The organism is Cetobacterium sp. (genome assembly GCF_051653945.1).
In the GTDB taxonomy this organism is placed as follows: domain Bacteria; phylum Fusobacteriota; class Fusobacteriia; order Fusobacteriales; family Fusobacteriaceae; genus Cetobacterium_A.
In genome coordinates this window covers 57,672-115,342 of record NZ_JBOFXD010000112.1, presented here as the reverse complement: position 1 = coordinate 115,342, position 57,671 = coordinate 57,672, and the positions used below count along the sequence as shown (strand labels likewise).

Below are 57,671 nucleotides of genomic sequence, written 5' to 3'. Positions count from 1 at the left end.
AATTAGTAAAAGGTAATATATTAAAAGAAGATGAAATTGTTATTGAGCAAGAAGCTTATAATGTTAGAGTTAATAGTTCTGGAATTTTAAAAAATCCAATAGGGCAAATTGGAAAAAGTATTCAGGGTGATGTGCATCTAATAACGATAAAAAAAGATCAATTAGACCCATTGATAGAGGTTATAAATAATGCGGGATTAGAAGTAGAAGATATATTTTTAAATGCATCTGCATCTGCAAAATCAACTTTAGAACATGAAGATAGACAGATGGGAGTAGCTCTAATAGATATAGGAGAAGGGGTTACAGATATAGCTATTTATAAAAATGATAAAATAATTTATACAAAATCTTTATCAATAGGTGGAATGCATTTTGTGAATGATATAAGTTATCTTTTGAAAATACCAAAAAAAGAGGCTAAAGAGATTCTGGAAAAGTTGAGAAGTAAACAGTATTCTAATGGAGTAATAAAAACAGAAAATGGGGAATACAATATAGATGAAATTAAAGAGATAATTGACGCTAGAACAGGTGATTTAATTAATTTCATTTCAAAAACAATAGAAGAATCTGGATTTAACGGTTATTTAGGAAAAGGTTTAGCTTTTACAGGTGGAGCAGTATCAATAGATGAGATTTTTAGTAAAGTAGGAAGTAAAATGGAGTGTGCTGTCAGAAAGGTTACTCCATTTCCACTGAGAGGATTAGAAAATGTAAATCCATCTATGTCTACAGTAATTGGTATTTTGTTGACAAAATTAGAAGCAGAATTTAAAAAGAGAAACGAAATAAGAGATGAAAGTTTAAAGGACGAAGTTATAGCCATTGAAAAAGAAGAGGAAGTATTTACAGAGCTTCCTATAAATGAAACAGCTTTTAGACAAGAGGATTATGAAGAAGAGTATGAAGAAGTGGTTACAGATGGTACTTTAAACAAAATAAAAAAATGGATTTCTAACTTTATATAATAAGGAGCTGTATGAAAATGTTTAATAACGAATGTGAAGTAAAGATAAAGGTAATCGGAGCTGGAGGGGCTGGAGGAAATGCAATAAATGACATGATTTCAGCTGGAGTAACAGGTGTAGAATATATTGCGGCAAATACAGATGCCCAAGATTTAAATAACTCTTTAGCAGATATAAGAGTTCAATTAGGTGAAAAATTAACAAGAGGTTTGGGAGCAGGAGCTGATCCAGAAGTTGGTAAGCAAGCAGCTGAAGAAGACGTTGAAAAATTAAGAAATTTATTAGAAGAGACAGATATGCTATTTATAACAGCAGGAATGGGTGGAGGAACAGGAACAGGTTCTGCACCAGTTATAGCTAAAATAGCTAAAGAGATGGGAGTTTTAACTATAGGTATAGTAACTAGACCATTCTCTTTTGAAGGAAGAAAAAGAAAAACTAATGCTGATTTAGGATTGGCAAACTTAGAAAAGCATGTAGATTCATTAGTGATAATACCAAATGATAAATTATTTGAATTACCAGAGAAAACAATAACTCTTCAAAATGCCTTTAAAGAAGCTAATAATATTTTAAAAATAGGTATTAAAGGTATTGCTGATTTAATGATAGGTAGAGGACTTATTAACTTAGACTTTGCAGATATTAAAGCAACTATGCAAAATTCAGGAGTTGCAGTTTTAGGATTTGGAGAGGGCGAAGGGGAGAATAGAGTTGCAAAAGCAACAGAGAAAGCTCTGTCATCACCTCTGTTAGAGAAGTCAATTATGGGAGCAAGCAAAGTTTTAATAAACATAGCTGGTTCATCAAACTTAGGGTTAATGGAAGCTCAAGCTATAGCTAATATAGTGAAAGAAGCAGCTGGAAAAACAGCAGAAGATATTATGTTTGGTATAACAGCAGATGAATCATACGGAGATAAAATTCAGGTTACAATAATTGCTAATAGCTTTGGTGATGAGCAAGAAAAAACTGAATCTTTTATAAATGTAGAGAAGAAACCTGAAACTCCAAAGGTAGAAGAAACATCAGAAGTAAGAGATGAATTAGATCTTCCACCATGGATTAGAGCAAATAGAAGAGATTAAGAAAAAAACACTTGTAAAATTGTTTATTCTATGTTAAAATTAAGAATACCCTGCTCAAGATTATTGTGTATTTTGGGCTAAAACCATAGGGAGGAGGTAATAACATGAAAAAGTATGAATTAATGTTCATCATCAACCCAACTATATTAGAAGAGGGAAGAGAAAATGTAATAGCTAAAGTTAACAACATATTAACTGTAGCTGGAGCAACTATTCTTAAATCTGAGAAGTGGGGAGAGAGAAAGCTTGCTTATCCAATCGATAAGAAGAAAACAGGATTCTACGTACTAACTACTTTAGAGATGGACGGTACTAAGTTAACTGAGGTTGAGTCAAAGCTTAACATAACTGAAGAAGTTATGAGATACATCGTAATTAAGAACGACTAATTAAAACTAAAGAAGACGTTTATTCTCAAATAAGGAGGTTATTAGAATGGCAGAATTCAGAAGAAGAAGAGCAAAATTAAGAGTTAAAGCTGAGGAAATCGATTACAAAAATGTTGATTTACTAAAGAGATTCGTTTCTGATAAAGGAAGAATCAATCCTTCTAGAGTAACTGGAGCTAACGCTAAGTTACAAAGAAAGATAGCTAAAGCTGTTAAGAGAGCTAGAAACATCGCTCTTATTCCATATACAAGAGTAGAGAAGTAAAATTAATGAGGTTGAAGATTTAATCTTCAACCTCTTTTTCTATATTACAGATTAAAAAATTATAAAGTAAATATAGTTACAAAAATAAAAAAAAGACAGGCTTTTTTATTCAAAGCTGTCTTTTTTTATAAGCATTATTTGCTTAATATTTTTCTAAGTCTAGCACTTAGAGTATTAGCATTTGCTTTAAGGATTTGCATAACTTCAACCTCGTTAGCACTCTTTAAAGTCTTTAAAGTTTTAGTACAAACTTTAACTTTAACAGTAACACCGTTGATAACAACTTTAGTTGTTTGTAAGTTAGGCTTCCAAACTCTTCCTGTTACTCTGTGAGAGTGAGAAATTTGATTTCCGAAAGTCATTCCTTTTCCAGTAATTTCACATCTTTGCATTCTATTAACACCTCGCTTTCGTTATAAACATGCAAATTATTATACCATTACTGAAACAAAATATCAAGGTATTTTTTAAATTATTTGGAATAGTTTATAAAAAACATTAAATATGGTATAATAACAGGGTAAAATATATATAGAAAAGGTGATATGTAATATGAATATTCATAGCTATAAAGTATTAGAGTTTAATAAATTAAGAGAAGAGTTATCACATTATATGACTATTGAAGAAAATCAAGAAAAAATACTTGATTTAGAGCCATTTAAGGATATAAACTCTTTGAGAAAAGAATTAGAGATAATTAGAGATTTTATGGATTTTTTAAAGTTTGATGGTGGGTTTGAGCCAGCAGGAATGAAAGATATAACAAATATCACAAGAAAAGCTCAACTTGTTGGGATGTATTTAGAACCAGAGGATTTATGGTCTATAAATATAAATTTAAGAATTTTTAGAATTTTTAAAGGTAGATTAGAAACTTTAGAAAAATATAAGGATTTAAGAGGAAAATTTATAAATGTACCAACATTTAAAAATTTAGAAGATTTGATAAATAAAGCTATAGATCCAGATAAAAATATAAAAGATGACGCTTCTATAGATTTAAGAGAGTTAAGATTCCAGAAGAAAAATACGGTAGCAAATATTAAAAGAAAATTTGAAGAGTTATTTACTAATCCAAGTTACTCTAAAGCTATACAAGAAAAGATTATAACAACAAGAGATGGAAGAAGTGTAATCCCCATTAAAACAGATTTTAAGGGACTTATTAAAGGAATAGAGCATGATAGATCATCTAGTGGATCAACAGTGTTTATAGAGCCTATATCGATTGTTTCATTAAATAATAAAATGAGAGAGTTAGAAGTTAGAGAAAGAGAAGAGATTAGAAAAATACTTTTAAGACTAACTGATCAAGTGAGATTAAATACCCATGTAATAAATGAGATTGGTAATACGATAATGTATTTAGATATATTAAATGGAAAATCTCAATTTGGTATAGAGAAAAAATGTGCAATTCCAGAGATAAATAATAAAGAGATGCTATCACTTGTAAATGCTAGACATCCTTTTATAAATGAGAGTATAGTTGTGCCTTTAACATTTGAAATAGGAAAAGATTATAATACATTATTGATAACAGGTCCAAATACTGGTGGAAAAACTGTAGCATTAAAAACAGCGGGGTTATTAACATTGATGACATTAACTGGAATCCCAATTCCTGCAGATGAAAAAACGAGTATAGGATTTTTTAATGGTGTATTTGCAGATATTGGAGATGAGCAGAGTATAGAACAATCATTATCATCATTCTCAGCACATTTAAAAAATATTCAAGAGATTTTAAATTCAGTTACAAAAGCTTCGTTGGTATTATTAGATGAATTAGGATCAGGAACTGACCCTATGGAAGGATCAGCTTTTGCAATGGCTGTAATAGACTATTTAAAAGATAAGAAATGTAAATCACTAATAACAACTCACTATAGTGAAGTTAAAGCATATGGATATAATGAGGTGGATATAGAAACTGCATCTATGGAGTTTAATGTAGAAACTTTATCTCCAACATATAGACTTTTAATAGGAGTTCCTGGAGAGAGTAATGCTCTAACAATAGCAAGAAGACTTGGAGTTTCTGAAGTAATTATAGAAAGAGCAAAAAGTTATATAAGTGATGAAGATAAAAAAGTAGAAAAAATGATCTCTAATATAAAAGATAAATCTTTAGAACTTGAAAGTATGCAATCAGAAGTAGAAGCTTTAAAAGCCCAAGCTCAAAAAGATAAAGATGAATACGAAGAGAAATTAAGAGTACTAGAAAAAGAAAAGAATCAGATTTTAAAAGAGGCATATGAAAAAGCTGAGTTAATGATGAGAGATATGCAAAATAAAGCTGCAGCTCTAGTTAATAAGATTCAAAAAGAGGATAAAACAAAAGAAGAGATGAAAGAAGTTCAAAAGAAACTTAATATGCTTAGAACATCTTTACAAGAGGAAAAATCTGAAAATGTAGAGGTTAAACCTAAAGTAGCAAGAAAGATAGATTATAAAGTTGGAGATAGAGTATTTGTAAATAGTTTAAATCAATATGCTATTGTAAATAAAATAAACTTAAATAAAGAAACTCTAAATATACAAGCAGGAATATTAAAATTAGAAGTTTCAATGGATGATGTAAAAACAGTGGTAGAGCCAAAGAAAAAAGAATACAGACCTATAAATACTCATGCTAAAACAAGAGTTAAAAATGAAGTGGATTTAAGAGGAAAGTTAGTTGATGAAGCAATATACGAATTAGAAACTTATATGGATAGAGCATTAATGAACGGGTATACAGAGATATATGTAATTCATGGAAAAGGAACAGGAGCTTTGAGAACAGGAATAATGGAATTCTTAAAAACTTCAAGATATGTTAAAGACTATAGAGCTGGTGGTCATAACGAAGGAGGAATTGGATGTACTGTGGTAACTCTAAAATAACTTTAATTATAGCAGCAGCTGGAGTAGGAAAGAGAATGAATTTAGGATACCCCAAACAGTTCTTAGAAATTGATGGAAAACCTTTATTCATGAAATCATTAGAGGTTGCAGAAAAAAGTGACAGTATTGATGAGATTGTTGTTACTACTGGAGAGGAATCAATAGAGTTAGTAGAAGAGTTATGTAAGACATATGGAATATCTAAAGTCAAAAATATTGTTTTAGGTGGAAAAGAAAGACAATATTCTATAGAAAATGCGTTGGAATATTGTAAGGATAATAGTATAATAGCAGTACAGGATGGTGTAAGACCATTTTTAAAAGATAAATATTTTTCTCAAGCACTAAAAATGTTAGAGGAAGATTTAGAGATTGATGGTATTGTAGTGGGAGTTTTACTAAAAGATACAATTAAAAAAGTTAATATCGATGGAGAAGTTATAGAAACACCTAAACGAGAGGAGTATATAGCAGTTCATACACCTCAAATATTTAGAGGTAAGATATTAAAAGAAGCTTACAAAAAAGCAAAAGAAGATAATTTCTTAGGAACGGACGATTCATCCTTAGTGGAAAGAATAGGTGGAAAAATTAAAGTTTTAATGGGAGATTATGATAATATAAAAGTTACAACTGTTGAGGATTTAAAATTTCTTTAATTTAATAAAGGAGAGGGAAATGAAAGTTTTTTTAGCTCAAATGAAGCCAATACTAGGAGATACAGAAAAAAATTTAAAAAAAATAGTTGATATAGTAGAAAAGGAAATTGAAAAGGGGACAGAAGTTGTTATTTTCCCTGAATTATCTTTAACTGGATATCTGCTAGAAGAGATGGTTTATGATGTTGCCTTAGATAAAGTTCCTAATATACTGTTGGAGTTATCTAAAAATATATCAATAATAGTGGGAGCGGTAGAGTTAAGTGAAGATTTGTATCACTATAATACAGCATTTTACTTAGAGGATGGAGAGATCAAACATAAACATAGAAAAGTTTACTTACCAACTTATGGACTTTTTGATGAGGGAAGATATTTTAAAGAGGGAGAAAATATAAGAGCCTTTGATACAAAGTTTGGTAGAGTTGGAATGTTAATATGTGAGGATATTTTTCATCAAAGTAGTTCATATATTTTAGGACAAGATGGGGCACAAACAATTTTTGTTATAGCAAATAGTCCAACAAGACTTTCAAGTAAGGGATTAGAAATAAGTAATCTTTGGGAGTCTATATGTAAGACAACAGCTGTTAGTAATGGATGTTTTGTTGTTATGGTAAATAGAGTGGGAGTAGAGGACGGTGTAAACTTCTGGGGTGGAAGTTTTGCAATTAATCCATCAGGAGATACTATAAAAAGAATGGAACACTTAAAAGAGGATGGACAAGAAGTTCTAATTGATAAAAAAGAGATAATAAAAGTTAGGTTTGCATCGGGATCATGTAAAAATGAAAAAATAGATTTAGTACTAAATGAATTGTGCAGAATAAAAAAAAGTAGATAAATTTATTAGAAGGAGTACCGATGAAAAAAACTTTGAAAATAACTTTAGGATTTTTCTGTGGAGTTAGTATTTTATTAAGTGTATTTTATGCCAGTAAAGAAAATCCTAGAGTATATTTAAGTGATAGAATAAACGTAGCGTATGTAAATGAAAATATTAATCATAAAAATTTTCAAAATGTTATAAATCTTTTGAATAAAGCAGATTTTAACATTGATGATAGGGTAAAAAGGGGATTAACTTATGTAAAAGGGCTATATGTAGTTTCAGATAGTAGTTTTATATCAGATAAAAAAGCATGTGTAGGAATTATAGATTTTGGATATATATACCCGTTTATAACATTAAAAGTTGAAACTTATTTTAACAAAATTAATGATTTTTATGTATTAAAAGATGAATATAGTAAAAAATATTTAAATGGTGAAAGAGTATATTTAAAAATAGAAAAAGGTAATTTTTTAATAGGAAAAAGAGAAAAAGATATTGAAAGAATATTAAAAAATGAAAAGTATTTCAATCAAAATATTTTAAAAATATTGGATAGAGAAAAAGGAAAAAATTTAGGAATGTTAATACTAAATCTAGGGAAAAATCCTCTAGGAGGATTTGATGAACTTGTATTAACAGGAGAAGTAAATAAAAAAGAGCAAGCTATATTAACAGCAAATATAGGTGGAAAAAATGATATTATAAAAAGTTTTAATGGAATAGCTCAAGATGGATTATCAGGAAAAAGAACTATAGAAAAAAATAAACTTTATTTAAGAAGTACGAGAGATGCTGAACTTAGATCATTTTTATTCTTTTTAAATTATTTCTTTAGAAATAGTTTTATTGAAGGAGTGTCTTCAAGCGTTTATATAAATAATCCAAAAGATGATAATAAAATATCGACTTTAAGTAGTGATAAATTGATAGATGTAAATATTGACGAAAAACAGTTTATATCAGGACATATAGATCTAAAGATTAAAAATGAAATTATAGGAAGTGCAGATTTAAAAGGAATAGCAGAAGAGAATATACTGCGAATAAGTACAATTTTAAATGAAGAAACAGCACTTAATCTATTAAAAACAGCTAAATAGGAGGGCATAAAATGATAAAAATATATAATACACTTAAGGGCGAATTAGAAATATTTAAACCTCTAAAAGATGGAGAGGTTTCAATGTATGTTTGTGGTCCAACAGTTTATAACTATATTCATATTGGAAACGCAAGACCAGCTATATTTTTCGATACAGTAAGAAGATATTTTGAGTTTAGAGGTTATAAAGTAAAATATGTTCAAAACTTTACAGATGTTGACGATAAGATGATAAGAAAAGCTAATGAAGAGGGAGTGACTCTTCAGGATATAGCTAAAAAATATATAGATGCATATTTTGAAGATACAGCAAAAGTTAATTTAAAAGAAGAGGGAATGATAAGGCCTAAAGCAACAGAACATATTGGTGAAATGATAAAAATCATAAAAACATTAATTGAAAAAGGGTATGCTTACGAGTCTCAAGGTGATGTATACTTTGATGTAAATAGCTACAAACAAGAGTATGGGGAACTATCAGGACAAAGTATAGATGATTTAAAAAGTGGTGCAAGAATAGATGTGTCAGAAATAAAAAAAGATCCATTAGATTTTGCTTTATGGAAAAAAGCTAAGGAGGGAGAACCTTTCTGGAATTCACCATGGGGAAAAGGAAGACCTGGATGGCATATAGAGTGTTCTGCAATGTCAAACAAGTATTTAGGACCTACATTTGATATTCACGGCGGAGGACAAGATTTAATATTCCCTCATCACGAAAATGAAATTGCACAATCAAAGTGTGGAACAGGTGGAGAGTTTGCTAGATACTGGATTCATAATGGGTATATAAATATTAAAGGTGAGAAGATGTCTAAATCTTTAGGAAACTTTTTCCTTTTAAGAGAGGTATTAGAGCAATTTGAAGGAAGAGTAATTAGATTCTTTATTTTAAGTTCTCACTATAGAAAGCCAATTGATTTTTCTGATAATGAATTAATTCAAAGTAAAGCTGGATTAGAGAGAATAGAAAATGCTATATCTAGAGGAAAAGAGATTCTTACATCAAAACCTGTGGAAGCTGGATCAGATTTGACAGAGTTAAAAGAAATCTTAGAGATATCAAAAGATAAATTTATAAGATGTATGGACGAAGATTTTAATACAGCTGGTGGAATAGGAGCTATATTTGAACTTGTGAAAGAATTAAATAAAGCTGGAGAGATTGATAAAATTTCTAAAGTTGGATTTGAAGTGTTAGAAGATACAATTGAATATATAAGGGTTGTTATGGAAGAAGTGTTCGGAGTTCTATTGAAAGTGGAGGTTCAAGTAGGAGATATGACAACAGAGTTAATCGAATTTTTACTTGAACTTAGAAGAGAAGCAAGAGATAATAAAGATTGGGCATTTTCGGATAAAGTAAGAGATAGACTTTTAGAGATGGGAATTAAAATAAAGGATGGAAAGGAAAAAACAACATGGTCAATTTAGATGTGCGTGAAGCAAATGGATTAGTTTTAGCATATTTAGGTGATTCTGTGTGGGAACTTTCTATAAGGACATATTTTATAAATAAAGGTTATAATATAAGAAACTTAAATAGACTTGTAAAAGAACATGTAAATGCTCAAGCTCAAAGTAAGTATTTAAAAAATATAATGGATGAATTAGATGAAGATAAATTAACATTGGTAAATAGATCTAAAAATAGTAATATAAAAACTTTTCCTAAATCGTGTAGTGTTATGGAGTATAAAGAGGCAACCGCTTTTGAAGCTTTAATTGGCGCGCTTTATGTTGAGGGAAAAATAGAAGAGATAAATAAAATAGTGGAAAAAAACTTAGGTTAAGGAGTGATAGTAAGTGGGATTCAAATTGAAACTACCTGGATTTAGTAGAAGTATTGGAATTGATTTAGGAACAGCAAATACGTTAGTATATAGTAAAAAACATGGAAAAATAATATTGAATGAACCATCTGTTGTAGCAGTGGAAAGAGAAAGTAGAAAAGTTTTAGCTGTTGGAAACGAAGCTAAAGATATGCTAGGAAAAACACCAGATTCAATAGTTGCAGTAAAACCTTTAAGTGAGGGAGTAATAGCTGATTATGATATAACAGAAGCTATGATAAAGTATTTCATAAAAAAGGTGTTTGGAAAATACTCGCTGTTTATGCCTGAAGTTATGATCTGTGTTCCAATTGATGTTACTGGAGTAGAGAAAAGAGCTGTATTAGAAGCAACTCTTTCAGCTGGAGCTAAAAAGGCTTACTTAATAGAAGAGGCAAGAGCAGCTGCACTGGGATCTGGAATTGATATATCAGCACCAGAGGGAAATATGATAGTTGATATTGGTGGAGGGTCGACAGACGTTGCAGTAATATCATTAGGTGGAACAGTTGTAAGTAAAACTATAAGAACAGCTGGAAATAATTTTGATATGGATATAATAAAGTACATTAAAAAAACACATACTTTATTGATAGGAGATAAAACAGCTGAAAGTATAAAGATGCAAATAGGAACAGCTATTCCTTTAGCAGAAGAGGAAACAATGACAATAAAAGGAAGAGATTTAATAACGGGATTACCTAAGTCTGTCACTGTTGGATCAGAAGAGATTAGAGAAGCTATTATGGACTCACTGATGGAGATTGTAACTTGTGTAAAAGATGTTTTAGAAAAAACTCCACCAGAATTAGCAGCAGATATAATAGATAGAGGAATAGTTATGGCAGGAGGAGGTTCATTAATTAGAAACTTCCCAGAATTAATTTCAAAGCATACTTCACTAAACGTAAGATTAGCTGATTCTCCTCTTGAGAGCGTAGTTAAAGGAGCTGGAATGGCTCTTGATCAAATATCTATTTTAAGAAAGATTGAAAAGGCTGAAAGATAATGTTTAAAGATTTAAATTCCAATGGAAAAGCTATTGATTTTTTACAAAAAGAACTTAATTTTAAAAGAGAAGCAGGAACATATCTTTTTTATGGAGTTGATAGAGATCTTTTGAAAAAGTTTGCAAAGGCTTTTGCTAAAAGTTTAAACTGTGTTAATTATACAGATGATTTTTGTGGAGTTTGTGAAAGTTGTATAAGAATAGAAAGCGAAACTCATGGAGATTTAGAAATTTTAGACGATATAACAGGTATTAAAATTGAGAAGATTAGAGAGTTAGCTTATAGGGATTCAACGACATCGTACGAAGGAAAGAAAAAAGTTTATATAATAAGAGATGTTGAAAGATTAAGAAAAGAATCTGCGAATGCTTTATTAAAATTAATAGAGGAACCTAATAGTGGAAGTTTTTTTATATTAACTTCTACGGGATTAAATGTTCTTCCAACAATAAAATCTAGATCGATTTTATTAAATATTCTTCAAGAGAGTGCGAAAGAGATTGGTGTAACTCAAGAGGAGTATAGGTTTTTTTTAGGAAAATCAAAAGAGATAGAGGATTATAAAAATAGTGATATAGATTTAAATGAAGGTAGTTCTTTTGAAAGAATAGGACATAATATAAAAAATTGGACAGATACAAAAGAGTTTCAATATAGAGTAGAGATATATAAATCTATAAGAGATTTTCTAAATACAAAGGATTATTTAACATTAAATGATAAATTGTATTTTGTAGATGAAATTCTTTTAAATACTTCAGATAGGGAGTTAATAAAAGAGATTATAAATTATACAATTTCTCTTATAGGAAATAGAAGTAAAAATTTAGAAAAACTATTAGAATTAAAAAATATAGGGAGAAGCTCTATAAACTTAAAAAATTTACTAGTAACTTTTTATACAAATGTTTAAGAGAGTGATTTTATAATCACTCTCTTTCATTTATATTATTTATATGTATGTTATAATGTTTTTTGATGATTTATAGCTTTTTCATTCAAAAATAATATAATTTTTTCGAAAATAGGCTTAAAAATATTAAAAAAAAGTATTATAATATATATATGTAATCAATAAATCGTGGAGAGAAGGAATCTAGATGTATTTTAAACATTTTATTGTTTTTGGAATAAGTCATAAAAATTTAGATTTATGTCAAAGAGAAAATTTTATACAAAATGACCCCACTTCTGTAGTCGAAAGATTGTTTAAAGAAAAAAAGATTGTGGGTTATGTCAATTTATCAACCTGCTTGAGAGTAGAATACTACTTAGATTTAGACAAAGACTATTCAGTGGCAGAATTTCAAAAAGATATAGGGTTAAAAGATATTTTTATAAAACAAGGGCATGATGCTGTAAACTATCTTTTTAGAGTTACTTGTGGATTTGAATCTGTTATAAAAGGTGAGGATCAAATTTTAGCTCAAATAAAAAAAGCACAGTTTACTAGTATGGAAAATAAAGTGTCAAGTTCTAATATTAATGTTATTTTTAATAAAGCGATAGAGTTGGGAAAAAAGTTTAGAAATAAAAGTAAAATATGTCATAATGCTTTATCTTTAGAGGCAATATCTTTAAAATTTATTAAGAATAGAGTTTCAGAATTGAAAGATAAAAGGATTCTTATTTTAGGAGTAGGGGATTTAGCTAGAGATATAATGGAACTTTTAACAAAAGAGGAATATAAAAGTTTAACTATAACAAATAGAAGCTATCATAAAGCTTTGGAAGTTAGTAATATATATAATGCTGATGTAATTAGTTTTGAAAACAAATTGGAAGAAGTGGCAAAAAGTGATGTGATAATATCAGTAACTTCAGCTCCTCACGCTATTATAAAAAGAGATGAGATACTTCCTTTGTTGAATAAAGAAAAAGAATATGTCTTTTTAGACCTGGCAGTTCCTAGAGATATTGAAGAAGAGCTTAATGAATTAAAAAATGTAAACTTATATAATATAGATGATGTTTGGGGAGTATATTACGAAAATTTAGAGAATAGAGAAAACCTATTAACAAAATATGAGTATATGCTAGGAGAACAGATGATAAACTTAAAAAAATGGTTTGAATATAAAGAGGGGATAGCATAATGAAAGAAAAAATTGTAATAGGAAGCAGAGGAAGCATATTAGCTTTAGCTCAAAGTGAAATGATAAAAGGAAGACTACAGAAAAATTTTCCAGAACTAAAGTTTGAAATAAAGGTTATAGTGACGAGTGGAGATAAAGATTTAGTTAGTAACTGGAATAATAGTGACAAATCTCTAAAAAGTTTTTTTACAAAAGAGATTGAACATGAATTATTGGACGGAACTATAGATTTAGCAGTTCATTCAATGAAAGATATGCCAATAGTTTCGCCACCAGGTCTAATTTGTGGAGCAACTCCTGATAGAGAAGACAATAGGGATGTTATTGTATCAAGAAGTGGAAAAAAGTTATTAGCGCTTCCAGAAGGAGCAGTTGTAGGAACAAGTTCATTGAGAAGAACTATGGGATTAAAAACATTAAGACCAGATTTAGAGATAAAACAATTGAGAGGAAATATACATACAAGGCTTAAAAAATTAGATGAAGGCCAGTATGATGCAATCCTTTTAGCAGCAGCAGGACTAAAAAGAGTTGGATTAAGAGACAGAATAACTGAAGAGTTAGATTATGATTTAATGATGCCAGCTCCAGCTCAAGGAGCACTTCATATTCAATGTAGAGAAAATGATGAGTTTATAAAGAATATATTAAAATCTATCCATAATCCAGAGATAGAAAAAATTGTAGAGATAGAAAGAGAGTTTTCTAAAATATTTGATGGAGGATGTCATACACCGATGGGATGTACAGGGGAAAAATTTGATGGAAAGATTTTCTTAAAAGGTGTATACTGCCAAGATGATATTATGTATAAAGCAGAAGTATTAGAAGATGAAGTATTAGGAAAAGAGATAGCACACAAATTGGCTGCAAAAATAAGGGAGAAAATAAATGGTTAATAATAAAATGGGGAAAGTTTACATAATAGGAGCAGGTTGTGGAAATATAGATCTTTTAACTTTGAAAGGAAAGAGATGTATAGAGGAAGCCGACTGCGTAGTATATGATAGATTAATAGACCCGAAAGTATTGAAGTTAGCTAAAGCAGATGCAGAGATGATATATTTAGGTAAAGGAAATACTGAAGGTGGAGTAATACAAGATGAGATAAATAAAACACTAGCTAAAAAGGCTTTAGAGGGGAAAGTTGTAGCAAGGGTAAAAGGTGGAGATCCTTTTGTTTTTGGAAGAGGTGGAGAAGAGATAGAGGAGATAGTTAAACACTCTATTCCCTTTGAAATTATACCTGGAATAAGTTCTTCAATAGCTGTACCAGAGTACGCAGGAATTCCAGTTACACACAGAGGATTAGCAAGATCATTCCATGTATTTACAGGACATACAATGGAAAATGGAGAGTGGCATGATTTTTCCACTATAGCCAAATTAGATGGAACTTTAGTGTTTTTAATGGGAATTAAAAACTTAGATTTAATAACAGGGGATTTAATAGAAAATGGTAAAAATCCTAAAACTCCAGTGGCAGTAATAGAAAAGGGAACAAGTGAAAACCAAAGAGTAACTGTTGGAACTTTAGAAGATATTGTAGAAAAGGCTAAATCTGAAAAGATTGTTCCACCTGCTATAACAATAATTGGTGATGTTGTAAACATGAGAGAAACTTTTAAATGGTTTGAAAATCAACCTCTTTCTGGAAAAAAAGTTTTGGTTACAAGGGATACTAATCAATCACAAGAGTTTAGTGAAAAATTGAGAATACAAGGGGCTACTGTAAAAGAGTTACCTTTTATAAAAATAGAAAATGATTATGACTTTGATGAAAAAGATTTAAAAGATTATAGTGCTCTTTTATTTAACTCTCCAAATGGTGTAAAGTATTTTATGGAAAACATAAAGGATATAAGATCTTTAGGTCATTTGAAAATTGGTGTTGTTGGAGCTAAAACAGATGAATTATTAAGAGAATATAAAATAATACCAGACTTTATCCCAGAAAAATATATGGGAACAGAATTAGCAAAAGAAGTGCAAAATTATACAAAGGAAAATGATAAGGTATTATTTATAACTTCAGATATATCTCCTGCTAATTGTGAAAAATGGAGTGAGGAATATAATAGAAAATTTGAAAAATTAGTAGTGTATAAGACTGGAAAACATATCTATTCTAAAGATGAAGTAGAGAAAGTATTAGATGAGATAGAGTACATAACTTTTTTAAGTTCATCAACAGTTGAAGCATTTAATGAAAGTATTCAAGGGGATTTAAAATTATTAGAGGGTAAAAAGATTGTGTCAATAGGACCAGTTACTACAAAAACTTTAAATGAATTAGGATATAATGTAGCTTTAGAAGCAAAAGTTTTTGATGTTGATGGAGTAATTGCAGTAATAGGAGAGAAATAATATGTTTAATAGAACTAGAAGACTAAGAGGTTCTCAAGTTATGAGAAATTTAGTGAAAAATATAGATTTTACTTTAGATAATCTTATCTATCCGCTATTTATAGAGGAGGGAGAGAATATAAAAGTTGAGATTTCATCGATGAAGGGACAGTACAGAATATCAATAGATAGACTAGAAGAGGAGTTGGTGGAATTAAAAGGTTTAGGAATAAAATCACTGCTTTTATTTGGAATTCCTAAAAAGAAAGATCTAGTAGGAAGCGAAGGATACAACGATAAAGGGATAGTTCAAGAAGCAGTTAGATTTATAAAATCTAAATTCCCAGAGTTTTTAGTTGTTACAGATGTATGCTTATGTGAATATACATCTCATGGTCATTGTGGAATTTTAAGAGGAGAGGAGTTACTAAATGATGAAACTCTAAAACTTTTACAAAAAGTAGCTCTTTCTCATGCTAAAGCAGGGGCAGATATAGTGGCACCATCGGATATGATGGATGGGAGAATAAAAGCAATAAGAGATATATTAGATGAAAATGGTTTTATAAATTTACCAATTATGGCATACAGTGTAAAATATGCTTCAGCTTACTATGGACCATTTAGAGATGCAGCTGATTCAGCCCCAGCATTTGGAGATAGAAAAACTTATCAAATGGATTTTAGAAACTCTAAGGATTATTTGATAGAAGTTGAAAATGATATTTTAGAGGGTGCTGATATAATAATGGTAAAACCTGGAATGCCTTATTTAGACGTAGTTAAGGGAGTAGCAGATGCTATATCAAATCCAGTTGCTATTTATAATGTAAGTGGGGAATATTCGATGGTAAAAGCAGCAGCAGAAAATGGTTGGATAGATGAAGAAAAAATAGTTATGGAAAACATGTATGCTATGAGAAGAGCTGGAGCAGATATTATAATAACATACCATGCTAAAGATATAGCAAAATGGTTAAAAAGAGGTGTAAATTAAGTGAGATATAGTAATTCAGAGAAGATATATGAAAAAGCTGTGAAGATTATACCAGGAGGAGTAAATAGTCCTGTTAGAGCTTTTAAATCAGTTGATAAAACATATCCAATTTTTGTAAATAGAGGAAAAGGATCAAAGATATATGATGAGGATGGGAATGAGTATATTGATTATATTTGCTCATGGGGTCCACTTATTTTAGGGCATAATAATGAAAGAGTTTTAAAAGGTGTTAGAGAAGCTATAGAGTTAGGAAGTTCGTTTGGATTACCAACTAAAATGGAAGTTGAATTGGCGGAATTAGTATGTAAATGTTATCCATCGATGGATATGATAAGATTTACAACTTCTGGAACTGAAGCAACTATGGCAGCAATTAGAGTTGCAAGAGCCTTTACAAATAGAAATAAAATATTGAAATTTGAAGGGTGTTATCATGGACATTCAGATTCATTATTAGTTAGTTCTGGATCAGGATTGTTGACAGATGGATATCAAGATAGTAATGGAATAACAGAGGGAGTATTAAAAGATACATTAGTTGCCCCTTTTGGTAATATTCAAAAAGTTAAAGAGATTTTAGAAAGTAAAGAAGTTGCATGTTTAATAATGGAGCCAGTACCAGCTAATATGGGTCTTATAAATAGTTCAAAAGAGTTTTTACAAGCTATGAGAGATCTATGTGATGAAACAGGGACTCTTTTAATATTTGATGAGGTAATATCTGGATTTAGAGTTGCTTTGGGAGGAGCTCAAGAGTATTATGGAATAACTCCAGATATAACAACTTTAGGTAAAATAATAGGTGGAGGATATCCTGTAGGAGCTTTTGGTGGTAAAAAAGAGATTATGGATATGATTGCACCTGTTGGAAGAGTTTATCATGCAGGAACTCTATCTGGAAATCCTGTTGCTGTTAGAGCAGGATTTGAAATGGTGAGTCACCTATTAGAAAATAGAGAAACTCTATATAAAGAGTTAGAGGAAAAAGTTATATATGTGACTGACTCTATAGAAAAAATTGCTGAAAAATATGAAGTACCTATTAAAATTAATAGATTAGGATCTTTATTTACAATATTTTTTAGTGATTTAGATGAAATAACAGATTTAGAGCATGTTATAAATTCTAATACTACTCATTATTCAATATATTTTAATACACTATTAGATAATGGTGTAGTTGCACCACCATCAAAATACGAAGCACATTTTGTGTCAGTAGCTCATACTAAAGAGGATTTAGATAAAACTTTAGAAGTTATAGATATGGCATTTAAAAAAATTGGTGAAACTAATGGAAAGTAAAAAATCTTTTTTTCCACTATTTATAGATTTAACTAATAAAAGTTGTCTAGTTGTAGGAGGGGGAAATATAGCTGCAAGAAAAATAAAAAGTCTTGTGGACTATGGTGCTAGAGTAATTGTAGTAGCTCCATTTATACTTCCTGAAATCTTAGATTTAGATGTGGAGACAGAAAAAAGAGATTTTAAAGTTGGGGATATAAAAGATAAATTTTTAGTTGTTGCGGCAACTAATGATGAAAAGTTAAATGAAATGATAGTGGATTTATGTGAAGATAATAATATACTTGTAAACAATATAACATCTAAAGTTTATATGTCTGCTAGATTTACCGCTCATATAGACAGAGAAGATTATCAAATAGCAATTTCAGCAAAAGGAAATCCAAGAGAATCTGTTAAACTAAAAAATGAGTTAATGGATTATTTGAAAAATAGAAAAGACTAGAAATTTAAATATTTCTAGTCTTTTTCCATATTTAAATCTTGAAAAAGATTTAAAACTTCTTTTGAATATTTACCATCATTATCATGAGATATAAAAGGTGGAAGAATAGTTAAAGAGTCCTTACCATTTCTAATCCCTTCGATTAAAAGAATTTTAGCAGGTTTATCAATTTTTGAATGACAAAATTGAACTCTCTTAGGAGCAATTCCATATTTTCTCATAGCATCAACAATCTCTAAAAAACGATCAGGTCTATGAACCATTGCAAAATATCCTTTATCTTTTAAAAGTTTAGAAGCTACACCAATAAGTTGTTCTAAATCAATAGTTATTTCATGACGAGCCAAAGTAAGTTGATCTAAATTATTTAATTGATTTTCATTTCCATGAAATTTGAAAAACGGTGGGTTTGTTATAACTACATCTTGAGAGCCATTTTCAAAATGTTCTCTCCAATTTTTCATATCATCATGAACAATACTGATTTGTTCTTGTAAATTATTTAGTGCAACATTTCTTCTAGCTAAGTCTGCGGAAATCTCTTGGATTTCAATACCTATAATTTTAGCTTTGGTTCTTTGAGATAAGAAGAGGGGAATAGCTCCATTACCTGTTCCTAAATCTAATATCTTGCTTGCCCCTCTTGTTAGAGATATAAAGTTAGATATTAAAAGTGAATCTAAAGAAAAATTAAAATAATCAGGTCTTTGAATTATTTTTAAATTTTTATTTAATAAATTATTTATAACTTCGTTTTCATTAAGTGTCATTTTGTACCTCCAAAGTTATTATAACAAAAAAGATACAAAATTCAAGTCTATATATCTCTAGTTAAAACTATATTAGCATCAGTTCCTAAAATATTATTTAAAACAACTGTTCCAATTTTTTGCGGTGATTGGATTTTAATATCTTTTAAAAGCTCCATACATTGAAAAACTAACTCTTTTGGGATAGGTTTGTCTGTTTTAACGGGGACCATATGATGGATTCCTCCACTCACCCTAACGATAGAAGTAACAACTCTTTTAGGAGCAATAAGCTCTTCTTTCCCATAAACTGCTCCCTTAGGGCATGAGTTACCTGTTACTTTATAATCATTTTCAATATCAATATTTAAGTGACATCCCATAGGACATAAAATACATATCATCTCTTTCATTACTATCCCTCCTGTAGCTCAATAACAATATCTTTAGAAATTCTTTTTAATAGTACTTCAGGAAGAAGAATCTTCTCCATCTCTCCAGGAGCTAAGTGCGCTCTTTTGAAGCTGGCAATAATGTTCTCCCCTTCTTTGATTACAATTTTTTTATTTTTATATATATTATTTACTCTCATAAAAATTTCTAATCTATTTTGTAGATTATCTAAATTAATAACTTGAGGTACAGTATAAATGATACCATCACCATTTTTTATATTAGAAACATTTTCTAATTTGCAATTTTCTTCAGCAATATAGCATGCTGCAAATTTTCCTGCTCTTTCTCCCTCTTCACTAACAAAATCTACAAGGTCATGAACATGAACAACATTTCCACAAGCAAAAACGCCAGGAATACTTGTTTCCATTGAGTTATTAACAACAGGACCATTAGTTCTACTGTCTAAAATAACACCTGCCTCTTTCGATAAATCATTTTCAGGAATAAGTCCAACTGATAAAAGAAGTGTATCACACTCATATTCAATTTCAGTACCAGGAATAGGTTTTCTATTTTCGTCAACTTTAGCAATGATTACTTTTTCAAGTCTATCTTTTCCTTTGATATCAATAATTGTATGAGAAAGAAGTAATGGAATATTAAAATCATCAAGGCATTGAACAATATTTCTATTTAATCCTCCAGAAAATGGCATCAGTTCAACAACGGCTTCGACTTTAGCACCCTCTAAAGTCATTCTTCTAGCCATAATAAGTCCAATATCTCCACTTCCAAGAATTAGAGCTTTTTTTCCGACCATGTATCCTTCCATATTTATATATCTTTGAGCAGCACCAGCTGTAAATATTCCAGAAGGTCTTTCACCAGGAATAGCGATGGCTCCTCTAGTTCTCTCTCTACATCCCATAGCTAAAATTATAGATCCAGCTTCAATCTCTTGATATCCATCTACAGGATTAATCATAGAAACAACTCTATCTTTAGAGATATTTAAAACCATAGTTTCTAGTTTAATATCAATAGGATATTGTTTAACAAATTCAATATATTTTTGAGCATATTCAGGACCAGTTAATTCCTCTTTGAATCTATGAAGTCCAAAACCGTTGTGGATACATTGCTGTAAAATACCACCTAGCTCTTTATCTCTTTCTAAAATAACGATATTTTTAGCACCATTTTCATAAGCTGATTTAGCAGCAGCAAGACCAGCAGGACCTCCACCTATAACAACAACATCATATCTCATTATTTTTTCAACTCCTCTATTAGAATATAAGAATTAGCTTTATCTAAGATAACGTCTTTGATATTTTTATTTAACTCTCTAGCAATAATCTCTTGAACTCTAGGTCCACAGAAACCACCTTGACATCTACCAGATCCAGGTCTACATCTTCTTTTAACTGCATCCATTGTCGTAGCTTTAACAGGTCTATGGATTGCTTCAACAATCTCTCCCTCTGTAATCATCTCACATCTACAAATTATTCTACCAAATCTATTGTCCTCTTTAATTTTTTCAGCCTTTTCTTCTGATGAAAGATGCATGAAAAGAGTGTGTTTTCTAGGTGTGATAAAGTCATCTTTTTTTATAAGATGAGCACCACTATTTTTCAATAGATCAATAGCTGCTAAAGTAATAGCAGGTGCAGCTGATAATCCAGGTGATTTTATTCCTGCAATATCAAAGAAACCTTTAATAGATGATTCTTCAACAATAAAATCGCCCCTATCTGACTCTGCTCTAATTCCAGCAAATGTTCTAATATTTTCTCTAAAATTTATATCCTTTATAGAGTGACTTCCTTTAAATTTAATATAGTCAAGTTTATCAGTAGCTGTAGAAACATCGTATCTATTATCAATATCTTGAGCATCAGGACCAACAAGTAAATTTCCATGAACTGTTGGAGTTACAAGTATTCCTTTCCCAAGTTTAGAAGGACATTGAAAAACAGTTTGGTTTACTCTTTTTCCTTGATTTTTGTCTAAGACAAAATATTCTCCTTTTCTTGGAAGTATTTTAAATGATTCAGGTGCAATCATTTTATGAATAAGATCAGCGTGAACTCCAGTACAGTTAATTACATATTTTCCATGGAAAACTCCTGTGTTTGTATATACATGGAAAATATCATCTGTTTTTTCAATATTTTCAACCTCTGTATTTAAAAATAATTCAACACCATTTTCAACAGCATTATCTATGAGAGCTTCAGCAAACTCCCAAGGAGAAACAATTCCAGCAGATGTACAGTGTAGTGCAGCAATGGCTTTTTCATCAACGTTTGGTTCGATTTCTCTCAGTTTCTCTTGGTTGATAATAGCTAAGCCAGGAACTTTATTTATGATACCTCTGTTGTAAAGTACATTAAGATGCTCAACCTCTTCATCGTTAAATGCTAATACAAGGGAACCATTACGTTTAAAAGGAACAGAAAGCTCATTGCATAAATCTTCATATAAAGAGTTACCTAAAACATTCAGTTTAGCCATAAGAGATCCTTCCTTAGCGTCGTATCCTCCATGAACAATTGCGCTGTTAGCTTTAGTAGTTTCGTTAGCTACATCAGTATCTTTTTCTAAAACTGCAACTTTTAACTTGTATTTAGAAAGCTCTCTAGCGATACCAGTTCCAATAATACCAGCACCAATGATTAAAATATCATACATAAAATACCCTCCTAGTTTTTAATAGTAAAAAAGAGAGCAGAAAAAGGTGGCGACATAATCACCAATACCTTTTTAGCTCTCTTCATCTCTATTGCTAATATTTAATTTTTATCTAATCTAAATATACTACTTTTTTTTAAATTAGTCAAGCTCCCAATTTAGAGATCTTTCAACAGCTCTTTTCCATTTGCTATGTTTTAAATCTCTATCCTCTTCAGTCATAGTAGGAACGAATGTTTTTTCAAGACACCAATTTTGTTTAATCTCATTTTTATCATTCCAGAAACCAACTGCAAGACCAGCAAGATATGCAGCTCCTAAAGCTGTTGTTTCAACAGTAGAAGGTCTGTGAACCTCTTTCCCTACAATATCAGATTGGAATTGCATTAAGAAGTTGTTAGCAGATGCTCCACCATCAACTTTTAAAGCTTTTAATTCAATTCCAGAGTCCTCTTGCATAGCTTCAAGAACATCTCTAGTTTGATAAGCAATAGATTCTAGAGTTGCTCTAATAATATGATTTTTATTAGCACCTCTAGTTAGTCCAACAATAGCACCTCTAGCGTACATATCCCAATGAGGAGTTCCCAATCCAACAAACGCTGGAACAAAATAAACACCACCGTTATCTTTAACTTGACTAGCAAAATATTCAGTATCTTTAGAATCCGTGATTAATTTTAATTCATCTCTTAGCCATTGAACAGCAGCACCAGCAACAAAGATACTTCCTTCAAGAGCATATTCCACTTTTCCATCCAATCCAATCGCTATAGTAGTTAAAAGACCATTTTTACTTTGGTACATTCTGCTTCCAGTATTCATAAGCATAAAGCAACCAGTTCCATAGGTGTTTTTAGCTTCTCCTTTTTCAAAGCAAGCTTGTCCAAATAGAGCAGCTTGTTGATCTCCAGCAACACCACAGATAGGAACTCTATGTCCACCCTTTCCACCAAGATTAGCATATCCAAATGTTCCACTTGAATCTTTAACTTCAGGAAGCATAGATTTAGGAATATCTAATTCTTTTAAAAGTTTTTCATCCCAACAAAGATCTTTAATATTATAAATCATAGTTCTAGAAGCGTTTGTGTAATCTGTAGCATGTGATTTTCCATTAGTCAATTTCCAAATTAACCATGTGTCAACAGTACCAAATAATAACTCTCCTCTTTCAGCTTGTTCTCTAGCACCTTCAACATTATCTAAAATCCATTTTATTTTAGTTCCTGAGAAATAGGCATCTACAACAAGACCTGTATTATCTCTTATATAGTCAGTTAATCCTCTTGCTTTTAAATCATCACAAATATGGGCAGTTCTTCTACATTGCCACACAATTGCATTGTAAACAGGTTTTCCAGTTAGTTTATTCCAAACAATAGTAGTTTCTCTTTGGTTAGTGATTCCTATACCTATAATATCATGCTGAGAAACACCAGATTGTGCAATAGCTTCAGCTAAAACTCCACTTTGGCTAGCCCAAATTTCCATAGGATCATGTTCAACCCATCCCTCTTTTGGATAGATTTGTCTAAACTCTTTTTGTGCACTTGCCACAATATTTTGTTGTTCATCAAAAATTATAGCTCTTGAGCTAGTTGTTCCTTGATCTAATGCGATTATATACTTCATAGAAAATCCTCCCTAATTTATTATATTTTAGTTAAAAAGAGCTGCGAAAGTAAGAGCACCTATAGTTCCACCTACAATAGGACCAGCGACAGGTACCCAAGCGTAAGACCAATCAGAATCTCCTTTGTTTATGATTGGTAAAATAGCGTGCATAATTCTAGGTCCTAAGTCTCTTGCAGGATTAATAGCATAACCAGTAGGTCCACCTAAACTTAAACCTAAACTCCATACATAAAATCCAGCTAATAATGGTCCTAAAATACCAGTAAAACCTCTAACTATATCTCCGTTTGGTAAAGTAGCAGTGAAAGCTTGGTTGTTGACATGACCAATGGCTAATAATCCAAAAACAAGCATAAAAGTACCGATAGCTTCTGTTACAAAGTTCCACTTTAAATCTCTGATAGCGGGTCCTGTAGAGAAAGAGCCTAAGATAGCTCCAGTATCAGTTGTTTCGTCATAATGTTTTTTATAAGTAAGATATACAAAAATTTGTCCAAACATAGCACCTAAAATTTGAGCAGTAACATAACCTAAAACAAGGTTGGCTGGAAATAGACCCGCAATAGCAAATCCAATAGTAACCGCAGGGTTAAGGTGTCCCCCACTAATCCATCCAACACAGTAAGCTCCAGTCATAACAGCTAGACCCCAAGCAGTAGTAATAACAATCCATCCAGAGTTGTTTCCTTTACTTTTGTTTAAAACCACATTTGCAACAACTCCATTACCAAGTAAAACAAGAATTGCAGTACCTATAAACTCAGCTACAAAAACATTCATGATATCCTCCCATATTTATTTTTTTTATATTAAAAAAAAGCCATTCAAAAAAATAGAATTTTAAGAAATTCTGTTTAATTGAATAGCTTCTCTAATATCTCTAGCTAAACTAATTTATAATATTTAGTTTTGTTGTAGATATAGCTACAGCTCCGCTTTTTAGAGCTAGATTGACATCTTCGTGATCGGAGATGAGTCCACCAGCAATAATTGGGATAGAGCTTTGCTTTGAAATTTGTTCAATAATTTTAGGCATAACTCCAGGTAGAATTTCAATTGCATCAATATATGTTTCATTAAAAAGTTTTTCGGTAGTAGTTAAAGATAATGAATCTATTAAAAAGCACCTTAGAATAACTAAAAATCCAATTTTATGTGCATATTTTGCAACTTGAGATTTAGTAGTTATAATTCCATCTGCAAAAGTATTATTTTTTAAATAGTCAATGGCAGAGTTATCTTTAGTATTTAAACCTTGAATCATATCAAGATGTATAAAGCATAGTTTTCCACTTGCTTTGATAAGACGAGTAGTTTCTTCAATAGAGCAAATATCGCTACTTAGAAGAAATATTATCTTAGAGGAGCTTAGAAGAGCTTTTTCTAAAGATTGTAGGTCTTTTACTGCAAGTATCTTGTTATTTTTGATTAAAATCTTTTCGAAATTTGAGTTCATTTTGATCTCCTTTTGTCTCTTATCAATATCAAGTATACTATATTAATTTTAAATGTCAAGTTAAAAAACAGTTAATTTTTTAAATTTAACAGAAAAATAAAAAAGGGGTTGCAGTAACCCCCTTTGAACTTAATAAATCTATATATTTTTAGTTGGTTTAGTTATACCGATTAAAATACAAGTTACAAGAGAACCAACGATAACAGATAGTAGGTACATCATTGGATTTGTAATAATAGGTAAAACGAATAAACCACCGTGAGGTGCTGGTAATTGACATTTGAATGCCATTGATAAACCACCAGCTAAAGCAGAACCGATAACGCAACTAGGGATAACTCTAATTGGATCAGCAGCAGCAAAAGGGATAGCTCCTTCGGTAATAAAAGATGCACCCATTATGTAGTTTGTTAAACCAGCTTCTCTTTCCTCTTTGGAAAACTTATTTTTAAAGAAAGTAGTAGCTAAAGCAATACCTAAAGGAGGAGTCATTCCACCAGCCATAACAGCAGCATGAGGATAGTAGTTTCCAGCAGCAATAGCAGCAATACCAAATGTAAACGCAGCTTTGTTGATAGGACCTCCCATATCAATAGCCATCATCCCACCAACAATAGCTCCTAATAAGATAAGGTTACCAGTACCAAGAGAGTTTAAAAAGTTAGTAATTCCACTGTTTACAGCAGCAACTGGAGATATAACAACAGTATACATAAGAACACCAGTTATTAGAATTCCAAATAAAGGATATAAAAGAACAGGCTTAATTCCCTCTAATTTTTCAGGAAGTTTAGCAAATACCTTTTTTAAGAATAGAATAACATAACCACCAAGGAAACCTCCAACTAAACCACCAAGGAAACCGCCACCATTGTTAGCAGAGATTAATCCGCCCACCATAGCAGGAGCAAATCCAGGTCTATCAGCAATACTCATTCCTATAAATCCTGCAAGAACTGGAACCATTAAGAAGAAAGCATTCCCTCCACCAATATCCATTAAAAGTTTAGCAATAGGACTAAAACTTGGGTCAGTAGGATCAGATGCCTTTATACCGAATATGAAAGATATTGCAATTAAGATACCTCCACCAACAACAAATGGTAGCATATTAGAAACTCCGCTCATTAAATGCTTGTAGAACCCTTTTCTTTCACTAGTTCCAGAAGATGTTTTAGTTTCTTTATTTGAATATAATGGTGCTGTTTGATCTAAAGCTTTTTGGATTAACTCTTGAGGTCTTTTAATTCCCTCTTTAACTCCAACGATTTCAACATGCTTTCCGTTAAATCTAGCCATCTCAACATTTTTATCGGCAGCGATTATAATTCCTTTTGCATTTTTAATCTCTTCATCTGTAAGATGATTTTTAACTCCTGTAGATCCATTAGTTTCTACTTTAATTTTAATACCCATCTCTTTAGCTTTTTTATTCAAAGCTTCAGCAGCCATATATGTATGAGCAATTCCAGTAGGACAAGCAGTTACAGCAAGCACTTGATAATCATTATCCTCTTCTTTAGGCGGGACAAGTTCTTCTCCTGCATTGTCCTCTTTTAAAAGAATATCTAAAACCTCTTGTTCAGTTTTTACTTTTAAAAGTTGCTCTCTAATATCATCATCTAATAAAAGAGATGTCAGTTGAGATAATGTTTCAATATGTGAATCAGTAGCATTGGCAGGAGCAGCAATCATGAAAAATAGTTTAGATGGTTCACCATCTAAAGAATCGTAATCGATTCCATCTTTACAAAGTCCAAATGCAACAGTAGGAATTTTAACAGATGCTGATTTCCCATGAGGAATAGCAATTCCTTCTTCTAGACCTGTAGAGCTTTGCTCCTCTCTATTTAAAATGGTTTTTCTAAATTCATCTTTATCGTTAAGTCTACCAGCATTGTAAAGAACATCAACAAGCTCATCGATAACTTCTATTTTACTTTTAGCATTTAAATTTAATTTTATACAATCTTTTACTAACATTTTATCTAACATTATATTCCTCCCATTTATAATTTAATAATTTCAATATTTTTTAATAAATTTGTCATAGTATCAAAAGTCGCTAACCCTTTAGAGAAAGCAGTAGCACTTCCAGAAGCGATTCCGATTTCATAGCACTCTTTTAAAGATAAAGATTTATTAAGCCCATATATAAATCCACCAATCATTGAATCCCCAGATCCATTTGAGCTAATAAGAGTACCTTTAGGAACTCCACTCATAAAAATTTCTTCTTCTGTTATAAAGATAGAGCCTTTAGAACCTAAAGAGATTAAAACATTTTGAGCACCCATTTTCTGAAGTTTTTTACCAGCTTCAACTAACTCTTCAGTAGTTGAAAAATTAGAGTTGAAAAATTCATTGATTTCGTCCTTGTTTGGTTTTATTAAAAACACACCTTTTTTTAAAGCAATTTCGAAAGGAAGCCCTCTAGTATCTAAAATAACTTTTACATCCTTTGGAATACTTTCGATAATATCAGCATATATAGTAGAAGGTAAAGAAGACGGAACGCTTCCAGATAGTGCTAAAATATCATTGGCTTTAAGATTAGTTTTTAAAAAATCAAGTAACTCTTGAAGATTTTCTTTTGAAATTGTAGGAGAAGTACCTGCAATCTCACTTTCAAGTCCATTATTATTTATTTTAATATTTATACGAGTATCTTCATTAACATTAAAAAACTTAGTGTTTAAACCATCTTGATTTAAACTATTTTTAATAAACTCTCCAGTAAAACCACCAATAAATCCTAAGCAAACCGATTCTGTATTAAAATTTTTTAAAATTTTAGATACATTAATCCCTTTTCCTCCTGGAAGTTTATATGTTTCTTTAGGAGTATTTAAGTTTCCTTCAACAAAAGAATCAAAGGCTAAAAAATAATCTAAAGCAGGATTTAAAGTTAACGTATATATCATTTTACTACCTCCACTTTTATTATATTTTTATATTCTTTAGAAAGTGGCTTATCTGTAATTAAAGTCCCTTTATCTAAAGTAGAAAAAATAGTGAAACTACTTTTTCCAATTTTTGAATGATCACAAAGAAAAAAAGTATTTATACTTTTGTTGATAGCTTCACTTTTAATAAGAGCTTCTTCAAAGTCAGGAGTGCTATAACCATCTTGATTAACAGCATTAACTCCAATAAAGGCATATTGAAAATTAAAAGTTTTTAGATATTGTGCTGCTGAAAATCCAACAGTACAGCTAGTTTTACTTTTAATCTTACCGCCAATTAAAAAACTTTCAATTTCATATTTTTCTAATTCATCTATTAAATTTAATCCGTTTGTCACAACTTTAATATTAAGATTCTTTAAATACTTAATCATACAAAGAGTTGTTGTCCCAGCATCTAAGAAAATATAGGAATCTCTTTTAATAAAACTTGTAGCATATTTGGCAATTTTTTCTTTTTCTACTCTATTAAGATTTCTTCTATATTGGATGTTAAAATCCTTTGTAGTATCTAAAGAGTTATTTAAAATAGCTCCACCATGAACTCTTTTAACAAGTTCTTTTTTTTCTAAAGAAGCTAAATCTCTTCGAGCAGTAGCTTCTGAAATATTTAAAAGTTCAACGATTTCTTGAAGTTTTACAACCTCTTTTTGTTTTAAAAGTTCTAAAATCGAATTTTCTCTTTCTATATTCAACATAAACTCACATCCTTTATAGAAAGTATATTATCATAGTATAAAATAAAAATCAATCATTTTCTTTCAAAATCTTTCAAAAACAATCAAAAATAAAAAAATGAAGGATTTTTATAAAATAAAGATTATAATAAAAATATAGGAGGGAGTTATAATGAATATAGATTTTACAGAAAAAATAATTGGAAAAGAAAAATATTTTAATTCTGCTGTAATAGCACTAGTTATTGAAAAAAATGATGAGAAATATTTTTTGTTTGAAAAAAGAGCTAGAGGTGTAAGGCAAGGAGGAGATGTATCCTTTCCAGGTGGAAAAATAGAAATGGATGAAACTAGTTTAGAAGCGGCATTAAGAGAGTGTAAAGAAGAGATTGGTATAGATGAAATAGATGTTAAAGGAAAAATAGGGACACTAGTGATACCTTCAGGGATAATGGTAGAAGCTTTTTTAGGTGTTGTAGAAGAGGAAAAACTAAAGAATTTAAAAATAAATGAGGATGAAGTTGAAGAGTGTTTTATAGTTCCCATTGATTTTTTTAAAAAATATCCTCCAAGAATTGAAAAATTAGAAGTGGAAACTAAGCCGTATTATTATGAAAATGGGGAGAAATTTGTATTTCCAGCAGTGGAGTTAAACTTACCTAAAATGTATCATTCCCCTTGGAAGAGTTCACCAAGAGAGGTTTATATCTATATTTATGAAGATAAGGTTATATGGGGATTAACGGCGGAGATTATAAAAGAAGCTATAAAATATTTGTAGTTATATAAAAAGAGACTATTTTGTAAAAATAGTCTCTTTAAAGAATTTAAAAATATGGTTTTATAAAATACAGAAACATCGTAATAGCAAGAAGATCAGCAGCACCACCTGGACTAATTCTTTTTTCTATAAACTCCTTTTCAATTTCAGTTAATAAATTTATATCTAAAGAGGTATTGTCGAATTTTAAATGTAAATGTTTAGCTTTAAGTTTTACAAAATTTAAAATTTCAATATCGTGTCTGTGTAAAATAGTTGTATCCTCTAGAGTGCTCATTAAAAATATAAGGGTTCTAATCATTGCATGATTAATATGCTCACCAGAAAGTAAGGATTTTTCAAAAATTTTAACTGAACTATCAAAAATAATATCTAAGCCATTTTTTACAACTCCTCTTACACCAACTACCCCATGTTTAATATATAGTTTTTCTCCATGAGTAAGAGAAGTTTTTTTATGAATATCATTAAAATCTTTTAGAATATCTCGACACATATCTTTTATTAGAAAAGAGATTTCATTAAAAGGTAAGTTTTTAAACTTTGCTTTGGCTCCTAAAGCCGCAGTAATACCCATTAAGAAAATCATTCCTTTATGTGTGTTAATGTTGTGAGTAGCTAAAAACATATTATCTTCAGCAACTTTTCCCATAAATCTTATTTTCTTAAAAATTAAATCAACTGATAAAGGTGAATATCCAGCATTTACAACTTTTTTAAAGTAACTATTTAAAGAAAATCCACTATCAATAAAGGTAAAAAAATCCATATCTTCGTGAGAACCGTTGGTATGAGGTGAAACTAACCCAAAAGATGGAGAGGCAGAAACCTCTAAAACAATTGATTTTAAAGCTAGATTTGAGAAAGCGTTTACTATTTCTATTTTATTACGTTCAGAATTTAAGTACTCCTCTAATCTCTTTTCAATAGCTATTTGAACCTCTTTTTGGGTATGTTTTTTAGTTCTAGCACAAACAAAGGCCATATCACTACAAAGAAGACATTGTCTTTTTTCTCCACCAAAGTCTTTTCTAGAAAATGGATAGCCGTTATTATCGAAAACATCAATATCAACACATCGACCTAAAATGTGAGATTCTTCAATTTCCATAGCAATTTTTTTTATATTCTTACCTGAGTAATCAATTGAATATATATACGTAGGTCCTTCGATAGATTCAATTTTTTTTGAATATGTAATTTGTGAATTGAAAATTTCTAAAATTTCATCTTTTATAATCTCAACAATATATTTAGCAACAAAACTATTTTTCTCCTCTCCAGGATAGTTAGCTCTTAAAACTAAAATTGGATTTTTAAAATTTTCAATAATTTCATTTTGAATCTCTACTCTTTTTTCTCTCATTAATAAAAATTCTTCTAAGTTAAACATCTATATTAGTGAACAGAGTTAGAATTTTTGATTCTCTCTGTAATCTCCTTCCCTTTTTCTGAAATTAAGTATTCGTAAGTAGAATATGGAACTAAATTTTTAACTTCATCCAATTTGTCCTCTTTTAAAAGAGCACGAACTTGTGAGGCACTTATAGCACAATGTTCCATCTCTTTTCTTGGAATAATACAAACTTTTAAATTAAATTCCTTAAAAGTTTCAATCATAGTATCATTGTATTTTTTAGTTATTTCACAAAACGGTTCTTCACCAACAAATCTAGTTGAAATATGAAGTTTTTTGCAAAAGTATTCAGCAGTTATTTTAGTATCTAATTTCATAAATTCAACTAAAGAATCATCCTCTTTTCTTAAAAAGTAATTAGGAAATGTAGCTGAAGATATAACATACTCTGTACTAGGTAAAACAGTTACATTTTTTAAATGCTCAGTTCCTTTTTTTACTAGAGCAATTCTGTCTAAAAATGGAAAAGAAGATTTATCCTCTTCAACAACTAAAACTAAAATATTATCCATTTTGTTAGCAGCAGTCTCAATAAGAAATTGATGACCTAAAGTGAAGGGATTACAATTCATTATCAAAAGTCCATTATCAGTATTTTCCTTCCAATTTAATTGTGATTTTATTTTATCAATAGTTTTATCGATAGAATTCATTCCGATTTCAAGAAGAGCTACTTTATCAGTTTTTGAAATTGGTTTAAATCCAACACCTTTAAAAATATCTTCATTTGAAGGTTTTGTAAAAACAAAAGTATGAAAAATCCCTTGATCAAAAGATTTATTAAGAAGTGTTGTAACAAGAGTGTTTGTAACACCTTCTCCTCTTAAAGAGTCATCTATAGCAAAGCATTTTATTATATTTTTACTTTTAGAGGCTGTTGCAACAATCTCCTCATTTTTTCTAATAACTAAAGAGTAATCAATAGTTTCATCAAAATTTAGTTGAAACTTTTTTAAGAACTCTTTAAGTTCGTTTTTTTGATAGTTGCTATTTAAATTAAGTGTTTCTATATTCATTGTGCTTGTGTTACCCCCTCTTTAATAAGTTGGAATTTACTTGTTATATCATCGATATATTGAATAAATATATTTTGAGATTCAGCTAAGATTTCATTTTTTGAAAGACTGTACACTACATAAACTTTATTATTTTCCATCCAAGTATCTTTTTCAATAGATTTTTGTACAAGTTGAGTAGCAGTATAATCCATTAAGTCAGATAAAGCAGGAGATAATATTTTTTTAGTATAAGGATCAGCAGGAACTAGGAAAGATTTAAAAACTATCTCTTCTTCAGCTAAAATTTTAGATTTTAATTTTTCTTTAGCTTCACGAACAGCTTTTCCAGTTGCAACAAGTGTACCACTACTTCCAATTTTTGAAGAACCAATTCCAATTACTTCATTTTCAGAATCAATAGAAGTAGTCATTCGCTCAGTATTTTCAGTATTCTCCATAGAATTTGGTATTGAAAGATTATTACATCCACTTAAGAAAAAGATAAGAGATAAAGCTGTAAGTTTTTTTAACATTGTAACTTCCCCCTTTAAAATTAAATTATATGCTTGGTATAGTACCTAAAATTATAGTATTTAAATTTTCAAAATCTTTTAAGTTTTTAAATAAAATTAAATTTATAAAAAGATTTTGTTCAATTTCTATATATTCTTTAGAAATTATATCATTGTGTAAAATATAAGTGATATCATTGTCTTTAAAAATAGAGTTATTATAAGAGGAGAATAAGTATAAAATCTCTTCATTTAAATTAACTTTATTAATAAGATACCAATTATTTTTTTTTATAAAATCTATAATCTCTTTGGAAAATGGAGTTAAAATATATTTAACAGAGTCTAAATCTAGCTCTTCAAACTGATTAATAACAATTGGATTAACGTATTCGCCAAAAATTTTTTTAACTCCAATTAGGGATAAAGCGTTGTATTTTATACCTACATTAAGTACGCCTTCAAGTTTTCTACAAAAAGATATAATTTCAGTGTAAAAACTTTGAATTTGGTTAGGAGCGAGCCCTGAAAATTCACTTAATTTTTTATAGATAGCGACCTCTCTTTCAGGAACATATATACGGCTGTTGTCTTTTGATTTTGTTACACCAACTTGGTGAACAATATCCATTCTGTTTAAAATTAACTCTACAATTTTTTTATCGATTGTGTCTATTTCTTCTCTTAATTTATTAATATCACGTGTAATTTTAATCACCCATTTCATGAACATTATCAATACATATTCTATAATATAAAGGTGTCAAAATCAAATAATTATTGAAATATAATGAAAAATCTTATAGAATGAGATATTGAAATGTTTAAAAATAAATAGAAGTTTCAGGAGGAAAATATGAAGTTTTTTTCTTTGAATAAAAAAAAGTATGCGACTTTAACTGTTAAAGAAAATAAATCAGAGAATAAAAAAGTTGAAGAAAAAGAAGAAAAAATAATAAAAAAAACAAAAATAACAGGACTTTGGGAAAAATGTCCAGAGTGTCATGAAATTGTTTATAAAAATGATATTGAACAAAATTTACAAAAATGTCCGCACTGTGATTATTATTTTTCAATGAGTGCCAGAGAGAGAATCTCTCTTTTAATAGATGAGAGTACTTTCCAAGAGATGGATAAAAATTTAACTTCAGAAAATCCACTAGATTTTCCAGGGTATACAGAAAAATACGAGGCAGCAGTAGAAAAAACAGGAATGTTAGAGGGTGTTGTAGCAGGAATTGGAGATATTTTTGGAATAAAAGTAAGTATAGCGGTTATGGATTTTGATTTCTTAGGCGGAAGTATGGGATCTGTTGTAGGAGAGAAAATAACAAGAGCGATAGAAAGAGGAATAAAATTTAAAGTTCCAGTAGTTATAGTGTCTTCATCTGGAGGAGCTAGAATGCACGAAGGGATACTTTCACTTATGCAAATGGCAAAAACTTCAGCTGCACTAGAAAAGTTAAGGGAAGTAGGAGTTCCGTTTGTTTCGATTCCAGTAAATCCTACAACAGGGGGAGTAACAGCTTCTTTTGCAATGTTAGGAGATATAATTATGACAGAACCAGATGCTTTAATAGGATTTGCAGGACAAAGAGTAATTGAGCAGACAATAAAACAAAAGTTACCAAACGGATTCCAAAGAAGTGAGTTTTTACAAGAGTGTGGAATGATTGATGTGATAACAAAGAGAGAGGATATGAAGAGAACTCTTCATAAAATTTTAGATAATGTAATCTAAAAATCATTTAGTTATAGGAGAGTGACATGAAATTTAATAGTGAAATTTTAGATTTAGAAACTAAAATAGTAGAACTTAAAAATTTTTCAAAAGAAAAAAATATAGATTTGAGCTTAGAGATAGAAAAACTTTCAAAACAAAGAGATGAGTATTTAAAAGCTGCCTATGAAGATTTAACTGATTGGGATAGAGTAGCTATAGCACGTCATCCAGAAAGACCATATACTCTAGATTATATAGAAAATATGACAACTGATTTTATAGAGTTGCACGGAGATAGATTATGCAAAGATGATGCTGCAATAGTTGGAGGTCTTTGCAAAATAGATGGGAAAAAAGTCATGATTGTTGGGCATCAAAAAGGAAGAACTATTGAAGAGAATATTTTTAGAAATTTTGGAATGGCAAGTCCTGAAGGGTATAGAAAAGCTTTAAGATTATTTAAACTGGCTGAAAGATTCTCAATTCCTATAGTGAATTTAATAGATACAGCAGGAGCATATCCTGGAATAGAAGCAGAGAAACATGGGCAAGGAGAAGCTATTGCTAGAAACTTATTGGAAATGGCAGGCTTAAAAGTACCAATAATTTCTGTTGTAATAGGTGAAGGAGGATCAGGAGGTGCTTTAGCATTAGGAGTAGCAGATAAAGTTTATATGTTAGAAAATTCAGTTTACTCTGTAATATCTCCAGAAGGATGTGCGGCAATTCTTTATAAAGATTCTTCTAAAGCCCCAGAAGCAGCAAATAACTTAAAAATATCAGGTCATAGTTTACAGAGTTTAGGTATAATTGATGGTATAGTTAAAGAGCCTCTAGGAGGGGCTCATAGGAACTATAAGTGTGCAGCAAATGATCTAAAAAGTGTTATTTTATCATCACTTTTAGAGTTATCTAAATTAGATGTAGATACTTTACTAAAAAATAGATATAATAAGTTTAGAAAAATGGGAAGTTTTACAGAGAAAACAATCTAAATTTTAATAGAAAGTGTCGGAGGTGTTAAGCTTATGAAAAAAATAGCTGTTTTAACAAGTGGAGGAGACGCTCCTGGAATGAACGCTGCAGTAAGAGCGGTAGCTAAAGTAGCCTTAGCAAAAGGGATGGAAGTATACGGAATAAGAAGAGGATATCTAGGGATGGTTCATGATGAGATATTCCAAATGAATGGAAGTCATGTATCAGGAATTATTGATAGAGGTGGAACAGTTCTTTTAACAGCTAGATGTTTAGAGTTTAAGGACCCAAAATTTAGAGCAATAGCTGCTGAGAATTTAAAGAAAAGAGGAATTGAAGGGATTGTAGTTGTAGGAGGAGATGGATCTTATAGAGGTGCTGATTTACTATCTAAAGAGCACGGATTTAAGGTTGTAGGATTACCTGGAACAATTGACAATGATATAATAGGAACAGATTATACAATAGGTTTTGACACATGTTTAAATACAATATTAGATGCTATGTCAAAATTAAGAGATACAGCAACTTCACATGAAAGAACGATTTTGATGGAAGTAATGGGAAGACATGCAGGAGATCTAGCTCTTCATGCTACATTAGCAGGTGGAGGAGATGGAGTTCTAATTCCTGAAATAGAGGAACCAATTGAGATGTTAGCTTATCAAATTAAAGAGAGAAGAAGACAAGGAAAGTTACATGATATAGTTCTAGTAGCTGAAGGTGTTGGAAGCGTTTTTGAAATTGAAAAGCAATTGAAAGAAAAAGTAACAACAGAAGTAAGAAGTATAGTTCTAGCTCATGTTCAAAGAGGTGGAACACCATCAGGGTTTGACAGGGTCTTAGCAACTAAGATGGGAGCAAAAGCAGTTGAACTTCTTGAAGCAGGAGAGGGTGGAGTTATGGTAGGAATTGAAAGTAATGAATTAATAACTCATCCAATATCGTTTGCTTGGGAAGGTAAAAGAAAATATGATATTAGAAAAGATTATGAATTAGCATTAACACTTTGTAAATAGGAGCTGATGAGAATATGATTACAGTTTTAGATGTTGTTAGAAAAGAAAGAAGAAAAAATAAGATTAAAAGAGAAATTGAAGATAATGATAGAAAAGTAAGAGATAACAGAAAAAGAGTTGATCTTTTAACAAATTTAAAGGAGTACCTAAAGCCTGGAATGAGTTATGCTGAAATTATTGATATAATTGAAAACATGAAAGGTGATTATGAGGATAGAGTTGATGACTATATAATCAAAAATGCTGAGTTAGGAAAAGAAAGAAGAGAAATTTCTAAAAGCATAAAAGAGATTACAAGAACATTAGCTCAAAAAGCTCCAATAGAAAAAAAGTAATAAGGAGTTTAAATGGCAACTAAGTCATTAGAGATATTGATAGATGAATTCAATAGATTACCTGGAATTGGAAGGAAAAGTGCAGTAAGATTAGCATTTCATGTTTTAGAGATGTCAGATCAAGAAGTTGAAAGATTTTCTAAAGCTTTAAAAGATGTAAAGGAAACTGTAAAAAAATGTACAATCTGTGGTAATTTTAGTGAAAATGATACTTGCGATATATGTAGAGATGAATTTAGAGATAAGAATATTATCTGTGTTGTAGAGGATAGTAGAGATATAATTCCTCTAGAAAAAACAAAGAGATATAAAGGGAGTTATCACGTTTTAAACGGTAAAATAGATCCATTAAACGGAATGACCCCAGATAAACTAAATCTAAAATCATTATTAGAAAGAGTAGCAAAAGAAGATATTCAAGAGGTTATACTTGCTTTGAATCCAGATTTAGAGGGAGAGACAACAGCTTTATATCTAACAAAACTTTTAAAGACATTTGACGTAAAAGTAACAAAAATAGCTAGTGGAATTCCAATGGGTGGAAATATAGAATTTGCTGATGTAGCAACTATATCAAGAGCTTTAGATGGAAGACAAGAGATATAAAAAAGTCGGATTAATCCGACTTTTTTTATTTTAAATCTATGATAGCTTTTTCTAAACAATCAAGAGTAAATCTAACTCTGTCTTCACGAGCATTTTCTCCCATGTGTCCTATTCTAATGACTTTTCCAGCTAAAGGACCATAAGAACCAGAAAGTAAGATATTATACTTAGTTTTTAAATGAACTAACAGATCTTCTGCTCTTATTCCTTCAGGAGGATAAAATGCTGTAACTGTAGGTGAGAAATTTGATTCTAAATATAATGAACAACCTAACTCTTTAAGTCTTTCAATACAAAGATCTCTCATCTCTTCGTGTCTATCAAATACTCTAAATAAAGTTTCAGATAATAGATTATCAATAGCAGTTCCTAAACTAATAATATCACTAGCAGGCATAGTATAAGGAAAAGACTTGTTTTCCTCTATATTTTTCCAATGAAGTAAATTACAGTAAAATGATGGAATAGGGGTTGTTCTATTTTCCATTGCATGCCAAGCGTCATCACTAACAGCAACAATAGTTAGACCAGGGGCAGCGGAAAAAACCTTTTGAGATGCTGATAACAGAATATCAACACTCCATTCATCCATTTTAAAATCTACTCCTCCAAGAGCTGCAACTGTATCAACGACAGTCAAAATACCTTTAGATTTTAGAAGTTGGCATACAGGACCAATATCATTAAGAAGTCCACTAGGAGTATCACAATGTATTACTGTAGCATATTTAAAATCAGAGTCTTTTTCTAAAAAATCTTTAAGATTTTCTAAATCGATAGATTTTTTCCAACTTGATTCAAATAGAGTAACCTCTCCTCCATAAGGCACAATAAGTTCTTTGAAACCTTCTCCAAAAAAACCATTAGAAATAACGAGAACTCTATCTCCTTTTTCAGTAAGAGAAGCACAAGCAGCATCTAGTCCAAGCATTCCTTCTCCACTCATTATAAGAATTTTAGAATGGTCTGATCCAATAAAATTTCTAAGTCTATGACAAACAAATTTATAATAACTTAGAAAGTCAGGATCGAGATCGGGGTTTCCGAATACCTTACTTCTTGCATGTAAAGTATTGCCTGAAACAGTAGTAGGCCCAGCGGTCATCATTAGGTAGTTAGGTCTGTAAAATAACATTTTAAATCCTCCTTGATTTTAGTTTTTACAAGAAAAATAACTTACTTTATATGTTAATATTGTAGATTTAAAACTTTTGGTTAAAGAATAACTGGAGCTTGAAAAACCAGTAACTCCAGTTTCTTTTAAATGTTTTAAAGCTTTCAGAGGAGTAGGAAACTCTAGAGTAAACTTCTCTTCTTGAAATTCCACAAAAGTATAGTATTTTTTTAAAATTTGATAAATCTCTTCAGTGCTTTTATAATCTAAAGATACTCCAAAATGGTTAAAAATTTCAATTAGATTTCCTTTTGAATAGATAGAGAAAACTAATTGTGAAGTATTTTTAGAGATTTTATAAATAAGGTTTTCTAAATTCTCGACCCACTGAAAGGCAGAACTAGAAACAATTAAAGAATATTTTTTTAATGTTAGTGTTTCCATATTTTCGATAAAAAAATCTCGGTATGATATATTTGAGAAAAAATCTTGAGTATTAAAGATATCATTTAAATCTAAATAGTTGAAATTTAATGTTTCTAAGAGAGTTTTAGTGAAAATTCCAGTACCACATCCTAACTCTAAAATAGTATCATATTTTTTAGATTTATCAATAAATGTTAAAAGTTTTTTAGCTACTTTTTTCTGAGTAACCGCATTATGATCATAATTTTTAAACTGTTTATTAAAATTCATCTTCTTCACCAATGATATCCCTCCATTTTTTGAGAATGTCAAAAGGATAGTGACCACACTCAAGAGTAGTGATAGTGCTAGCCTCTTTTTCATAAAATTTTAACTGCTTTGAGTATGGAATGATTCGATCATATTTTCCAAGAAAAATTTTATTGAAAGTATGATGGCTTTCTAGAGGATTATAAAGGATATTTTCTAACTCTATTTTTAGTTTATCCAAATTTGGAGTTTTATAAAAATACTCTAAAGGGAGCTCCATATTGATATAAAATTTTTTTAAGTTATCCAGTGAAAGAGTTTCTAGAGTTAGTTTAAACATCTTCAGTGATATCCCATATTTTCCAATAATGTATGGAACACCATTTATAGCTATGGATGAACAGTTTAATTCCTTATGTTCTAATAAAAATCTAGAAGCATAATAAACACCAAAAGACCAACCGATAACACAAATTTTTTTATATTTAGAGAAATCGATATTATTAACAATATAGGGATAGTTAAGACAGTGAACTTCAATATAGTTATCACAAATAAGGTTTTCTATAATGTTACTATTCATTCCCCATCCATTAAAAAAAAGTACTAAGTGCATAATTTAACTCCTGAAAAAAATCAATGATATTATTTTTCGATAAACTAGGAGATAAACCAATTCTAATTCTAGATGTTCCTTTAGGAACTGTAGGTTCTTTTACTCCATAAACAAAATATTTCTTTTCTTTTAAATAACTAGTAATCTTATCTAACCTTTCATTATCTCCAATAATTATAGATATAATATGAGTTGTAGATAGAGTATTCATATTATATTTTTTTATTAGAAAATGGGCTAGTTCTTGTAGATTGAGAAGGTGCCGACGTTGTTCTTCAAATAATTCCATTTTTTCTAGAAGAAATAGATTCCAAGCAATATTAACAGGTGGAAGGGCTGTAGTATAAATAAACTTTCTTCCTTTATTAATAATATAATCCTTATATAGTTGATCACAAATTAAATATGAACCAGTGGATCCACCACCTTTCCCAAGTGGAATGGTAAGAAAATCGATATCTTTAATCAAGTTATCACTATATGCCATTCCATAGGAGTAAACTCCAAAAGAGTGAGCCTCATCAATAATTAAGTAAAACTTGAACTCCTTTTTTAATTTAACAAGTTCTTTAAGATGGACACAGTCCCCATCCATACTATAGATAGTTTCTGAAATAACAAAAATATTTTCAAATTTATCTATATTTTTTTCTAAAATTTTTTTTAAATGGTTAAGGTCTAGATGTCTGTACCTTAATAAAGTTGCATTACTATGCAATATGCCATCATGAATACTTGCATGATTTAGTCTATCACTAATGACTAAAGTATTTTCATTACAAAATGTTTCTATCACACAGCAGTTGCAATCAAATCCACTATTAAAAAATATAACAGGTTTTTTATATATAGTTTCAGCTAATTCCTCTAATTTCATAACCAAAGGATATGATCCACTAATTAATCTAGAAGAGCTAGAAGAAAGTGCTAGATTTGGATATTTTTTATAAAACTCTTCAATTAAAAGTGTATTACTACCAAATCCCATATAATCATTAGATGAAAGATTTAAAAAATCTCGGTTTAATGTAGTTAATTTTCTAAAACGATTTTCATCTTTAAAGTTTTCTAATTCTTTTTTTATTTTTTCCTTTAACATAGTTAATCACCAAAAATATTATACCTAAAAAGATAAAAAAAAGCCATTAGAAAGAAGAAGTAAATATTATATGTACATATATACTTTAAAAACAAATGTGCACTTTTTAATAAAAGTTGCATTTTTTATATATAGATGCTAATATTAACCTAATAAAATAAAGTTATTTTTTAAAATAAATTGCACACTTAAAAAAAGGAGTTAATATGCAGTTAACAGAAAGACAAAGAGAGATTGTAGAGATAATTAAAAAAAATGGGCCTATAACAGGGGATGAGATAGCTAAAATGATATACATTACTAGATCAGCTCTTAGAACAGATTTTTCAATTTTAAAGAAAATGTCAATAATAAAATCAAAGCAAAAAGTAGGATATACCTATAATGAAGCTTTTGTAGAATCAAATAATAAAACATTAGTAAAACATATAATGGGAATGCCAATAACGATAGATGAAAGCTATTCAGTTTATAAAACAGTACTTCTTATGTTTGAAAAAGATATAGGAACAATATTTATAACAAAGGATGGGAATCTTTCAGGTATTGTTTCAAGAAAAGATTTGCTTAGAATCGCTATTGGGAAAAGAGATATTGAGCAAATACCTATAAATCTTATAATGACAAGAATGCCTAACATAGTATTCTCTACAGAGGATGAGACGATAGAGGATTGTGTGAAAAAAATAATTGAGCACCAAATAGACTCAGTACCTGTTGTTAGAATAACAGAGAAGAATGGAAAGGAGATATATAAAGTAGTTGGGAGATTTACTAAAACAAATGTCAGTAAATTACTACTTGATATATTAGAAAATAAGAATAAAGAAAAAAGTGAATAATTTTAATTAAAATAAATTAGAAAGTTCAGGAGAGAGAAAATGAAAAATATTTACTTATTTAATGAAGGGTATGGTTTAGAAAAAATGATATTAGGTGGAAAGGGAGCCAACCTAGTAGAAATGAAAAAGATAGGACTGCCTATTCCAAATGGGTTAATAGCAACAACAGTAGCTTGTAAGAATTATTTTAAGAATGAGAATTGTTTATCAGTAGATATGATAAAAGATATAAAAGAGGGAATAAAAAAATTAGAAATAGAGACAGGTAAGGAGTTTGAGGGAGAAAATCCTTTACTAGTTTCAGTGAGATCAGGTGCACCAATATCTATGCCAGGAATGATGGATACCATTCTTAACTTAGGATTAAATGATAATACTGTTAAAAAATTAATTGAGAAAACTAAAAATGAAAAATTTGTATATGAAATATATTTGAGATTTATAGAGATGTTTGCAGAAATTGTAAAAGGAGTTTCAAGAGAAAAGTTTATAAAAGTTAAAGAATATTCTAAAGAGAAAACTTATAGGGAAGTAGTTGAAGCTTTTAAAGGATTATATTGGATTGAAACAGGTGAGTTTTTTCCAGAGAATCCAGAGGAACAAATTTTAATGGCAATTGAATCTATTTTTAAATCTTGGAATAATGAAAGAGCAAAAATATATAGACAACTAAATAATATAGATGAAAGTATGGGGACAGCTGTTGTAGTTCAAGAAATGGTATTTGGTAATTTTAATGAGTTATCAGGAACAGGAGTAGCTTTTACAAGAAATCCATCAACAGGAGAAAATGAACTATTTGGAGAGTATTTATTAGAGGCTCAAGGAGAAGATATTGTAGCAGGAATAAGAACACCGCACTCTATCGAAACAATGAAAAACCAACTTCCAAATATTTATGAAGAGTTTTTAAGTATTGCAAAATCATTGGAAAAGCACTATGGAGATATGCAAGATATTGAGTTTACCATAGAGGATGGAAAACTATTTATACTTCAAACAAGAAATGGAAAAAGAAGTCCAAATGCATCTATAAAAATAGCTGTAGATATGGTAAATGAAAATATAATAACTAAAGAAAAAGCTATATTAATGGTCGATACAGAATTATTACCTCAAGTTTTTAATGGGACATTTGAGGAGGTTGATATAGTTGGAAAAAAGTTTCTAGGGAAAGGATTACCAGGTTCAGCAGGAGTAGCCGTGGGAAAAGTAGTTCTTTCCACAGACAAAATAAAAGAAGGAGAATCTGTAATTTTAGTGAGGGTGGAAACTTCCCCAGAAGATATCAAAGGTATGAGTTTAGCTAAAGGAATTGTAACTGTTAAAGGAGGAGCAACATCTCATGGAGCTGTAGTAGCTAGAGGGATGGGAAAATGTTGTGTAACAGGATGTGAAGAGATAAAAATAGATTCTAGCGAAGAGTTCTTTACTATAAACGGAGAGAGAGTTCAAGAGGGAGAGATTATCTCTATAAATGGATACAATGGAGATATTTATAGAGGTGCCATAAAACTAAAAATGGGAGAGCTTAGTGAAGAGTTAAAAGAGTTTTTAGAGTGGTGTAAAGAGATTAAAACTTTAGAAGTTAGAATGAATGCAGATACTCCAACAGATGTAATAGTTGGAAAAGGTTTTGGGGCTGAGGGAATAGGGCTTTGTAGAACAGAACATATGTTTTTTGAAGATGAAAAAATATGGAGTGTTAGAGAGATGATAATTGCTAATACAAAAGAGGATAGAGATAAAGCTTTAGAAAAACTTTTGGAACTTCAGAAAATTGATTTTAAAAAGATGTTACATAAACTAGGTGGATTACCTATGAATGTAAGACTTTTAGATCCACCATTTCACGAGTTTTTACCTAAAACAGAGAAAGATATACAAAAACTAGCAGTGTTATTAGAAAAATGTCCAAAAGAGATTGAAAGTAGAATAAAAGAGTTAAAAGAAGAAAATCCAATGTTAGGACACAGAGGATGTAGATTAGCAATTACTTTCCCTGAGATTTATGAGATGCAAGCAAGAGCTATAATAGAGTCAGCTATTGAGTGTAAAGGAGAGGGGGGAAGTTGTGAAATAGAGATAATGATACCTTTTATTGGAGGTATCAGTGAGTTTAAATATATAAAAGATGGAATTTTAAAAGAGATTGAAAAAGTTTTTGATGAAAAAAATGAAAAGATAGATTATAAATTGGGTACTATGATGGAACTACCAAGAGCTTGCCTAATAGCTAATGAAATTGCTGAAGAGAGTGCATTTTTCTCATTTGGAACGAATGATCTAACTCAAACAACATATGGAATCTCAAGAGATGATTCTATAAAGTTCATAGATCACTACAAAGCTAAAAATATAATGAAAAGAGATCCATTCCAATCAATAGATACACGTGGAGTTGGTAAATTAATAGTTTTAGCTAAAGAGTTAGGTCAAGGTGTGAAACCAAATATAAAAATAGGAGTTTGTGGAGAGCACGGGGGGGATCCTAAAAGTATTGAGTATTTCAATGAGTTGGGATTTAATTATGTTAGTTGTTCACCATTTAGAGTTCCAATTGCAATAGTTGCATCAGCACAAAGTGCCATACTAAAAAGGATGAGTTGATATGAATATAAAAGAGGAAGAATTAAAATACTTGAAACTTTTAGCTAAAAATTTTCCAACAATTGCTGAAACAGCCACAGAGATAATAAATTTAGAAGCAATTTTATCTTTACCAAAGGGAACAGAACATTTTATAAGTGATATACATGGGGAATATGAAGCTTTTAATCATGTTTTAAAAAATTGTTCAGGTGTAATTAAAGAAAAAATAGAAAATATATTTATAAATTTACTGGAAAAGGAAAAAAATCAATTGGCAACAGTGATATACTATCCTAAAGAAAAAATAGAACTTATTCAATCTTTAGGTGTAGATATGGAAGAGTGGTATAAAAGAACTATACCAAGAATATTAGAAGTTTTAAAAGTAGTTTCCTCTAAGTATACAAGATCAAAAGTAGGAAAGGCTATGACAAAAGAGTTTTCCTATATCATTCAAGAGCTTTTATATGAGCGTGCTGAAGAGAAAAATAAAAAGGATTACGTAGAAGGTATTATAAATACGATAATAGATATTGGAAGAGGTAAGGAGTTTATAATAAATGTAAGTATGCTTATTCAAAGACTAGTTGTAGATACATTACACATAGTAGGAGATATTTATGATAGAGGACCATATCCACATAAAATAATGGATAAACTTATGAAGTACCATAATGTGGATATTCAATGGGGAAATCATGATATATTGTGGGTAGGTGCAGCTTGTGGACATGGGGCTTGCATAGCAAATGCTATTAGAATATGCTTGAGATACTCTAATAGAGAGATATTAGAAGATGGATATGGAATAAACTTATTACCCTTAGCAACTTTAGCTCTGGAGTTTTATGGTGATGATTCGTGTAGTCAGTTTAAACCAAAAACAAAAGATAAAAGTAGTGATGAAGAGTTACTCTCTAAAATGCATAAAGCTATTTCAATTATTCAATTTAAGTTAGAGGGAGAAGTAATAAAAAGAAATCCAACATTTAATATGGCAGATAGACTTTTACTTCATAATTTAGATAACTCATATTTAACATTAGATAGAGATAATCTTTACAGTTTAAATGAAAGAGAAAAAGAAGTGGTAGAAGGATTGATGAGAAGTTTTAAAAATAGTGAAAAACTTCAGGAACATATAAAATTTTTATTAGAAAAAGGTAGTGTCTATTTAAAAAGGAACTCAAATCTATTATTTCATGGATGCATGCCATTAGATGAAAAAGGCGGATTTAGAGAGGTAGATATTTTTGGAAAAAAATATTCAGGAAAAAGATTATTTGAAAGATGTGACCAACTTTGTAGAGAGGGATACTATGATGAAAATAACATTCAAGGTAAAGATTTTATATGGTATCTTTGGTGCGGGAAAGATTCGCCACTTTTTGGAAAAGATAAAATGAGAACTTTTGAAAGATATTTCTTCTTAGATAAAGAGAGTCATAAAGAAAATTATGACTATTATTATGAATTTTCTGAAAATAAAGAGGTTGCTGATAGAATATTAAAAGAGTTTGGAATATTAGATAAGTATTCTCATATAATAAATGGTCATGTTCCAGTCAAGGTAAGAAAGGGTGAAACACCAATAAGAGCCCAAGGTAAGTTGATACTTATAGATGGTGGTTTTTCAAAAGCTTATCAATTTACAACAGGAATAGCAGGATATACTTTAATTTTTAATTCCCATGGAAAAAGACTAGTTTGTCATAAGCCTTTTGAAAATATTGGAGATTCTGTAGAAAAATGTTTAGATTTTCAATCTACAACTGAGATTGTAGACAGTAAAAAAGAGAGATTAAAAGTAAGAGATACAGATATAGGAAAAGATTTAGAGAGCCAAGTTAAAGAGCTAAAAAAGTTATTGTATTGCTATAAAATGGGAATAATAAAAAGTGTATAAAATAAGGAAGGGGTTATCCCTTCCTTATTTACTTACTTAGAATATTATTTAATTTTGTAACAAAATCTAGTGGATTTTCAAGGGTAAATCCCTCTATTAATAATCCTTGATTGTAAAGGATATCTGATAAATCTTTTAGTTCAGCTTCTGAAGCATTTTGAAGTTTATTAAATAATGGATGATTTGGATTTATTTCTAAAACTTTTTCAGCTTTAACACCTTCATTACCTGGAATTTGAGATAAAAGTTTTTCCATTTCTAAAGAAACCTCTCCTTTAGATGACAAAGAAATAGAGCTATCTCCAAGTTCAGGATTTAATTTGATTTCAACAACTTTTTCTTTTAATGTTTCTTTTATTTTATCAAGAAGTGATTTATTTATTTCAGAAAGTTTTTTAATCTCTTCCTTCTCTTCCTCGGTTTCAAAAGTCACCTCATTAACTGATTTAAATGTTTTTTCTTTGAAAGTATTTAGGGTTTTTAAAGCAAATTCATCTGCTCCCTCTGTAAGATATAAAACTTCAAAACCTTTATTGATAACATTTAAAACTTTAGGCATTTTTTGAAGAATATCTAGGTTTTCTCCAACTGCATAGTAGATGTCATTTTGGTCCTCTTTCATTCTTTCAACATACTCTTTAAGAGATGTGTACTCTAAATCTTTAGAACTTTTGAAAAGAAGAAGATTTTCTAATTTATCTTTATTTAGTCCAAAGTTTTCATGAACACCAAATTTAATATGTCTTCCAAAAACTTCCCAGAATTTGATATATTTATCTCTGTCATTAGTCATTAATTTTTCAAATTCACTTATAATTTTTTTCTCTAAATTTTTAGATATAGCTTTTAGTTGTTGAGTTTTTTGTAAGATTTCTCTCGATATATTAAGAGATAAATCGTCTGTATCGACTAATCCTTTTATAAAATTAAAATATTGAGGAATTAGTTCTTCGCATTTATCCATTATAAAAACGTTTTTAGTATATAGTTGAAGTCCTCTCTTATATTCTCTTGTATAAAGATCATATGGTGGAACTTGTGGTATAAATAAGATAGCATTATACTCTAGATTTCCTTGAACATTAAAGTTAAAATGGAAAAGAGGATCTTGCCAATCGTGGTAAGTAGATTTATAAAATTCGTTATAATCTTCATCTTTTAACTCATCTTTAGGTGTTTTCCAAATAGGTTTAGTTGAGTTGATTCTTTCGTCTTTTAACATTATTGGGTATTTAACATAATCAGAGTATTTTTTTACAAGACCTTTAATTTTATATTCGTTTAAAAACTCTTTGTCTTCATTGTTGTCTTTTAAATATAAGGTAATCGAAGTTCCTCTTTCTGTTTTATCAATCTCTTCAATTTCATAACTTCCTTCCCCTGTAGATGTCCATCTAACACCTTTATCGGAGTAAGGTGATTTAGTTTCTAATACAATTTTATCAGCAACCATAAATGCAGAATAAAAACCAACTCCAAATTGTCCAATTATATTTAAGTCGTTATTCTTTTTAGCTTCTTCTAGTGAAGCTAAAAATGCTTTTGACCCAGATTTAGCAATAGTACCAATATTCTCTACAACTTCTTCAAAAGTCATACCTATTCCATGATCAGTGATAGTTAGAGTTCTTAATTCTTCATTAGGAGTAATAGTTATACAAAGTTCTTCAGAAGAATTCAAGATATGGGTATCTGTAAGAGCCTTGAATTTTAACTTATCAGTGGCATCACTAGCATTTGAGATTAGTTCTCTTAAAAAAATTTCCTTATGAGTGTAAATAGAGTGTACCATAAGGTTTAAAAGTTCTTTAGTTTCAGCTTGAAATACTTTTGTTTCTTTTTTCATTGTATCCTCCTTAAAAATAGCACTCCACATATATCGTGGCTAATAAAATATATATCATAAAGTTAGAAAAAATGTCAAGAGTTTCTAAAGAAAAACTTGTAATTTATAATTCTTTAGTATATAATCTTTATGTAATTAGTAAAGAATATAAAAAGGTTGGTATATAGATGATTTTTCAAAGAACAGAGTTGTTGATAGGTACAGAAAACTTAAATAAGTTAAACAGTTCCCATGTGCTTGTATTTGGAGTGGGAGGAGTAGGTGGATTTGTAGTAGAAGCTTTAGTTAGAGCTGGTATTGGAGAGTTGACAGTTGTTGATTTTGATACAGTTGATATAACAAATCTTAACAGACAAATAATCGCTACTCAAGATACTGTTGGTAGAGATAAGGTTGAGGTTATAAAAGAAAGAGCGTTATCAATAAATCCAAATATAAAGATAAATGCCTATAAAGAAAAATTTTTTAAAGACAAAAGAGATATATTCTTTTCAGAAGATAAAAAATATAGTTATATTGTTGATGCAATAGATATAGTTACAGCAAAATTAGATTTAATAATGATAGCAAAGGAATTAAAAATTCCAATTATATCATCAATGGGAACTGGAAATAAAATAAATCCAACAATGTTAGAGATTGCAGATATATCAAAAACATCTGTTTGTCCATTAGCAAAAGTTATGAGGGTAGAATTAAAAAAGAGAAGAATTCAAAAGGTAAAGGTACTATTTTCAAAAGAGTTACCGATGAAACCGAAGAATCTAGAGAATAATAGAGAGAAGCAAAGTAATGTAGGAAGTATATCTTTTGTACCATCTGTAGCAGGTCTTATAATAGCAAGTGAAGTTATAAAAGATATAACTAGTTTGAAAAATTTAGGAGGAAATTAATTATGAAAAAAATAGGAGTTTTTTATGGAACAACATCAGGAATAACAGCTGGAATAGTTGATGAGATAGAGTTTTACTTAAGAGGAGAGGAATACGAGGTTTTTGATGTAGCAAATGGAATTGATGAGATGGAGAGTATTGAAAATCTAATTTTAGTTTCACCAACTTATGGAGTTGGAGAGTTACAAAAAGATTGGGAAAATGTATACGATAAATTAAAAAGTTTAGATTTTACTAATAAGGTAGTAGGAATAGTAGGTGTAGGAAATCAATTTGCATTTGGTGAATCATATGTTGGATCAATGAGAAAATTATACGATGCAGTTACAGCTAAAGGTGCTAAAGTGGTAGGATTCACTTCAACAGAAGGATATAGCTATGAAGAAACTGAATCAGTTGTAGATGATAGATTTGTTGGTCTTGCTCTAGATGAAAGCAATCAAGATAATGAAACACCAGATAGAATAAAAGCTTGGATAGAAGAGATTAAACCTCTTTTTAATTAAGGAAAAATTATGAAAAAATATCAAACATTAAATCAAATTGAAGTAAAAGAATTGCTAGTGCAAGAGAACACAGTACTTTTAGATGTTCGAACAGAAGAGGAATACTGGGAAAAGTCAGTGAGAGATAGTTTAAATATTCCACTTCATGAATTAGAGGAAAGAGTTGTTGAACTGGACAAGAATAAGACGTATATAACTTTTTGTAGAAGTGGAATTCGTTCTAAAACAGCAGCTTTAATTTTATTAGAAGAGGGATTCACAAAAGTTTTTAATTCACAAGAGGGAATATTAACTTGGAAATAAAATTTGACAAAATTATTTTCATATGTTACCATAATGAAAATAAAAAATTAAAGGAGAGTTCTAATGAAAAAAGATCAAGTTATTTCAAACAATGTAAATAGACAACCCATCCCCCCTAGATAGGGATTTGTGTTTTAAGCATTAGTTTATGTTTAGATACAGATCCATTTTGTGTTACGATTTTGGATCTGTATCTAAGGGGAAATAACTTTGAATGAAAGATTATTTTTTATAGGATTCTTTTGATGAGGGTCACTTAGGTACAAAACTGTACTTGAGTGGCCCTCTTTTATTTTTATTAAAAATTTGGGAGGAGTATAAAATGATAGGAATAGAAACGTTTATTACATTTGGAGCATATTTATTATTTTTAATAGGAGTAGGAGTTTATTTTTATGGAAAGACCTCCAGTTCTGAGGACTATTTAATAGGTGGTAGAGGAGTGGGTAGCTGGGTAACGGCACTATCAGCACAAGCTAGTGATATGAGCGGGTGGTTGCTGATGGGATTACCAGGTGCAGTATATCTTTCAGGATTTGGACAAATTTGGGTTGTTATAGGTTTAACAGTAGGAACGTATTTAAATTGGAAATTTATAGCTCCAAAGCTTAGAGTTGAAACTGAAATAGAGGATACATTGACTTTACCAACTTTTTTAGAGAAAAAATTAAAAGATGATAAGGGAACGATAAGAAAAGTTCTAGCTGTGGGTACACTGTTTTTCTTTACAATTTATTCATCATCTGGATTGGTTGCAGCGGGTAAACTATTTGAATCAATACTAGGTATTGATTATAAAGTTGCTGTAGTAATAGGTGCAATAACAATAGTTGTATATACATTCATGGGAGGATATTTAGCTTCGTGTTGGACAGATTTTTTTCAAGGTGGGTTGATGTTTTTTGCTATAATAGCTGTTCCATTAGTAGCGTATTATAAAATTGGAGATATAGAAACAGTTAGGCAAGGAATTGAATTGAAAGGAATTTCATTAAATATATTTAAACAAAATGGAGAAAATATAGGGATATTGGGAATATTATCTTCTTTAGCTTGGGGGCTAGGATATTTCGGACAACCTCATATTTTAGTTAGATTTATGAGTATAAGTGACGTAAAAGAGTTGAAAAAATCTAGAAAGATAGCTATGATATGGGTAGTTATATCTTTAATAGGTGCAATAGCAATTGGACTTTTAGGAATACCTCTTTTTAAAAATGTTGCAGAGTTAGGAGGAGATGCTGAGAAAATATTTATATATATGATAAAAGAGTTATTTAATCCTTGGGTAGCAGGAATTTTATTAGCTGCAATATTATCAGCAATAATGTCAACGATAGATTCACAGCTATTAGTTTCATCAACTACTTTAACAGAAGATTTTTATAAATATATGAAAAAAGATGTTTCTGATAAAGAGGTTATGTGGGTTGGAAGAGTATGCGTTGTTGTAATAGCTTTATTGGCTTTATTATTTGCTTTAAATCAAAATGCTAAAGTATTGTCATTAGTAGCTTATGCATGGGGAGGATTTGGAACAATATTTGGACCAGCTATAATATCAGTACTTTATTTTAAAAATGTAAATAGTAAAAGTGTTTTGACAGGAATTTTAGTGGGGATGTTTGTATTTTTAATATGGAAGGTTTTGGGATTAGATAGTTATATGTATGAGTTACTACCAGGATTTTTCAGTAATTTAATCACAGTTTACATAGCAGAAAAAGTAGTTTTTAAAAATATAGTTAAAGCTTAAAAAAAAGGTGCAAAATTATTTTGCACCTTTTTCTAAATTAAGTAAGTGAGCTTTTAAAGATAAGCCATAGGCATACCCAGTTAGCTTACCATTAGAGCCGATTACTCTATGGCAAGGTATAACTATTGGAATCGGATTTTTATTATTTGCCAATCCAACAGCTCTACATGCTTTAGGATTACCAATAGTGATAGCAATATCCTTATATGTTTTAACTTCGCCGTATGGAATTTCAAGAAGAGCTTTCCAGACAGCTTTTTGAAATACTGTTCCTATGGGGTTTATTTTAAAAGTAAATTCTTTACGTTGTCCATTTAAAAATTCAAAAATCTCTTTTGAAGCTTGATTTAAAGAATCAGTTAGTTTAAAAGTTCTATTTGAAGTGGGTTTGTTAAGTTCGATTTTAATAATTTCATTATTTAATTCTTCAATTTTAAGTAAGCCCAATGGAGTATCAAAAATATAAAAATAACCTGGAATAATATTTTTCATAAACTCTCCTTAAAAATTTTTATCTAAATTGTACTTAAAAAATATAAATAAATCAAGGTTAATTTAAAATATATTTTGTACGTTTATTGTTTAAAACTTTTAAAAATGAATTAAATGTAGTATAATAAAGCGTTATGGTTTTTATAAATTAAAAGGGAATTAAGTGAAAAACTTAAACGGTCACGCCACTGTAAAATGGACAAAAATAGATAAACCACTGGGAAACTGGGAAGGACTATTGGAGGAAGAAGTTGAGTCAGGATACCTGCCATAAAAATAAACTGCGAGTGACAGAATGGGAGGATTAAATTAAATGAAAAAAAGATTTTATATTGCAGGATTGGTTCTTGCATCTAGTTTAGCAATGGGACAAGAAAGGGTTGTGAAATTAGAGGAAAGTGTTATAACAAGTGAAAATACAGAAACTACAATAGCGGATATACCTAAAAATGTAACTGTATTGACAGGGGAAGAGATAACACAAAGGGGAGCTAAAACAGTAGCAGAAGCTTTAAAGTTAGTATCAAGTGTTATTGTAAAAGAGATGGGTGGAGCAGATGCAGCATTTGACATAAGAGGTCAAGGTGCTACGGCAAAATCAAATGTTATAGTATTAGTTGATGGAGCACCAATCAATTCAATTGATTTATCAGGATATCAAACAAGCAATATACCTGTAGATAGCATTGAAAGAATTGAGGTAATACCTTCAGGAGGAGCAGTTTTATATGGAGATGGAGCAGTTGGTGGAACAATAAATATTGTAACTAAAGTGCCAGAAGACAAGAAAAACTATGGAAGTTTGAACAGTGAAATAGGGTCTTATGGATTAAAAAAACAACAAGTTACTTATGGTACTAAAATAGGAGAAAAACTTTTAGTTGAAGTAGATTACTTAAAAAGAGAAAAAGATGGATATAGAGATTATTCTAAAGATGATTTAGAAAGCTTTGGAATTAGAAGTAGATACAAATTAAATGATGGAGAGTTAAAATTTAAATATAACTATTCAAAGAATGAATTTAAAGCCCCTGGGTCATTAACTAAGGATGAGGTTAATGATGATAGAGAACAATCATCAAGTGAGTCTTGGAGAATATATGATGGAAAAACAGAAAAGAATAATTTTGTGGGAGATTATATTTATAATATAAACTCAGATTTAGAGTTTAAATTATTGGGAACATATACAAAAGATTCGTATAGAAATAAAAGCATAAGTCCTTATGGTAAAGGAACAGCTGATTATAAAACAGAAATTTTATATTTGAAACCGCAGTTAAAATATTCATATCTGGATGAAAGCTATATTGTATTTGGTGGAGATGTGTATGATGGGGAAACAAAAAATTATTCCTCTTCTGGTGATTCGAAAGTTGAAAAAAACTCTTTAGGTGGGTTTTTAATAAATAGTTACACAATTGATAAATTTAGATTTACTCAAGGGTATAGAAGGCAAAATGTCGAATACAAAGGTAAAGAGTTTTCTAGAAAGAAGTTTAATGAAGATGCAGTAGAATTGACAGGTAGCTATTTATATTCTGATTCAGGTTCGACATATATAAGTTATACAAAAGTATTTAGAACACCTAATACAGATGAGTTAAATCCAAGTTACATGGAAAAAAACTATGAATTTGTGCCACAGAGAACTGAAACTTATGAAATAGGAATAAAAGATTTTGTGGGTAATACATATGTTTCAACATCAGTATTTTACATAGAAACTAAGAATGAGATATATTTTGATTCATACAGTTATTTTAATAAAAACTTTGAGGGAACAACAAAAAGAAAAGGTATAGAGTTTTCATTAGAGCATTATTTTAATAAGTTGACAATTTCAGAATCAGTAACTTATATGAAAACAGAGTTTAAAGAGGGGAAAGATATTCCAGGTATTCCGAATATAAAGGGAGTTTTAAACTTTAATTATAAATTTAATGAAAAATTAAGTTTTAATAATTCGTGGGAGTATTATGGAAAAGCTTTTGCAAATGGAGATGAAGAAAATATAGGTAAAAAGGTAGATGATTATATATTATCAGGATTATCTATTGGGTATGATTTCCAAGATGGGTTAGTTATAAATGCAGGAATCAACAATCTATTTAATGAGAAATATTATGATTATGTAGGGGGAGTAGATTCGGAAAGATATTATTACCCAGCACAGGAAAGAAATTATTACATTGGATTTAAATATACTTTTTAATAAAAAGAATGCTCTTTTCAAGATATGAGAAGAGCATTTTTTACATATATGTTATAATTGAAATATATTTTTACAAAAGAGGTGGGGAAATGTTAAGAAAAATATTTATACTAAATATAGCTATATTTACAATAGGGTATTCAAAATTATTTACAGATGGTGTTGGAAGAGAGGTTGTGATTCCTGAAAAAGTAGAAAGAGTGATTTCAACAGTTCCATCAAATACAGAGATAATAATAGATATGGGATTAGTTAATATTTTAGCTGGAGTAGATGTATACTCTGAAAAAATCTCCAAAGAGTTGGAGGGTAAAGGGATTTTAAATACAGACAGACTAAACGAAGAGAAAATAATGGAGTTGATGCCAGATTTAGTTATAACATCACAACATAATCTATCTAAAGGAAAAGAGAGTTTAAAGGTTTTTGATGAGGTTGGAATTCCAATCTATGTGATGAAAACTCCAAACTCTTTAGAAGAAGTTAAAAATTCAATAGATGAGATTGGAAATATTTTAAATGAGAAAGAAAAGAGTGATAATTTAAAAGAGAGTTATGTGAAAGAGTTAGAAAAATTAATTTCACAAAATAAAATTCAAAAGCGAGTCTATTTTGAAATTTTAAATGACCCCATATATACAACAGGAGGAAAAACATTTTTAAATGATGTTATAGAGAATGCTGGTGGAAAAAATATATTTGAAGATAAAGATGGATGGATTTCACCAACTCTAGAATCTATTATTGAAAGAAATCCTGAGTTTATATTTGTGGGAGAGGACAGGAAAGAGATTGTAGAGGATATAAAAAATAGACCTGAATGGCAGGAGATAGATGCTGTAAAAAATAGAAAAATATATTTTGTAGATGAGGGGATTAATAGGCCATCTACAAGAGTTTTAAAATCTTTAAAACAGATAAAGGAAGTGCTTTTAAATGATAAGTTTTAGTTTTATTCCAAAAAGTAAAGAGGAAGAAAATTTTTTTAAAGTGTATGAAACATTAAAAAATGAAGGAGTTACAGGAATAGAAACAATAATTGGGGATCATTTACCCCTAGAAAGTTATAAAAAATATCCCGTAAAAGGAGTACACCTATTATATTATCCAACTTGGCTAGAATTTTGGAAAGAGGATCAAGAAAAAGTTAGAGAGGATTTTTATAACGACGAAGGAATATTGAATTATTATCGTTCTTTTAAAAAAGAGATTCTATTAAAAACTTTTAAAAAGCAATTTGAAGATGCAAAAAAAATAGAAGCAAAATATTTAGTTTTTCATGTTTCACATGTAAGACCTAAGCATATATTTACATTTGATTTTGATTATACATCTATAGAGGTATTAGATGAAACTTTAAAAATAGTGAATGAAGTTTTTAAAGGGGATGGACCGTTACTTCTTTTTGAAAATTTACCGTGGCCAGGATTAACTTTAAAAGATTATCAGCTAACAAAATATTTTTTTGAAAGGGTAAAGTATGAAAATAAAGGGTTTCTATTAGATTTATCTCATATAATATGTACAGAAAGAAATATAAATAACTTTCAAGAGGCAGATCAATATATTATAAAAAAAATAAAAAATTTAGGTAAGTTAAATAGATTTGTTTATGGTGTTCATGTGAATGGGATTGATTTTAAAAATTATTTAGATAAAGATTTTTCTAAAGAAATAGAAGAGTGGTCAAATGGAGATAGAAATGGAAAATTTAAAATTGAATTGGAACATATGAAAAATCTTGATCCACACAAAGTTTATAAAGGAGATTTAAAGTCAATATTCAATGAATTACCAAATCTAAAATATATAAATTTAGAGTTAAATTTTTCATCTCTTGATTGTTTAGAAGAGATTATAAAAGAACAATTAAATTATATAAAATAAATTCTTAAAAGATAAAAAATATGATATACTTTATATTATAAAATGTTAAGATTTTCGCGGGAGGACAGATGACACAAGGAAATTTAGATATAGATAAAAATATAGATGAAAACGCAATAAAAGAGAATGAGAATATAAAAGAGGAAATTCAAGATGAAGTAGTATCAGATCCTAATAAGTTGTATAACATATTAGGAGTAATGTTTGAAACTACAAAAAAAAGATATAGCTTTGAAATTGTAGATGAAGTAGAGTATAAAAAAGGAGATAAAGTGATAGTAGATACTATCAGAGGTAAAGAGATTGGTATTGTTTACGGCGGACCAATGCAACTTCCTGAAAGAGTCTTGGTATTACCACTTAAACCTGTAGTAAAAAAAGCTAGCGAAGAAGAGATTCAAAAATATGAAGTTCTTCGTCAAGAAGCTAGAGAAGCATTTAAAGTTTGTAAAGAAAGAATTACTCATCATAAATTACCTATGAAATTAATAGAAACAGAGTACACATTTGATAAAACAAAGTTAATATTTTATTTCACAGCAGAGGGTAGAATTGATTTTAGAGATTTAGTAAAAGATCTTGCAAATATATTTAAACTGAGAATAGAGTTAAGACAAATTGGTGTTAGAGATGAAGCAAGAATACTAGGAAATATTGGTGTTTGTGGAAAAGAATTGTGCTGTAGAACATTTATAAATAAATTTGATTCAGTGTCAATAAAAATGGCTAGAGATCAAGGGTTAGTAATAAATCCAACTAAAATATCAGGTGTGTGTGGAAGATTACTTTGTTGTATAAATTATGAATACAAGCAATATGAAGAGGCATTAAGAGTTTATCCTGCTGTAAATCAGTTTGTTAAAACTCAAAAAGGAGAGGGAAAAGTAACAAGTATAAGTCCATTAAATGGATTTTTATATGTAGATGTTGAAGGAAAAGGAATCATGAAGGTTCTTATTGATGAGATAAAGTTTAATAAAAAAGAAGCAAAGAAATTACAGAATGTTTTATCAACGGAAGAGATGCAACATAAGGTTTTAGAAAAGGAGTAAGTAAAAGAAAATGATTTTTGAAAATGAAGATATAGCTAATATTTGTGAAGGGTACACTTTAATTCAAAAAAAAGAAGGATTTAGATTTGGAACTGATGCAGTTTTGTTAGCTAATTTTTTCAATGGAAAGAAAAATTCTAAAATATTAGAAATTGGAACAGGAAATGGTATAATTCCAGTATTATTATGTGCTAAAGATAAAATATCCAAAATAAAAGCAGTAGAGATACAAAAAGAAATTGCAGATTTGGCAGTTAGAAATGTTAAAAGAAATGGATTAGAGGATAGGATAGAAGTTGTAAATATGGATATAAAAAATATCCAAGAAGGAAATACATATGACTATATAATTTCAAATCCACCATATATGGTTTTAGATGGAAAAGAAATTAATGATAAAGATATAAAAAGTATAGCAAGACACGAAATAAAGCTTAACTTGAAAGAGTTTATAGCAAATGCTAAAAGGTTATTAAAACCAAGAGGCGAGCTTTTCATGGTGCATAAAAGCTATAGAATTTTAGAAATTTCAGAAGAGCTTATAAAAAATGGGTTTTCAGTTAAAAGAGTCAAGTTTGTTCATTATTCAAAAGATAAAGATTCGAGTATTGTTTTAATTGAAGCTAGCAAAGGGAGAAAAAATATATTAAAAATTGAAACTCCAATTTTTTTAAACGATAATTAGAGATACTTT

57 protein-coding genes and 1 riboswitch (1 of these 58 only partly in view) are annotated in these 57,671 nt (G+C 29.7%); of the genes, 36 read left to right on the top strand and 21 right to left on the bottom strand.

Annotation, left to right across the window (positions count from 1 at the left end):
• The 4 genes from ftsA to rpsR all read left to right on the top strand — a co-directional run.
• Positions 1-971: the 3' portion of a cell division protein FtsA gene (gene ftsA, locus ACRC8M_RS11755; protein WP_438529304.1), read on the top strand. It extends 334 nt beyond the left edge of the window; the window shows 971 of its 1,305 coding nt (coding positions 335-1,305); the start codon falls outside the window, past its left edge; it ends in the stop codon at positions 969-971.
• A gap of 11 nt (positions 972-982) precedes the next feature.
• Complete coding sequence (gene ftsZ, locus ACRC8M_RS11750; RefSeq protein WP_438529303.1) at positions 983-2,059, top strand: cell division protein FtsZ; 1,077 nt, start codon at positions 983-985, stop codon at positions 2,057-2,059.
• 104 nt (positions 2,060-2,163) lie between these two features.
• Positions 2,164-2,448 carry a 30S ribosomal protein S6 gene (rpsF, locus tag ACRC8M_RS11745; protein WP_438529302.1) on the top strand — a complete coding sequence of 95 codons (285 nt, stop codon included), beginning with the start codon at positions 2,164-2,166 and terminating at the stop codon, positions 2,446-2,448.
• Between the two features lie 46 nt (positions 2,449-2,494).
• On the top strand, positions 2,495-2,713 hold the full coding sequence (gene rpsR, locus ACRC8M_RS11740) for a 30S ribosomal protein S18 (RefSeq protein WP_023051045.1): 219 nt from the start codon (positions 2,495-2,497) through the stop codon (positions 2,711-2,713).
• 134 nt (positions 2,714-2,847) lie between these two features.
• Here rpsR and rpmB read toward each other — a convergent pair whose 3' ends face one another.
• Positions 2,848-3,105 (bottom strand): 50S ribosomal protein L28, encoded by a 258-nt coding sequence (gene rpmB / locus ACRC8M_RS11735; RefSeq protein ID WP_023051044.1) that lies wholly within the window; start codon positions 3,103-3,105, stop codon positions 2,848-2,850.
• A gap of 160 nt (positions 3,106-3,265) precedes the next feature.
• Between rpmB and ACRC8M_RS11730 the strand changes: the two genes are divergently transcribed.
• The 14 genes from ACRC8M_RS11730 (at position 3,266) to ACRC8M_RS11665 (ending at position 18,235) form a co-directional block, all read left to right on the top strand.
• Entirely contained in the window at positions 3,266-5,605 is a 2,340-nt protein-coding gene (locus ACRC8M_RS11730) for an endonuclease MutS2 (RefSeq protein ID WP_438529301.1), read from the top strand.
• Positions 5,581-6,264: a 2-C-methyl-D-erythritol 4-phosphate cytidylyltransferase gene (gene ispD, locus ACRC8M_RS11725; protein ID WP_438529300.1), complete on the top strand. Its 684-nt coding sequence runs from the start codon at positions 5,581-5,583 to the stop codon at positions 6,262-6,264. Before ACRC8M_RS11730 ends, ispD begins: the two co-directional genes overlap by 25 nt.
• A 19-nt stretch (positions 6,265-6,283) precedes the next feature.
• Positions 6,284-7,108 carry a nitrilase-related carbon-nitrogen hydrolase gene (locus ACRC8M_RS11720; RefSeq protein ID WP_438529299.1) on the top strand — a complete coding sequence of 275 codons (825 nt, stop codon included), beginning with the start codon at positions 6,284-6,286 and terminating at the stop codon, positions 7,106-7,108.
• Positions 7,109-7,128: 20 nt separating this feature from the next.
• Entirely contained in the window at positions 7,129-8,199 is a 1,071-nt protein-coding gene (locus ACRC8M_RS11715; RefSeq protein WP_438529298.1) for a hypothetical protein, read from the top strand.
• Positions 8,200-8,210: 11 nt separating this feature from the next.
• The gene (cysS, locus tag ACRC8M_RS11710; RefSeq protein ID WP_438529297.1) at positions 8,211-9,635 is read left to right on the top strand and encodes a cysteine--tRNA ligase; all 1,425 of its coding nucleotides are present in this window, start codon (positions 8,211-8,213) and stop codon (positions 9,633-9,635) included.
• Entirely contained in the window at positions 9,623-9,994 is a 372-nt protein-coding gene (locus tag ACRC8M_RS11705) for a Mini-ribonuclease 3 (protein WP_438529296.1), read from the top strand. Before cysS ends, ACRC8M_RS11705 begins: the two co-directional genes overlap by 13 nt.
• Before the next feature lie 13 nt (positions 9,995-10,007).
• Positions 10,008-11,042: a rod shape-determining protein gene (locus ACRC8M_RS11700; RefSeq protein WP_418966129.1), complete on the top strand. Its 1,035-nt coding sequence runs from the start codon at positions 10,008-10,010 to the stop codon at positions 11,040-11,042.
• Positions 11,042-11,956: an ATPase gene (locus ACRC8M_RS11695; RefSeq protein ID WP_438529295.1), complete on the top strand. Its 915-nt coding sequence runs from the start codon at positions 11,042-11,044 to the stop codon at positions 11,954-11,956. The genes ACRC8M_RS11700 and ACRC8M_RS11695 overlap by 1 nt, the downstream gene beginning before the upstream one ends.
• Positions 11,957-12,143: 187 nt before the next feature.
• Positions 12,144-13,139, top strand: a complete 996-nt coding sequence (gene hemA, locus ACRC8M_RS11690; RefSeq protein WP_438529294.1) for a glutamyl-tRNA reductase — start codon at positions 12,144-12,146, stop codon at positions 13,137-13,139.
• Complete coding sequence (gene hemC, locus ACRC8M_RS11685; protein ID WP_438529293.1) at positions 13,139-14,038, top strand: hydroxymethylbilane synthase; 900 nt, start codon at positions 13,139-13,141, stop codon at positions 14,036-14,038. Before hemA ends, hemC begins: the two co-directional genes overlap by 1 nt.
• The gene (gene cobA, locus ACRC8M_RS11680) at positions 14,031-15,506 is read left to right on the top strand and encodes a uroporphyrinogen-III C-methyltransferase (RefSeq protein WP_438529292.1); all 1,476 of its coding nucleotides are present in this window, start codon (positions 14,031-14,033) and stop codon (positions 15,504-15,506) included. Before hemC ends, cobA begins: the two co-directional genes overlap by 8 nt.
• Before the next feature lies 1 nt (position 15,507).
• A complete protein-coding gene (gene hemB / locus ACRC8M_RS11675) occupies positions 15,508-16,482 on the top strand; it encodes a porphobilinogen synthase (protein WP_438529291.1) in 975 nt (324 codons plus the stop codon).
• Complete coding sequence (gene hemL / locus ACRC8M_RS11670) at positions 16,483-17,790, top strand: glutamate-1-semialdehyde 2,1-aminomutase (RefSeq protein ID WP_438529290.1); 1,308 nt, start codon at positions 16,483-16,485, stop codon at positions 17,788-17,790.
• Positions 17,780-18,235: a precorrin-2 dehydrogenase/sirohydrochlorin ferrochelatase family protein gene (locus tag ACRC8M_RS11665; protein WP_438529289.1), complete on the top strand. Its 456-nt coding sequence runs from the start codon at positions 17,780-17,782 to the stop codon at positions 18,233-18,235. Before hemL ends, ACRC8M_RS11665 begins: the two co-directional genes overlap by 11 nt.
• A 14-nt stretch (positions 18,236-18,249) precedes the next feature.
• On the opposite strand, the gene ACRC8M_RS11660 is transcribed toward ACRC8M_RS11665, so the two are convergent.
• From ACRC8M_RS11660 to ACRC8M_RS11615, 10 genes are all read right to left on the bottom strand, one after another.
• The gene (locus ACRC8M_RS11660) at positions 18,250-19,005 is read right to left on the bottom strand and encodes a tRNA1(Val) (adenine(37)-N6)-methyltransferase (RefSeq protein ID WP_438529288.1); all 756 of its coding nucleotides are present in this window, start codon (positions 19,003-19,005) and stop codon (positions 18,250-18,252) included.
• Positions 19,006-19,052: 47 nt separating this feature from the next.
• Positions 19,053-19,397: a DUF1667 domain-containing protein gene (locus ACRC8M_RS11655; protein WP_185891884.1), complete on the bottom strand. Its 345-nt coding sequence runs from the start codon at positions 19,395-19,397 to the stop codon at positions 19,053-19,055.
• Positions 19,398-19,399: 2 nt separating this feature from the next.
• A complete protein-coding gene (locus ACRC8M_RS11650; RefSeq protein ID WP_438529287.1) occupies positions 19,400-20,653 on the bottom strand; it encodes an NAD(P)/FAD-dependent oxidoreductase in 1,254 nt (417 codons plus the stop codon).
• A complete protein-coding gene (locus ACRC8M_RS11645; RefSeq protein ID WP_438529286.1) occupies positions 20,653-22,080 on the bottom strand; it encodes an NAD(P)/FAD-dependent oxidoreductase in 1,428 nt (475 codons plus the stop codon). The genes ACRC8M_RS11650 and ACRC8M_RS11645 overlap by 1 nt, the downstream gene beginning before the upstream one ends.
• A gap of 141 nt (positions 22,081-22,221) precedes the next feature.
• On the bottom strand, positions 22,222-23,715 hold the full coding sequence (glpK, locus tag ACRC8M_RS11640; protein ID WP_438529285.1) for a glycerol kinase GlpK: 1,494 nt from the start codon (positions 23,713-23,715) through the stop codon (positions 22,222-22,224).
• A gap of 27 nt (positions 23,716-23,742) precedes the next feature.
• A complete protein-coding gene (locus tag ACRC8M_RS11635; protein ID WP_438529284.1) occupies positions 23,743-24,498 on the bottom strand; it encodes an MIP/aquaporin family protein in 756 nt (251 codons plus the stop codon).
• 109 nt (positions 24,499-24,607) lie between these two features.
• Positions 24,608-25,174, bottom strand: coding sequence for a glycerol-3-phosphate responsive antiterminator (locus ACRC8M_RS11630; protein ID WP_438529283.1), 567 nt, complete (start codon positions 25,172-25,174; stop codon positions 24,608-24,610).
• A gap of 138 nt (positions 25,175-25,312) precedes the next feature.
• Complete coding sequence (locus ACRC8M_RS11625; RefSeq protein ID WP_438529282.1) at positions 25,313-27,169, bottom strand: PTS fructose transporter subunit IIABC; 1,857 nt, start codon at positions 27,167-27,169, stop codon at positions 25,313-25,315.
• Between the two features lie 14 nt (positions 27,170-27,183).
• A complete protein-coding gene (pfkB, locus tag ACRC8M_RS11620) occupies positions 27,184-28,098 on the bottom strand; it encodes a 1-phosphofructokinase (RefSeq protein WP_438529281.1) in 915 nt (304 codons plus the stop codon).
• Complete coding sequence (locus ACRC8M_RS11615; protein ID WP_438529280.1) at positions 28,095-28,838, bottom strand: DeoR/GlpR family DNA-binding transcription regulator; 744 nt, start codon at positions 28,836-28,838, stop codon at positions 28,095-28,097. The genes pfkB and ACRC8M_RS11615 overlap by 4 nt, the downstream gene beginning before the upstream one ends.
• Before the next feature lie 151 nt (positions 28,839-28,989).
• On the opposite strand from ACRC8M_RS11615, the gene ACRC8M_RS11610 reads away from it, so the two are divergent.
• Positions 28,990-29,598, top strand: coding sequence for an NUDIX hydrolase (locus ACRC8M_RS11610; RefSeq protein ID WP_438529279.1), 609 nt, complete (start codon positions 28,990-28,992; stop codon positions 29,596-29,598).
• 46 nt (positions 29,599-29,644) lie between these two features.
• Here the strand turns inward: ACRC8M_RS11610 and citX are convergent, their stop codons facing one another.
• Genes citX through ACRC8M_RS11590 form a run of 4 tightly spaced genes read right to left on the bottom strand, consistent with a single transcriptional unit; the run spans position 29,645 to position 33,252 of the window.
• On the bottom strand, positions 29,645-30,991 hold the full coding sequence (gene citX, locus ACRC8M_RS11605; RefSeq protein WP_438529278.1) for a citrate lyase holo-[acyl-carrier protein] synthase: 1,347 nt from the start codon (positions 30,989-30,991) through the stop codon (positions 29,645-29,647).
• Between the two features lie 5 nt (positions 30,992-30,996).
• On the bottom strand, positions 30,997-32,031 hold the full coding sequence (citC, locus tag ACRC8M_RS11600) for a [citrate (pro-3S)-lyase] ligase (protein WP_438529277.1): 1,035 nt from the start codon (positions 32,029-32,031) through the stop codon (positions 30,997-30,999).
• On the bottom strand, positions 32,028-32,546 hold the full coding sequence (locus ACRC8M_RS11595) for a hypothetical protein (protein ID WP_438529276.1): 519 nt from the start codon (positions 32,544-32,546) through the stop codon (positions 32,028-32,030). The genes citC and ACRC8M_RS11595 overlap by 4 nt, the downstream gene beginning before the upstream one ends.
• A gap of 25 nt (positions 32,547-32,571) precedes the next feature.
• On the bottom strand, positions 32,572-33,252 hold the full coding sequence (locus tag ACRC8M_RS11590; RefSeq protein WP_438529275.1) for a chorismate mutase: 681 nt from the start codon (positions 33,250-33,252) through the stop codon (positions 32,572-32,574).
• A gap of 129 nt (positions 33,253-33,381) precedes the next feature.
• Here ACRC8M_RS11590 and accD point away from each other — a divergent pair, with 129 nt between their 5' ends.
• Genes accD through recR form a run of 5 tightly spaced genes read left to right on the top strand, consistent with a single transcriptional unit; the run spans position 33,382 to position 37,183 of the window.
• The gene (accD, locus tag ACRC8M_RS11585; protein WP_438529274.1) at positions 33,382-34,266 is read left to right on the top strand and encodes an acetyl-CoA carboxylase, carboxyltransferase subunit beta; all 885 of its coding nucleotides are present in this window, start codon (positions 33,382-33,384) and stop codon (positions 34,264-34,266) included.
• 26 nt (positions 34,267-34,292) lie between these two features.
• A complete protein-coding gene (locus ACRC8M_RS11580) occupies positions 34,293-35,243 on the top strand; it encodes an acetyl-CoA carboxylase carboxyltransferase subunit alpha (RefSeq protein WP_438529273.1) in 951 nt (316 codons plus the stop codon).
• A gap of 33 nt (positions 35,244-35,276) precedes the next feature.
• The gene (gene pfkA / locus ACRC8M_RS11575) at positions 35,277-36,242 is read left to right on the top strand and encodes a 6-phosphofructokinase (RefSeq protein ID WP_438529272.1); all 966 of its coding nucleotides are present in this window, start codon (positions 35,277-35,279) and stop codon (positions 36,240-36,242) included.
• Positions 36,243-36,256: 14 nt separating this feature from the next.
• Positions 36,257-36,577 (top strand): DUF496 family protein, encoded by a 321-nt coding sequence (locus tag ACRC8M_RS11570; protein ID WP_240219541.1) that lies wholly within the window; start codon positions 36,257-36,259, stop codon positions 36,575-36,577.
• A gap of 12 nt (positions 36,578-36,589) precedes the next feature.
• A complete protein-coding gene (recR, locus tag ACRC8M_RS11565) occupies positions 36,590-37,183 on the top strand; it encodes a recombination mediator RecR (protein ID WP_438529271.1) in 594 nt (197 codons plus the stop codon).
• Positions 37,184-37,208: 25 nt separating this feature from the next.
• Here recR and ACRC8M_RS11560 read toward each other — a convergent pair whose 3' ends face one another.
• Genes ACRC8M_RS11560 through ACRC8M_RS11545 form a run of 4 tightly spaced genes read right to left on the bottom strand, consistent with a single transcriptional unit; the run spans position 37,209 to position 40,687 of the window.
• Entirely contained in the window at positions 37,209-38,318 is a 1,110-nt protein-coding gene (locus ACRC8M_RS11560; protein WP_438529270.1) for a pyridoxal-phosphate-dependent aminotransferase family protein, read from the bottom strand.
• Positions 38,319-38,336: 18 nt separating this feature from the next.
• Positions 38,337-38,993 (bottom strand): methyltransferase domain-containing protein, encoded by a 657-nt coding sequence (locus ACRC8M_RS11555; RefSeq protein ID WP_438529314.1) that lies wholly within the window; start codon positions 38,991-38,993, stop codon positions 38,337-38,339.
• Positions 38,983-39,588, bottom strand: a complete 606-nt coding sequence (locus ACRC8M_RS11550) for a pimeloyl-ACP methyl esterase BioG family protein (protein ID WP_438529269.1) — start codon at positions 39,586-39,588, stop codon at positions 38,983-38,985. Before ACRC8M_RS11550 ends, ACRC8M_RS11555 begins: the two co-directional genes overlap by 11 nt.
• On the bottom strand, positions 39,566-40,687 hold the full coding sequence (locus tag ACRC8M_RS11545; protein ID WP_438529268.1) for an aminotransferase class I/II-fold pyridoxal phosphate-dependent enzyme: 1,122 nt from the start codon (positions 40,685-40,687) through the stop codon (positions 39,566-39,568). The genes ACRC8M_RS11550 and ACRC8M_RS11545 overlap by 23 nt, the downstream gene beginning before the upstream one ends.
• A gap of 206 nt (positions 40,688-40,893) precedes the next feature.
• On the opposite strand from ACRC8M_RS11545, the gene ACRC8M_RS11540 reads away from it, so the two are divergent.
• Genes ACRC8M_RS11540 through ACRC8M_RS11530 form a run of 3 tightly spaced genes read left to right on the top strand, consistent with a single transcriptional unit; the run spans position 40,894 to position 46,027 of the window.
• On the top strand, positions 40,894-41,529 hold the full coding sequence (locus tag ACRC8M_RS11540; protein ID WP_240219547.1) for a helix-turn-helix transcriptional regulator: 636 nt from the start codon (positions 40,894-40,896) through the stop codon (positions 41,527-41,529).
• 39 nt (positions 41,530-41,568) lie between these two features.
• On the top strand, positions 41,569-44,139 hold the full coding sequence (ppdK, locus tag ACRC8M_RS11535) for a pyruvate, phosphate dikinase (RefSeq protein WP_438529267.1): 2,571 nt from the start codon (positions 41,569-41,571) through the stop codon (positions 44,137-44,139).
• A 1-nt stretch (position 44,140) separates the two neighbouring features.
• Positions 44,141-46,027 (top strand): fructose-1,6-bisphosphatase, encoded by a 1,887-nt coding sequence (locus ACRC8M_RS11530; RefSeq protein WP_438529266.1) that lies wholly within the window; start codon positions 44,141-44,143, stop codon positions 46,025-46,027.
• A gap of 28 nt (positions 46,028-46,055) precedes the next feature.
• On the opposite strand, the gene htpG is transcribed toward ACRC8M_RS11530, so the two are convergent.
• Positions 46,056-47,873 (bottom strand): molecular chaperone HtpG, encoded by a 1,818-nt coding sequence (gene htpG / locus ACRC8M_RS11525; RefSeq protein ID WP_438529265.1) that lies wholly within the window; start codon positions 47,871-47,873, stop codon positions 46,056-46,058.
• Between the two features lie 167 nt (positions 47,874-48,040).
• Here htpG and ACRC8M_RS11520 point away from each other — a divergent pair, with 167 nt between their 5' ends.
• The 4 genes from ACRC8M_RS11520 to putP all read left to right on the top strand — a co-directional run bounded on the left by ACRC8M_RS11520 (position 48,041) and on the right by putP (position 51,331).
• Entirely contained in the window at positions 48,041-48,766 is a 726-nt protein-coding gene (locus ACRC8M_RS11520; RefSeq protein ID WP_438529264.1) for a tRNA threonylcarbamoyladenosine dehydratase, read from the top strand.
• A 2-nt stretch (positions 48,767-48,768) separates the two neighbouring features.
• Positions 48,769-49,272, top strand: coding sequence for a flavodoxin (locus ACRC8M_RS11515; protein ID WP_438529263.1), 504 nt, complete (start codon positions 48,769-48,771; stop codon positions 49,270-49,272).
• A 9-nt stretch (positions 49,273-49,281) separates the two neighbouring features.
• Positions 49,282-49,575 (top strand): rhodanese-like domain-containing protein, encoded by a 294-nt coding sequence (locus ACRC8M_RS11510; RefSeq protein WP_438529262.1) that lies wholly within the window; start codon positions 49,282-49,284, stop codon positions 49,573-49,575.
• Positions 49,576-49,897: 322 nt separating this feature from the next.
• Positions 49,898-51,331, top strand: coding sequence for a sodium/proline symporter PutP (putP, locus tag ACRC8M_RS11505; protein ID WP_438529261.1), 1,434 nt, complete (start codon positions 49,898-49,900; stop codon positions 51,329-51,331).
• Positions 51,332-51,346: 15 nt separating this feature from the next.
• On the opposite strand, the gene ACRC8M_RS11500 is transcribed toward putP, so the two are convergent.
• A complete protein-coding gene (locus tag ACRC8M_RS11500) occupies positions 51,347-51,823 on the bottom strand; it encodes a methylated-DNA--[protein]-cysteine S-methyltransferase (protein ID WP_438529260.1) in 477 nt (158 codons plus the stop codon).
• A gap of 118 nt (positions 51,824-51,941) precedes the next feature.
• A riboswitch (cobalamin riboswitch) is annotated at positions 51,942-52,110 on the top strand.
• 26 nt (positions 52,111-52,136) lie between these two features.
• Here ACRC8M_RS11500 and ACRC8M_RS11495 point away from each other — a divergent pair.
• From ACRC8M_RS11495 to ACRC8M_RS11475, 5 genes are all read left to right on the top strand, one after another.
• The gene (locus ACRC8M_RS11495) at positions 52,137-54,038 is read left to right on the top strand and encodes a TonB-dependent receptor (RefSeq protein WP_438529259.1); all 1,902 of its coding nucleotides are present in this window, start codon (positions 52,137-52,139) and stop codon (positions 54,036-54,038) included.
• A gap of 89 nt (positions 54,039-54,127) precedes the next feature.
• The gene (locus tag ACRC8M_RS11490) at positions 54,128-54,988 is read left to right on the top strand and encodes an ABC transporter substrate-binding protein (RefSeq protein ID WP_438529258.1); all 861 of its coding nucleotides are present in this window, start codon (positions 54,128-54,130) and stop codon (positions 54,986-54,988) included.
• Positions 54,975-55,925, top strand: coding sequence for a hypothetical protein (locus ACRC8M_RS11485; protein ID WP_438529257.1), 951 nt, complete (start codon positions 54,975-54,977; stop codon positions 55,923-55,925). Before ACRC8M_RS11490 ends, ACRC8M_RS11485 begins: the two co-directional genes overlap by 14 nt.
• 68 nt (positions 55,926-55,993) lie before the next feature.
• Positions 55,994-56,977: a PSP1 domain-containing protein gene (locus tag ACRC8M_RS11480; protein ID WP_438529256.1), complete on the top strand. Its 984-nt coding sequence runs from the start codon at positions 55,994-55,996 to the stop codon at positions 56,975-56,977.
• A 10-nt stretch (positions 56,978-56,987) separates the two neighbouring features.
• Positions 56,988-57,662, top strand: coding sequence for a tRNA1(Val) (adenine(37)-N6)-methyltransferase (locus ACRC8M_RS11475; RefSeq protein WP_438529255.1), 675 nt, complete (start codon positions 56,988-56,990; stop codon positions 57,660-57,662).
• The last annotated feature ends 9 nt before the right edge of the window (positions 57,663-57,671 follow it).

What these genes read in the sequence shown, in the direction of transcription:
- ftsZ (WP_438529303.1), top strand. Translation starts at nt 983, where the DNA reads ATGAAAATGTTTAATAACGAATGTGAAGTAAAGATAAAGGTAATCGGA.
- rpsF (WP_438529302.1), top strand. Translation starts at nt 2,164, where the DNA reads ATGAAAAAGTATGAATTAATGTTCATCATCAACCCAACTATATTAGAA.
- rpsR (WP_023051045.1), top strand. Translation starts at nt 2,495, where the DNA reads ATGGCAGAATTCAGAAGAAGAAGAGCAAAATTAAGAGTTAAAGCTGAG.
- rpmB (WP_023051044.1), bottom strand. Translation starts at nt 3,105, where the DNA reads ATGCAAAGATGTGAAATTACTGGAAAAGGAATGACTTTCGGAAATCAA.
- ACRC8M_RS11730 (WP_438529301.1), top strand. Translation starts at nt 3,266, where the DNA reads ATGAATATTCATAGCTATAAAGTATTAGAGTTTAATAAATTAAGAGAA.
- ispD (WP_438529300.1), top strand. Translation starts at nt 5,581, where the DNA reads ATGTACTGTGGTAACTCTAAAATAACTTTAATTATAGCAGCAGCTGGA.
- ACRC8M_RS11720 (WP_438529299.1), top strand. Translation starts at nt 6,284, where the DNA reads ATGAAAGTTTTTTTAGCTCAAATGAAGCCAATACTAGGAGATACAGAA.
- ACRC8M_RS11715 (WP_438529298.1), top strand. Translation starts at nt 7,129, where the DNA reads ATGAAAAAAACTTTGAAAATAACTTTAGGATTTTTCTGTGGAGTTAGT.
- cysS (WP_438529297.1), top strand. Translation starts at nt 8,211, where the DNA reads ATGATAAAAATATATAATACACTTAAGGGCGAATTAGAAATATTTAAA.
- ACRC8M_RS11705 (WP_438529296.1), top strand. Translation starts at nt 9,623, where the DNA reads ATGGTCAATTTAGATGTGCGTGAAGCAAATGGATTAGTTTTAGCATAT.
- ACRC8M_RS11695 (WP_438529295.1), top strand. Translation starts at nt 11,042, where the DNA reads ATGTTTAAAGATTTAAATTCCAATGGAAAAGCTATTGATTTTTTACAA.
- hemA (WP_438529294.1), top strand. Translation starts at nt 12,144, where the DNA reads ATGTATTTTAAACATTTTATTGTTTTTGGAATAAGTCATAAAAATTTA.
- hemC (WP_438529293.1), top strand. Translation starts at nt 13,139, where the DNA reads ATGAAAGAAAAAATTGTAATAGGAAGCAGAGGAAGCATATTAGCTTTA.
- cobA (WP_438529292.1), top strand. Translation starts at nt 14,031, where the DNA reads ATGGTTAATAATAAAATGGGGAAAGTTTACATAATAGGAGCAGGTTGT.
- hemB (WP_438529291.1), top strand. Translation starts at nt 15,508, where the DNA reads ATGTTTAATAGAACTAGAAGACTAAGAGGTTCTCAAGTTATGAGAAAT.
- ACRC8M_RS11665 (WP_438529289.1), top strand. Translation starts at nt 17,780, where the DNA reads ATGGAAAGTAAAAAATCTTTTTTTCCACTATTTATAGATTTAACTAAT.
- ACRC8M_RS11660 (WP_438529288.1), bottom strand. Translation starts at nt 19,005, where the DNA reads ATGACACTTAATGAAAACGAAGTTATAAATAATTTATTAAATAAAAAT.
- ACRC8M_RS11655 (WP_185891884.1), bottom strand. Translation starts at nt 19,397, where the DNA reads ATGAAAGAGATGATATGTATTTTATGTCCTATGGGATGTCACTTAAAT.
- ACRC8M_RS11650 (WP_438529287.1), bottom strand. Translation starts at nt 20,653, where the DNA reads ATGAGATATGATGTTGTTGTTATAGGTGGAGGTCCTGCTGGTCTTGCT.
- ACRC8M_RS11645 (WP_438529286.1), bottom strand. Translation starts at nt 22,080, where the DNA reads ATGTATGATATTTTAATCATTGGTGCTGGTATTATTGGAACTGGTATC.
- glpK (WP_438529285.1), bottom strand. Translation starts at nt 23,715, where the DNA reads ATGAAGTATATAATCGCATTAGATCAAGGAACAACTAGCTCAAGAGCT.
- ACRC8M_RS11635 (WP_438529284.1), bottom strand. Translation starts at nt 24,498, where the DNA reads ATGAATGTTTTTGTAGCTGAGTTTATAGGTACTGCAATTCTTGTTTTA.
- ACRC8M_RS11630 (WP_438529283.1), bottom strand. Translation starts at nt 25,174, where the DNA reads ATGAACTCAAATTTCGAAAAGATTTTAATCAAAAATAACAAGATACTT.
- ACRC8M_RS11625 (WP_438529282.1), bottom strand. Translation starts at nt 27,169, where the DNA reads ATGTTAGATAAAATGTTAGTAAAAGATTGTATAAAATTAAATTTAAAT.
- pfkB (WP_438529281.1), bottom strand. Translation starts at nt 28,098, where the DNA reads ATGATATATACGTTAACTTTAAATCCTGCTTTAGATTATTTTTTAGCC.
- ACRC8M_RS11615 (WP_438529280.1), bottom strand. Translation starts at nt 28,838, where the DNA reads ATGTTGAATATAGAAAGAGAAAATTCGATTTTAGAACTTTTAAAACAA.
- ACRC8M_RS11610 (WP_438529279.1), top strand. Translation starts at nt 28,990, where the DNA reads ATGAATATAGATTTTACAGAAAAAATAATTGGAAAAGAAAAATATTTT.
- citX (WP_438529278.1), bottom strand. Translation starts at nt 30,991, where the DNA reads ATGTTTAACTTAGAAGAATTTTTATTAATGAGAGAAAAAAGAGTAGAG.
- citC (WP_438529277.1), bottom strand. Translation starts at nt 32,031, where the DNA reads ATGAATATAGAAACACTTAATTTAAATAGCAACTATCAAAAAAACGAA.
- ACRC8M_RS11595 (WP_438529276.1), bottom strand. Translation starts at nt 32,546, where the DNA reads ATGTTAAAAAAACTTACAGCTTTATCTCTTATCTTTTTCTTAAGTGGA.
- ACRC8M_RS11590 (WP_438529275.1), bottom strand. Translation starts at nt 33,252, where the DNA reads ATGAAATGGGTGATTAAAATTACACGTGATATTAATAAATTAAGAGAA.
- accD (WP_438529274.1), top strand. Translation starts at nt 33,382, where the DNA reads ATGAAGTTTTTTTCTTTGAATAAAAAAAAGTATGCGACTTTAACTGTT.
- ACRC8M_RS11580 (WP_438529273.1), top strand. Translation starts at nt 34,293, where the DNA reads ATGAAATTTAATAGTGAAATTTTAGATTTAGAAACTAAAATAGTAGAA.
- pfkA (WP_438529272.1), top strand. Translation starts at nt 35,277, where the DNA reads ATGAAAAAAATAGCTGTTTTAACAAGTGGAGGAGACGCTCCTGGAATG.
- ACRC8M_RS11570 (WP_240219541.1), top strand. Translation starts at nt 36,257, where the DNA reads ATGATTACAGTTTTAGATGTTGTTAGAAAAGAAAGAAGAAAAAATAAG.
- recR (WP_438529271.1), top strand. Translation starts at nt 36,590, where the DNA reads ATGGCAACTAAGTCATTAGAGATATTGATAGATGAATTCAATAGATTA.
- ACRC8M_RS11560 (WP_438529270.1), bottom strand. Translation starts at nt 38,318, where the DNA reads ATGTTATTTTACAGACCTAACTACCTAATGATGACCGCTGGGCCTACT.
- ACRC8M_RS11555 (WP_438529314.1), bottom strand. Translation starts at nt 38,993, where the DNA reads ATGAATTTTAATAAACAGTTTAAAAATTATGATCATAATGCGGTTACT.
- ACRC8M_RS11550 (WP_438529269.1), bottom strand. Translation starts at nt 39,588, where the DNA reads ATGCACTTAGTACTTTTTTTTAATGGATGGGGAATGAATAGTAACATT.
- ACRC8M_RS11545 (WP_438529268.1), bottom strand. Translation starts at nt 40,687, where the DNA reads ATGTTAAAGGAAAAAATAAAAAAAGAATTAGAAAACTTTAAAGATGAA.
- ACRC8M_RS11540 (WP_240219547.1), top strand. Translation starts at nt 40,894, where the DNA reads ATGCAGTTAACAGAAAGACAAAGAGAGATTGTAGAGATAATTAAAAAA.
- ppdK (WP_438529267.1), top strand. Translation starts at nt 41,569, where the DNA reads ATGAAAAATATTTACTTATTTAATGAAGGGTATGGTTTAGAAAAAATG.
- ACRC8M_RS11530 (WP_438529266.1), top strand. Translation starts at nt 44,141, where the DNA reads ATGAATATAAAAGAGGAAGAATTAAAATACTTGAAACTTTTAGCTAAA.
- htpG (WP_438529265.1), bottom strand. Translation starts at nt 47,873, where the DNA reads ATGAAAAAAGAAACAAAAGTATTTCAAGCTGAAACTAAAGAACTTTTA.
- ACRC8M_RS11520 (WP_438529264.1), top strand. Translation starts at nt 48,041, where the DNA reads ATGATTTTTCAAAGAACAGAGTTGTTGATAGGTACAGAAAACTTAAAT.
- ACRC8M_RS11515 (WP_438529263.1), top strand. Translation starts at nt 48,769, where the DNA reads ATGAAAAAAATAGGAGTTTTTTATGGAACAACATCAGGAATAACAGCT.
- ACRC8M_RS11510 (WP_438529262.1), top strand. Translation starts at nt 49,282, where the DNA reads ATGAAAAAATATCAAACATTAAATCAAATTGAAGTAAAAGAATTGCTA.
- putP (WP_438529261.1), top strand. Translation starts at nt 49,898, where the DNA reads ATGATAGGAATAGAAACGTTTATTACATTTGGAGCATATTTATTATTT.
- ACRC8M_RS11500 (WP_438529260.1), bottom strand. Translation starts at nt 51,823, where the DNA reads ATGAAAAATATTATTCCAGGTTATTTTTATATTTTTGATACTCCATTG.
- ACRC8M_RS11495 (WP_438529259.1), top strand. Translation starts at nt 52,137, where the DNA reads ATGAAAAAAAGATTTTATATTGCAGGATTGGTTCTTGCATCTAGTTTA.
- ACRC8M_RS11490 (WP_438529258.1), top strand. Translation starts at nt 54,128, where the DNA reads ATGTTAAGAAAAATATTTATACTAAATATAGCTATATTTACAATAGGG.
- ACRC8M_RS11485 (WP_438529257.1), top strand. Translation starts at nt 54,975, where the DNA reads ATGATAAGTTTTAGTTTTATTCCAAAAAGTAAAGAGGAAGAAAATTTT.
- ACRC8M_RS11480 (WP_438529256.1), top strand. Translation starts at nt 55,994, where the DNA reads ATGACACAAGGAAATTTAGATATAGATAAAAATATAGATGAAAACGCA.
- ACRC8M_RS11475 (WP_438529255.1), top strand. Translation starts at nt 56,988, where the DNA reads ATGATTTTTGAAAATGAAGATATAGCTAATATTTGTGAAGGGTACACT.